Annotated in this window: 52 protein-coding genes and 1 tRNA gene (1 of these 53 cut by a window edge); 24 read left to right on the top strand and 29 right to left on the bottom strand. The window is 60.1% G+C overall.

Annotated elements, in window-relative coordinates; all coding sequences use genetic code 11:
• The 4 genes from NAT49_RS06270 to NAT49_RS06255 form a co-directional block, all read left to right on the top strand.
• Positions 1-354 carry the 3' end of a bile acid:sodium symporter family protein gene (locus tag NAT49_RS06270; RefSeq protein WP_251592202.1) on the top strand. The gene continues 594 nt to the left of window position 1, outside the view, so 354 of the gene's 948 nt are visible here — the last part of the coding sequence; its start codon lies beyond the left edge, outside the window; the stop codon is at positions 352-354.
• Complete coding sequence (locus tag NAT49_RS06265; RefSeq protein ID WP_251592200.1) at positions 351-1,070, top strand: tRNA-uridine aminocarboxypropyltransferase; 720 nt, start codon at positions 351-353, stop codon at positions 1,068-1,070. The genes NAT49_RS06270 and NAT49_RS06265 overlap by 4 nt, the downstream gene beginning before the upstream one ends.
• A 136-nt stretch (positions 1,071-1,206) precedes the next feature.
• Positions 1,207-1,842: a LysE/ArgO family amino acid transporter gene (locus NAT49_RS06260; protein WP_251592198.1), complete on the top strand. Its 636-nt coding sequence runs from the start codon at positions 1,207-1,209 to the stop codon at positions 1,840-1,842.
• A 24-nt stretch (positions 1,843-1,866) separates the two neighbouring features.
• Positions 1,867-2,154 carry a putative quinol monooxygenase gene (locus NAT49_RS06255; protein ID WP_251592190.1) on the top strand — a complete coding sequence of 96 codons (288 nt, stop codon included), beginning with the start codon at positions 1,867-1,869 and terminating at the stop codon, positions 2,152-2,154.
• A gap of 72 nt (positions 2,155-2,226) precedes the next feature.
• Here NAT49_RS06255 and trkA read toward each other — a convergent pair whose 3' ends face one another.
• The 6 genes from trkA to def form a co-directional block, all read right to left on the bottom strand.
• A complete protein-coding gene (gene trkA, locus NAT49_RS06250) occupies positions 2,227-3,600 on the bottom strand; it encodes a Trk system potassium transporter TrkA (RefSeq protein WP_251592188.1) in 1,374 nt (457 codons plus the stop codon).
• A gap of 114 nt (positions 3,601-3,714) precedes the next feature.
• Positions 3,715-3,921: a dodecin gene (locus tag NAT49_RS06245; protein WP_251592187.1), complete on the bottom strand. Its 207-nt coding sequence runs from the start codon at positions 3,919-3,921 to the stop codon at positions 3,715-3,717.
• Positions 3,914-4,567 carry a bifunctional nicotinamidase/pyrazinamidase gene (gene pncA / locus NAT49_RS06240; protein WP_251592185.1) on the bottom strand — a complete coding sequence of 218 codons (654 nt, stop codon included), beginning with the start codon at positions 4,565-4,567 and terminating at the stop codon, positions 3,914-3,916. The genes NAT49_RS06245 and pncA overlap by 8 nt, the downstream gene beginning before the upstream one ends.
• A gap of 45 nt (positions 4,568-4,612) precedes the next feature.
• The gene (rsmB, locus tag NAT49_RS06235; protein WP_251592183.1) at positions 4,613-5,908 is read right to left on the bottom strand and encodes a 16S rRNA (cytosine(967)-C(5))-methyltransferase RsmB; all 1,296 of its coding nucleotides are present in this window, start codon (positions 5,906-5,908) and stop codon (positions 4,613-4,615) included.
• Entirely contained in the window at positions 5,905-6,864 is a 960-nt protein-coding gene (gene fmt / locus NAT49_RS06230) for a methionyl-tRNA formyltransferase (RefSeq protein WP_251592175.1), read from the bottom strand. Before fmt ends, rsmB begins: the two co-directional genes overlap by 4 nt.
• A gap of 55 nt (positions 6,865-6,919) precedes the next feature.
• Positions 6,920-7,426 (bottom strand): peptide deformylase, encoded by a 507-nt coding sequence (gene def / locus NAT49_RS06225; protein ID WP_251592173.1) that lies wholly within the window; start codon positions 7,424-7,426, stop codon positions 6,920-6,922.
• A 159-nt stretch (positions 7,427-7,585) separates the two neighbouring features.
• Between def and NAT49_RS06220 the strand changes: the two genes are divergently transcribed.
• From NAT49_RS06220 to aroE, 5 genes are all read left to right on the top strand, one after another.
• Complete coding sequence (locus NAT49_RS06220) at positions 7,586-8,623, top strand: hypothetical protein (RefSeq protein WP_251592164.1); 1,038 nt, start codon at positions 7,586-7,588, stop codon at positions 8,621-8,623.
• A complete protein-coding gene (gene dprA / locus NAT49_RS06215; protein WP_251592162.1) occupies positions 8,620-9,777 on the top strand; it encodes a DNA-processing protein DprA in 1,158 nt (385 codons plus the stop codon). The genes NAT49_RS06220 and dprA overlap by 4 nt, the downstream gene beginning before the upstream one ends.
• 63 nt (positions 9,778-9,840) lie before the next feature.
• A complete protein-coding gene (gene tsaC / locus NAT49_RS06210) occupies positions 9,841-10,398 on the top strand; it encodes an L-threonylcarbamoyladenylate synthase type 1 TsaC (RefSeq protein ID WP_251592148.1) in 558 nt (185 codons plus the stop codon).
• A 136-nt stretch (positions 10,399-10,534) separates the two neighbouring features.
• A complete protein-coding gene (gene hemF, locus NAT49_RS06205) occupies positions 10,535-11,461 on the top strand; it encodes an oxygen-dependent coproporphyrinogen oxidase (RefSeq protein WP_251592137.1) in 927 nt (308 codons plus the stop codon).
• Between the two features lie 134 nt (positions 11,462-11,595).
• The gene (gene aroE, locus NAT49_RS06200; RefSeq protein WP_251592136.1) at positions 11,596-12,432 is read left to right on the top strand and encodes a shikimate dehydrogenase; all 837 of its coding nucleotides are present in this window, start codon (positions 11,596-11,598) and stop codon (positions 12,430-12,432) included.
• 30 nt (positions 12,433-12,462) lie between these two features.
• Here the strand turns inward: aroE and NAT49_RS06195 are convergent, their stop codons facing one another.
• A complete protein-coding gene (locus tag NAT49_RS06195) occupies positions 12,463-13,275 on the bottom strand; it encodes a M48 family metallopeptidase (RefSeq protein WP_374708777.1) in 813 nt (270 codons plus the stop codon).
• A 92-nt stretch (positions 13,276-13,367) separates the two neighbouring features.
• Here NAT49_RS06195 and NAT49_RS06190 point away from each other — a divergent pair, with 92 nt between their 5' ends.
• The 4 genes from NAT49_RS06190 to NAT49_RS06175 all read left to right on the top strand — a co-directional run bounded on the left by NAT49_RS06190 (position 13,368) and on the right by NAT49_RS06175 (position 20,140).
• Positions 13,368-14,219, top strand: a complete 852-nt coding sequence (locus NAT49_RS06190; protein ID WP_251592132.1) for an ATP-binding protein — start codon at positions 13,368-13,370, stop codon at positions 14,217-14,219.
• Between the two features lie 162 nt (positions 14,220-14,381).
• Positions 14,382-18,146, top strand: a complete 3,765-nt coding sequence (locus NAT49_RS06185) for a response regulator (protein WP_251592125.1) — start codon at positions 14,382-14,384, stop codon at positions 18,144-18,146.
• Positions 18,139-18,531, top strand: a complete 393-nt coding sequence (locus tag NAT49_RS06180; protein WP_251592122.1) for a response regulator — start codon at positions 18,139-18,141, stop codon at positions 18,529-18,531. Before NAT49_RS06185 ends, NAT49_RS06180 begins: the two co-directional genes overlap by 8 nt.
• Positions 18,518-20,140, top strand: a complete 1,623-nt coding sequence (locus NAT49_RS06175; RefSeq protein WP_251592115.1) for a diguanylate cyclase — start codon at positions 18,518-18,520, stop codon at positions 20,138-20,140. The genes NAT49_RS06180 and NAT49_RS06175 overlap by 14 nt, the downstream gene beginning before the upstream one ends.
• Here NAT49_RS06175 and der read toward each other — a convergent pair.
• The 14 genes from der to NAT49_RS06105 all read right to left on the bottom strand — a co-directional run bounded on the left by der (position 20,137) and on the right by NAT49_RS06105 (position 33,305).
• Positions 20,137-21,543: a ribosome biogenesis GTPase Der gene (der, locus tag NAT49_RS06170; RefSeq protein ID WP_251592110.1), complete on the bottom strand. Its 1,407-nt coding sequence runs from the start codon at positions 21,541-21,543 to the stop codon at positions 20,137-20,139. The two genes, NAT49_RS06175 and der, sit on opposite strands and share 4 nt — an antisense overlap.
• A gap of 147 nt (positions 21,544-21,690) precedes the next feature.
• Positions 21,691-22,839, bottom strand: coding sequence for an outer membrane protein assembly factor BamB (gene bamB, locus NAT49_RS06165; protein WP_251592103.1), 1,149 nt, complete (start codon positions 22,837-22,839; stop codon positions 21,691-21,693).
• A complete protein-coding gene (locus tag NAT49_RS06160) occupies positions 22,836-23,498 on the bottom strand; it encodes a YfgM family protein (protein ID WP_251592101.1) in 663 nt (220 codons plus the stop codon). Before NAT49_RS06160 ends, bamB begins: the two co-directional genes overlap by 4 nt.
• Positions 23,499-23,523: 25 nt before the next feature.
• A complete protein-coding gene (hisS, locus tag NAT49_RS06155; RefSeq protein WP_251593537.1) occupies positions 23,524-24,813 on the bottom strand; it encodes a histidine--tRNA ligase in 1,290 nt (429 codons plus the stop codon).
• 45 nt (positions 24,814-24,858) lie between these two features.
• Complete coding sequence (gene ispG, locus NAT49_RS06150) at positions 24,859-25,977, bottom strand: flavodoxin-dependent (E)-4-hydroxy-3-methylbut-2-enyl-diphosphate synthase (RefSeq protein WP_251592099.1); 1,119 nt, start codon at positions 25,975-25,977, stop codon at positions 24,859-24,861.
• A 6-nt stretch (positions 25,978-25,983) separates the two neighbouring features.
• Positions 25,984-26,964 (bottom strand): RodZ domain-containing protein, encoded by a 981-nt coding sequence (locus NAT49_RS06145; protein WP_251592091.1) that lies wholly within the window; start codon positions 26,962-26,964, stop codon positions 25,984-25,986.
• Positions 26,961-27,698 (bottom strand): type IV pilus biogenesis/stability protein PilW, encoded by a 738-nt coding sequence (pilW, locus tag NAT49_RS06140; RefSeq protein ID WP_251592089.1) that lies wholly within the window; start codon positions 27,696-27,698, stop codon positions 26,961-26,963. The genes NAT49_RS06145 and pilW overlap by 4 nt, the downstream gene beginning before the upstream one ends.
• Before the next feature lie 81 nt (positions 27,699-27,779).
• Complete coding sequence (gene rlmN / locus NAT49_RS06135) at positions 27,780-28,916, bottom strand: dual-specificity RNA methyltransferase RlmN (protein WP_251592081.1); 1,137 nt, start codon at positions 28,914-28,916, stop codon at positions 27,780-27,782.
• Positions 28,917-28,983: 67 nt separating this feature from the next.
• The gene (gene ndk / locus NAT49_RS06130; protein WP_251592074.1) at positions 28,984-29,412 is read right to left on the bottom strand and encodes a nucleoside-diphosphate kinase; all 429 of its coding nucleotides are present in this window, start codon (positions 29,410-29,412) and stop codon (positions 28,984-28,986) included.
• Positions 29,413-29,540: 128 nt separating this feature from the next.
• Positions 29,541-29,867, bottom strand: a complete 327-nt coding sequence (locus NAT49_RS06125; RefSeq protein ID WP_251592072.1) for a HesB/IscA family protein — start codon at positions 29,865-29,867, stop codon at positions 29,541-29,543.
• A gap of 41 nt (positions 29,868-29,908) precedes the next feature.
• Positions 29,909-31,054, bottom strand: coding sequence for a cysteine desulfurase family protein (locus tag NAT49_RS06120; protein ID WP_251592070.1), 1,146 nt, complete (start codon positions 31,052-31,054; stop codon positions 29,909-29,911).
• 9 nt (positions 31,055-31,063) lie between these two features.
• Complete coding sequence (iscR, locus tag NAT49_RS06115; RefSeq protein ID WP_251592068.1) at positions 31,064-31,549, bottom strand: Fe-S cluster assembly transcriptional regulator IscR; 486 nt, start codon at positions 31,547-31,549, stop codon at positions 31,064-31,066.
• A gap of 65 nt (positions 31,550-31,614) precedes the next feature.
• Positions 31,615-32,472: a serine O-acetyltransferase gene (gene cysE / locus NAT49_RS06110; RefSeq protein ID WP_251592067.1), complete on the bottom strand. Its 858-nt coding sequence runs from the start codon at positions 32,470-32,472 to the stop codon at positions 31,615-31,617.
• A gap of 14 nt (positions 32,473-32,486) precedes the next feature.
• Positions 32,487-33,305, bottom strand: coding sequence for an RNA methyltransferase (locus NAT49_RS06105; protein WP_251592065.1), 819 nt, complete (start codon positions 33,303-33,305; stop codon positions 32,487-32,489).
• A gap of 150 nt (positions 33,306-33,455) precedes the next feature.
• Between NAT49_RS06105 and NAT49_RS06100 the strand changes: the two genes are divergently transcribed.
• Positions 33,456-34,259: an inositol monophosphatase family protein gene (locus NAT49_RS06100; RefSeq protein WP_251592063.1), complete on the top strand. Its 804-nt coding sequence runs from the start codon at positions 33,456-33,458 to the stop codon at positions 34,257-34,259.
• 141 nt (positions 34,260-34,400) lie between these two features.
• On the opposite strand, the gene secF is transcribed toward NAT49_RS06100, so the two are convergent.
• From secF to queA, 5 genes are all read right to left on the bottom strand, one after another.
• Positions 34,401-35,306: a protein translocase subunit SecF gene (gene secF / locus NAT49_RS06095; protein ID WP_251592061.1), complete on the bottom strand. Its 906-nt coding sequence runs from the start codon at positions 35,304-35,306 to the stop codon at positions 34,401-34,403.
• Between the two features lie 10 nt (positions 35,307-35,316).
• The gene (gene secD / locus NAT49_RS06090; RefSeq protein ID WP_251592059.1) at positions 35,317-37,167 is read right to left on the bottom strand and encodes a protein translocase subunit SecD; all 1,851 of its coding nucleotides are present in this window, start codon (positions 37,165-37,167) and stop codon (positions 35,317-35,319) included.
• Positions 37,168-37,228: 61 nt separating this feature from the next.
• On the bottom strand, positions 37,229-37,567 hold the full coding sequence (gene yajC / locus NAT49_RS06085; protein WP_251592057.1) for a preprotein translocase subunit YajC: 339 nt from the start codon (positions 37,565-37,567) through the stop codon (positions 37,229-37,231).
• Between the two features lie 92 nt (positions 37,568-37,659).
• On the bottom strand, positions 37,660-38,778 hold the full coding sequence (gene tgt / locus NAT49_RS06080) for a tRNA guanosine(34) transglycosylase Tgt (protein WP_432806150.1): 1,119 nt from the start codon (positions 38,776-38,778) through the stop codon (positions 37,660-37,662).
• Between the two features lie 10 nt (positions 38,779-38,788).
• The gene (gene queA, locus NAT49_RS06075; protein WP_251592038.1) at positions 38,789-39,841 is read right to left on the bottom strand and encodes a tRNA preQ1(34) S-adenosylmethionine ribosyltransferase-isomerase QueA; all 1,053 of its coding nucleotides are present in this window, start codon (positions 39,839-39,841) and stop codon (positions 38,789-38,791) included.
• A 109-nt stretch (positions 39,842-39,950) separates the two neighbouring features.
• Here queA and NAT49_RS06070 point away from each other — a divergent pair.
• Together NAT49_RS06070 and NAT49_RS06065 are read left to right on the top strand one after the other, a co-directional pair.
• Positions 39,951-40,038 (top strand) — tRNA-Leu (locus NAT49_RS06070).
• Positions 40,039-40,462: 424 nt separating this feature from the next.
• A complete protein-coding gene (locus NAT49_RS06065) occupies positions 40,463-40,960 on the top strand; it encodes a glycosyl hydrolase 108 family protein (protein ID WP_251592017.1) in 498 nt (165 codons plus the stop codon).
• A 43-nt stretch (positions 40,961-41,003) separates the two neighbouring features.
• On the opposite strand, the gene NAT49_RS06060 is transcribed toward NAT49_RS06065, so the two are convergent.
• A complete protein-coding gene (locus NAT49_RS06060; protein WP_251592015.1) occupies positions 41,004-41,303 on the bottom strand; it encodes a glycine zipper domain-containing protein in 300 nt (99 codons plus the stop codon).
• Between the two features lie 392 nt (positions 41,304-41,695).
• Here NAT49_RS06060 and NAT49_RS06055 point away from each other — a divergent pair, with 392 nt between their 5' ends.
• A complete protein-coding gene (locus tag NAT49_RS06055; RefSeq protein ID WP_251592013.1) occupies positions 41,696-42,328 on the top strand; it encodes a LysE family translocator in 633 nt (210 codons plus the stop codon).
• Positions 42,319-42,885, top strand: a complete 567-nt coding sequence (locus NAT49_RS06050) for an NUDIX domain-containing protein (protein WP_251592011.1) — start codon at positions 42,319-42,321, stop codon at positions 42,883-42,885. The genes NAT49_RS06055 and NAT49_RS06050 overlap by 10 nt, the downstream gene beginning before the upstream one ends.
• A gap of 13 nt (positions 42,886-42,898) precedes the next feature.
• Here NAT49_RS06050 and NAT49_RS06045 read toward each other — a convergent pair whose 3' ends face one another.
• Complete coding sequence (locus NAT49_RS06045) at positions 42,899-44,089, bottom strand: NAD(P)/FAD-dependent oxidoreductase (RefSeq protein ID WP_251592009.1); 1,191 nt, start codon at positions 44,087-44,089, stop codon at positions 42,899-42,901.
• A 218-nt stretch (positions 44,090-44,307) separates the two neighbouring features.
• Here NAT49_RS06045 and NAT49_RS06040 point away from each other — a divergent pair, with 218 nt between their 5' ends.
• The 4 genes from NAT49_RS06040 (at position 44,308) to NAT49_RS06025 (ending at position 51,199) form a co-directional block, all read left to right on the top strand.
• Positions 44,308-44,802: a glutathione peroxidase gene (locus NAT49_RS06040; RefSeq protein ID WP_251592002.1), complete on the top strand. Its 495-nt coding sequence runs from the start codon at positions 44,308-44,310 to the stop codon at positions 44,800-44,802.
• A 116-nt stretch (positions 44,803-44,918) separates the two neighbouring features.
• Positions 44,919-47,318, top strand: a complete 2,400-nt coding sequence (gene ybiO / locus NAT49_RS06035; protein WP_251592000.1) for a mechanosensitive channel protein — start codon at positions 44,919-44,921, stop codon at positions 47,316-47,318.
• Positions 47,319-47,567: 249 nt separating this feature from the next.
• Positions 47,568-49,235, top strand: coding sequence for a methyl-accepting chemotaxis protein (locus NAT49_RS06030; protein WP_251591998.1), 1,668 nt, complete (start codon positions 47,568-47,570; stop codon positions 49,233-49,235).
• Positions 49,236-49,462: 227 nt separating this feature from the next.
• A complete protein-coding gene (locus tag NAT49_RS06025; RefSeq protein WP_251591995.1) occupies positions 49,463-51,199 on the top strand; it encodes a methyl-accepting chemotaxis protein in 1,737 nt (578 codons plus the stop codon).
• Between the two features lie 43 nt (positions 51,200-51,242).
• Here the strand turns inward: NAT49_RS06025 and NAT49_RS06020 are convergent, their stop codons facing one another.
• Complete coding sequence (locus NAT49_RS06020; protein WP_251591987.1) at positions 51,243-51,629, bottom strand: DUF7079 family protein; 387 nt, start codon at positions 51,627-51,629, stop codon at positions 51,243-51,245.
• 140 nt (positions 51,630-51,769) lie between these two features.
• On the opposite strand from NAT49_RS06020, the gene fabV reads away from it, so the two are divergent.
• Together fabV and NAT49_RS06010 are read left to right on the top strand one after the other, a co-directional pair.
• On the top strand, positions 51,770-52,957 hold the full coding sequence (gene fabV / locus NAT49_RS06015; protein WP_251591985.1) for an enoyl-ACP reductase FabV: 1,188 nt from the start codon (positions 51,770-51,772) through the stop codon (positions 52,955-52,957).
• Positions 52,958-53,248: 291 nt separating this feature from the next.
• A partial coding sequence (locus NAT49_RS06010; protein ID WP_251591977.1) for a beta strand repeat-containing protein occupies positions 53,249-57,295 on the top strand: 4,047 nt, incomplete at its 3' end.

The raw sequence follows: 57,295 nt of genomic DNA, 5'->3' as shown, positions 1-57,295 counted from the left end.
TCGATCATTGCGATCGTCGTCGCGCTCAACGCAGGCCGGTTGGCCTCCCTTGGGCCACTGGTTGCGCTGGCTGTGGTGCTTCATAACCTCACAGGCCTTGCCGGTGGCTATGGCATCGCCCGGCTCTTCCGCCTCGATGAACGTACAGCGCGTACGCTTGCCATCGAGGTCGGGATGCAGAATTCCGGCCTTGCGGTCGCGCTTGCCAGCCAGTTCTTCTCGGCAGCGGCTGCCCTTCCCGGGGCGCTCTTTTCGGTGTGGCACAACATTTCAGGGTCGCTTCTGGCCGGGTTCTGGAAACGGCGCAGTGATGACAGGAGCGCAGGTGATGCTAAAGGCGAGCGCGCCTCATGAATGAGCCGGTCTCCTCAAGCGGCCATCCGCCCAAGCCCTTCAACGCCCGTGGCAGTTTCGTGGTGCGTTGCCCGACGTGTCGAATGCCCGAGCGCAACTGCCTGTGCCCCTATAAGGTCACAACCGAGAGTCGGGCAAGGTTCGTGCTCTTGACCCATCGGCTCGAGCACAACAAGCCAACCAATACCGGGCGCCTGATTCGCGACTGTCTGCCGGAAACGCCTGTGTTTACCTGGTCGCGCACAGAGCATGACCCTGAGCTGTTGACGCTTTTGAACGACCCGGCGTATCTGCCCCTGATCATCTTTCCTGACGACCAGCCCGACTACGCCGACCGTGTGGTGGGCCCTGATGCGGTCGAGCGTGCGCTCGAGCAGACGCGGCGGCCGCTGTTCATCCTGCTCGATGGCACCTGGCGACAGGCGCGCAAGATGTTTCGAAAGAGTCCGTACCTTCAGGATTTGAATGTGTTGCCGCTGTCGAGTACGCGTACCACGCGTTATCGCCTTAGAAAGTCGGCCTCTGACGCGCATCTGTGCACGGCCGAGGTCGGGGCAGAGCTTCTGACGCTTGCCGGTGACGCGCGTGCCGCGCAGGTGCTCGATGACTACTTCGACATCTTCAATACCTGCTACGCCGAAAGTCGGCGCCATCACACGACCGAAACCTCGACGCCTGCGATGGAGCGTCAACTGGCCCGCAAACACCAACGCTGATTGGACAGTAAACATCAGCGCTTATGTGTCGTGACGCCCCCGTTCATGCATTACCCCTGCTAATGAGGGAATAGCAGCTTTCATGGCAGCGCTGCACCTGTCGTGGTCTGCTGACGGTTTTGTCAGGAGACGCGAAATGGGGCAGGCATTCATCGAGGGGGTGGTGCTCGGCTGGGGGCTGATCGTGGCCATCGGGCCGCAAAATGCACTGGTATTGCGTCAGGGGCTTGCCGGGGTGCACGTAAGGACAGCGGTCGTGTTCTGTGCGGCTACGGATGTGGGCCTGATTGCAATCGGAAGCCTTGGTCTTGGTTACTGGCTTTCCGGCATGACGAGAACGCTCTGGACCATCAAGGCGCTCGGGGCGGTGCTTTTAGTGCTCTACGCACTTCATGCGTTGAGACGCGCGTTTGCCCCCGGCGCACTCATGGCCGCCCCCGCCTCGATTAAAGACCGGCGAGCGCTCTTGCTGACACTTGCCGGCGTGACCTTCTTGAACCCGCATGTCTATCTGGATACCTGGGTGCTTCTGGCAGGGCTTGCCAGTCGCTATCCGGAATCAACGCGTCTTATGTTCGTCGGTGGTACGATGCTTGCGTCGGTAAGCTGGTTTTGCCTACTCGGGTTCACAGCCCGCCTGAGCGCAGGTGTTCTCGCCCGTCCTCGGGCCTGGCAGATGATCGATCTTGCCATTGCGCTGATCCTTGCAGGGATCGGTCTGCAATTAGGGCATGAAGTGATCGATGAAAGTGTTCTACTATGGAACCGATAAGGCGCTGTTTTCAGGGAGGTGGGTATGAGTGTCATGGTGATTGCCACCATCGAGGCCGAAGAGCCTCACGAAAAGACGGTCGAAAAGGCGCTCAGAGATGTAGTGACGCCTTCCCGTGATGATGATGGGTGCGAAATGTACGTTCTGACCCGGGATGAGGACAATACGTCCCTGTTTCTCATGGTCGAACGGTGGCGGGATGGTGCTGCACTTAAAGCCCATGAAAACACCACCCACTACAAGGCACTGATGAATGCCGTCAAAGGCAAACTGGTCAGTATCGACATTCAAAAGCTCGACGTGCGCATGTAATCGCCCGTCTCGATGCCAGCGGAGTACAGGTCTCCGCTGGAGTTCTTTCAAGGCGCTGTTCTATTCACGTTGCTAGAAAAACGTAAGTCCCACCTGAAACAGACGTTCGACTTCCTTCATGCGCCGCTTGTCCACCACGAACAGAATCACGTGGTCATTGGACTCTACCACCAGGTCGTGATGAGCCACCAATACGCTCTTGCCACGCACGACCGCGCCGATGGTTACCCCTTCGGGCAATTCGATATTTTCCACCGCCTTGCCGACGACTTTCGATGAGCGCTCGTCACCGTGCGCGATGGCCTCGATGGCCTCGGCCGCGCCGCGTCTGAGCGAATGGACGTTAACGATGTCGCCGCGACGCACATGTGTCAGCAGGCTGCCGATGGTGGTCTGCTCCGGTGAGATCGCGATGTCGATTTCACCGCCCTGAACCAGATCGACGTAGGCGGCGTTGTTGATCAGAGTCAGTACCTTCTTGGCCCCGAGCCGCTTGGCGAGCATCGACGACATGATGTTGACTTCATCGTCGTTGGTCAGCGCGCAGAAGATGTCGCAGTCCTCGATGTTTTCCTCGACCATCAGCTGCTTGCTGGTCGCACTGCCGTGAAGAACCACGGTGCGGTCGAGCGCCTCGGAAAGCGCGGTACAGCGCGACAGATTCTGCTCGATGATCTTGACCTGATAGTTGTGCTCGAGCGTTTCCGCGAGCCGCTCGCCGATGTGCCCGCCGCCGGCGATGATGACTCGGCGAAACTGACGTTCGAGCTTTCGAAGCTCCCCCATGACCGCGCGGATGTCCTTGCGCGCCGCGATGAAGAACACCTCATCGTCGGCCTCGATCACTGTATCCCCTCTGGGAATGATCGGCCGATTGCGCCGGTAGATCGCGGCCACGCGGGTATCGACGTTTGGCATGTGCCGTCTTAGAAAGCGAAGCTCCTGCCCGACCAGCGGTCCGCCATAGAACGCCTTGACCGCAACCAGCTGCGCCAGGCCATTGGCGAAGTCCAGCACCTGAAGCGCGCCCGGATACTCGATCAGCCGCCGGATGTGGTTGGTCACCACCTGCTCGGGGCTTATGAGCACATCGATCGGGATGGCATCGTTCGAAAAGAGGCCCTTTCGGGTCAGGTACGCGGTCGAGCGTACGCGCGCGATCTTGGTCGGCGTTCGAAAGAGGCTATGGGCGACCTGACAGGCGATCATGTTGACTTCATCGGAATTGGTCACCGCGATCAACATGTCGGCGTCCTCGCAGCCGGCCTGACGCAGGATCAGCGGATATGAGCACGGGCCGAGAATGGTTCGGATATCAAGCCGATTGTGAAGATCGCGCAACCGATCGTTGTCGGTATCGATGACGGTGATGTCGTTGTCTTCGTGGGCTAGATGCTCGGCAAGCGTGCCGCCGACCTGGCCGGCGCCGAGGATAATGATTTTCATGGTGCGACGTGTCCCCTGAACGAGGGCTCATGGTAACGGGGCGGGGCGGGGCGAGCAACGAGGCGGGTGGTCGGTGAACCATCGGGGCGCTTGAGCGCCCCGATGGGAGGTGGCTTACTCGAGCGTGAAGCCAACCTTGATCGAGACCTGCCAGTGGCCGACCTTGTTGTCGACGATGTGGCCACGCGTGGACGTGACTTCGAACCACTGCATGTTTTCGATGGTGCTGCTCGCTTTTTCAAGCGCGCGTTCGACCGCGTCTTCGATGCTTGTCTTGGACGAGCCGGTCAATTCAACGGATTTATAAACATTGTCACTCATGTGCGCTCCTTGCGTGGGTAGGGTCTTCCTCGATGAGGGTGATGCCAAGTGCCTCGAGGCGAGTACGAGTCGCCCCATCGGTCTCCGGCGTCACCGGTCGTGTTAATGACCATAGCACATGTGTTTCAAATCCCAAGTTCTGGCTGTCTTCCGCGCTCCAGAGCACGCACACGTCGCGCGCAAGCCCACACAAATAGACGTGGGTGATGCCAGCATCCGAAAGCCAGCCGGCAAGCCCGGTCGGTGTGCGCGTACCATCCGGGCCGATGTTGTTTTGAAAGGCGCTGTAGGAATCGATGGCCGGATGCGTGCCCTTTCGAAGGATCAGGTCGATTCGGTCGGTCTCAAGCGCCGGGGCGAGCGCGGCGCCACGGCTGCCCTGGACGCAGTGGTCCGGCCACAGCGTATGGGGCACGCCGTGAAGAGACGCGGTGTCAAATGGCGCCGCCCCCGAGTGCTGGCTTGCGAAGGAGGCGTGGCCTGCCGGATGCCAGTCCTGAGTGGCGACCACACGCTCGAAGCAGCGCGCCTCAAGCAGGCGATTGATGCCGGGCACGATGGTGTCGCCCTCATGGCAGGCCAGGGGGCCACCCGGCATGAAGTCAGGCTGAACGTCTACCACGATCAACGCGCTTCGTTTACTCATCACATCGCACCTCCTGTCGCGACCCCGACTCTCGATCGACGCGGTTTAGGCCGCCGGCTTCGAGATCAGGGCGTAGAAAAAGCCGTCGTGGCCGTGCTCGGTCGGCAGTAGCTGCCGGCCATTGTCGGTGGCAAGGCCAAGCTCGAGCGGCAGCGGCAGACTGACCGCCTCGGGGGTTCGGCTCAGGAATTTTTCGATCTGGGCCTGATTCTCCTTCGGGATCACCGAGCAGGTGGCGTACAGCAGCACGCCACCCGGGGCAAGCAGGGTCCAGAGACTGTCCAGAAGCGCGGCCTGAGTGACGGCAAGCGTGTCCAGATCCTCGGGCGTGCGAAGCCACTTGATGTCGGGGTGACGGCGAATGACGCCGGTGCCCGAGCACGGCGCGTCGCAGAGAATCGCCTGAAACGGTGTGCCGTCCCACCAGTCGGTACCGGTGCCATCGCCGTGTCTCAGCGTGGCGTCGAGCCCAAGGCGTGAAAGGGTCGCGTCCACACGGCCAAGCCGCGTTGAGTCACTGTCGAGCGCGGTAAGCTCAAGTGTCGAAAAGCGCTCGAGCAGATGCGCGGCCTTGCCGCCCGGCGCGCTGCACGCATCGAGCACGCGCGCGTTATCAGTAAGGTAGGGCGCGAGCAATGGGGCGGCGAGCTGGGCGGCCGTGTCCTGCACGCTGACGTCGCCCTCTACGAAGCCTGGCAGTTGCTCGACGTCGCACGGCGTCTCGAGCGTCAGCCCCATCTCGGTGCCGGCCACGGGCGTTGCGCTCATGCCGGCGGCTTCCAGTCGCGCCAGATACGCGTCGCGGCTCTGGCGGCGGCCATTGACTCGAAGCGTCATCGGCCCCGGGATGTTGTTGCCGGCAAGAATCGATGACCACTGCTCGGGCCAGGCGTGCTTGATGGCGTCGATCATCCAGCGCGGATGACGAAGCGCGGCTTCAGGCAGCGTATCGACCTTGGCCTGAAGCTCGACCCGCTCGCGCTCGGCGCGTCTCAGACAGCCGTTGAGCACGCGCGTCGCCCAGGGTTTCTTGAGGGTCTTGGCCGCACCCGCGGTTTCACCCACGGCGGCGTGGGCCGGCACGCGCATGTGGTAGAGCTGATAAAGCCCCAGCAGCAAGAGGGCCTGAATGTCCTGATCCTTTCGCTTGAAGGGCTGTCTCAGGAGCTCTTCTGCGAGCGCGTTCAGGCGCGGGAGCTCTCGGCAGACCCCAAAGCAGAGCGCCTTGTAAAAGCCATGATCGCGCGGCGGAAGGTTCTCCGGCGCCATGGTGGAGAGAGACCCCTGGTGGGTCAGTACCCGGGCCAGGGTGGTGGCCGCGAGGGCGCGTGCTTGGCTCATGAACAACGGCCTGTCAGTTGGGTGCCGGGGGCGAACAATGCCCCTTTGCTGTGAGTGAGCGCCTCGACCAGCAGCGGTTTACCGCCGGGAAGCTGCGCTTCGAGAATATCCAGTGCGCCATCGCCACAGGCGATGCGCAGGGTGCCCCTGGGGCCGTCGAGCACGGTGCCGGGCGCCTCGTTGCCGTCATGGGCAATGGCGCGCGCGCGCCACAGGCGAAGTTTCTGGTCGCCAAGGCTTGTCCAGGCCACGGGCCACGGGTTGAACGCCTGAATACGGCGGGCAAGTTCCGTGGCCGGCCGCGAGAAGTCGAGCTCGGCTTCGGCCTTGGTCAGCTTGTGCGCGTAGGTTACGCCGGTCTCGGGCTGAGGCGTGGCGGTCACCGTGGAGGACGCGAGCGCGTCGAGGGTGTCGACCAGCGCGACCGCGCCCTGTGCGGCAAGCGTTGCATGCAGTGCGCCACCGGTGACGTCGATGTCGATCTGGGCGTTCGTTTTTGCAAGCATGTCGCCGGTGTCGAGGCCTGCATCCATCTGCATGATGGTGACGCCCGTCTCGGCGTCTCCCGCCTCGATCGCCCGCTGGATTGGTGCCGCCCCACGCCAGCGCGGCAAGAGCGAGGCGTGCACGTTGATGGCGCCAAGGCGCGGGATGTCGAGCACGGCCTGTGGCAGCAGCAAGCCGTAGGCGACCACGACCAGCACGTCAGGGGCGAGGGCGCGAAGCGTCTCCTGGTCTTCCGTGTTTTTGAGCGAGACCGGCTGGTAGACCTCGATCTCCTGCTCCTGCGCGATCGTCTTGACTGGGCTTTGGGTCATCCGCCGACCTCGGCCTGACGGACGGTCGGGCTGCGTCCAGACGCCGACGACCTCGTGGCGCGAGGACAGCAGGGCTTTAAGACTTTCAGCGGCAAATTCGGGAGTGCCTGCAAAGGCAACGCGAAGGGTGTCAGGCATGACAGTTCCTGTAAGGCGTCGGCGCCGCGGATCAACGCGGCGCGCAGTAGGGAATTCAGCTCATCTGCTTATGGCGTTTCTGCATCTTCTTTTTGATGCGCTCGCGCTTGAGCGAGGAGAGGTAATCCACGAACAGCACGCCTTCCAGATGATCCAGTTCGTGCTGAATGCAGTGGGCCAGCAGGCCGTCGGCGTCCAGTTCATACGGCGTGCCGTGACGGTCAAGCGCGCGCAGATGCACCTGAAGATAACGCGGAACCTCGACGTAGGAGTCCGGAATGGAGAGGCAGCCTTCCTGCAGCGGTGCCATCTCATCGCCGATCGGGGTGTACTCGGGGTTGATGAGTACCCGCGGGTCGGACTTGTCTTCACTGACGTCCATGACGACAAGACGCCGGTGCTGGTCGACCTGAGTGGCGGCAAGCCCGATGCCGGGCGCGTCGTACATGGTTTCAAGCATGTTGTCGATCAACGTCTGCAGCTCGTCATCGAAGGATTCGACGGGCGCGGCCTTGGTGCGAAGGCGGGGATCGGGGTATTCAAGAATCTCTAATAAGGCCATGGGTCGGTCCCGGTTGGTCATTAACGCTTCAAGGCGGCATTGACCCCGCCGTAAATGAAGAAAAGCAGGGGCAGGCGCCTTGAAGGGGTGCAATGCGCCTATTGTAGTGTGGGCGCGCGCGTAACGGAACCGGCGCCAGAGCGCAGGGGATTGAACTTGATGAGCGTATTACCGAAGCGGTCACACCGGCAGGCGTGGGTCAGGGCAGTCGGGTTGGGTGGCTTTCTTGTCGCCCACGGGGCGTGGGCAGTCACGTTGATGCCGCATGCGCCAAGCCACTGGGTTGTGCCGGAGGGGGCGTCGTCGCGCTCGATCGTCGAGCGCTACGTAAGCGATGCGAGTCAGTGGCCCGAGCTCTGGGCCAAAAACAAAGACGTGGCCGCGCCGCCGACCCTACACGCAGGGGATACGCTGAGGCTGGTCACCCGAGAGGCAACGCCGACCCTACTGCTCGAGCGGGGCAGCCGAGTTGCAAGGCTTTCCCCATCGGTGCGTGTGGCTACAGCCGGGTCGACCGCTCTGATCGATGCGCATGAGCCCTTCGGTGGCGCATCGCGTTATCGCTTCGTAACCAAGGCCGGACTGGGCGCGTTTTCCGCACTGACCGGCCAGCAGGGCGAGCATCTGGTGCTTGGCAAGGGCGCTATCGTATTCAGCGACGGGCAGGCGGCCATGGGGGCGCGGCTCGGCCTCTACCGCGAGGTGGCAGGGGCTTCGGTACTGCCTGATGGCGTGCGGCTATTGAAGCGGGTCGGGGAGGCGCGCGTGCTCGAGCGTGCCCAGGGTGTGACGCGGCTCGAGATTGTCTCTGCCGGTGAGCCAATCGACATGGCGACCCGTCTTGGGCCGCTTGATGCGCCCACCGAACCGGATTTTCTCGAGCATGCAGCCCTTGGGGGGCCGGGCGGTATCGATGCGCGCATTCAATGGCTTGAAGGCGGGGCAATCTATACCGGGGCCGGGAGTCTGGTGCTTTTGAATCGCGGCTACCGCGACGGGCTTGACGTGGGGCAACGGCTTCGGTTGTCGCCGGTGGATCATGCCAGGCAGCCGGTCAGTGACGTGGGAAGGCTATCGCAGTCGGGCGGGCACTTGAGTGTTGTTGCGATGAGCGCCTCGGCAAGCCTTGCGCGCATTCACCAAAGCGCGCGACCGGTGGCAGTCGGCGACACGGTCGTTAGTGAGCCGAGCCTATGACAGCGCCGCTTTTTTCAACGGGCCTTTTTCCCACGGGCCTTGTCTCCAAAGACCATGAGCCTTTCGAGCCGGTCACGCCCGAGGCGTGGGTTGCCTTGTCGCTGCTTCCGGGGGTGGGGCCTCGCACTGTCAAGGCACTTCGTGAGCAGGCCCTTGCCTGGCCCGAGGCCTGGCTTTCCGCGCTTTCACCCAAGGCGCGCGTACCGTTACAGGCCTATCTGTGTGACCCTCTTGAAAGTCCGCTTGGCCTGCGCGTATCGGCGTATCTTCGCTGGTGCGACGGTGAGGCCCGCTCGGTAGTGACGCCCTCGTGTGCGGCGTGGCCGAGCGTACTCGATGAGCTGCCTGACCCACCCATCGTCTTGTGGGCGCATGGCGCCTACTCAGCGCTTACGTTGCCCGGCTTTGCCATGGTCGGTACGCGCAAGCCGACCTCGGAAGGGGCGTTCAACGCGCGCCGGTTTTCACAGGCATTAGCGCAGCAGGGCCTTGCCGTGATCAGTGGTCTGGCGCTGGGTGTGGACGGTCTTTGTCATCAGGCCGCACTCGAGGCCGGTGCGCCGACGGTCGCCGTGCTTGGTTGTGGGATCGATGTGGTGTATCCGCGCCAGCATCAGCGCCTTCGTGAGCGCATCGTCGCCGAAGGGGGGCTGCTGCTCAGTGAGCATCCGCCCGGCGTTCAGGCCAGGCCCCAGTTCTTTCCCCGGCGTAACCGTCTGATTACGGGGCTTGCACTTGGCGTGCTGGTGGTCGAGGCGACGTTGAAAAGTGGGTCGCTGGTCAGTGCTCGGCTGGCGCTCGAGCAGAATCGAGAAGTGTTTGCACTGCCAGGAAGCCTTTCGAATCCTCAGGCGCGCGGGTGTCTGCACCTTATTCAGCAGCAGGGCGCCAAACTCGTGATCGACGTTGACGACATCCTTGGCGAGTTGCTGTTGCCGGTATCTGCGCCGTGCCCGGCTCAGTCGATGGATTCAGGCCCGGCGGATGCGCCTTTGACCGGGCTTGCCGCCTACCTCGGCGCTGAGCCGGTCGCAATAGATGTGCTGGTCGAGCGCGCGGGAAAATCCATCGCCGAATGCGCCTCGGAACTCATGATGCTGGAACTTGAAGGCGTCGTGCAGCAGGTCGCCGGCGGCTGGGTGCGCTGTCGATAAGGACGACGTATCATGGCCGCCACTTTCGCGTGGATGGCATGAACGTTCAGGAGCAGTTCTTCGATGGTTGAAACGGTCTCTCTCGATCAGGCGGCGGCCTGGCTTCACACCGGCAGGGTATTGGCGTACCCGACCGAGGCGGTCTGGGGGGTTGGGTGCGACCCCGATGATGCCAGGGCGCTTGAGGCGCTTTTAGCGCTTAAACAGCGTGACCCGGCCAAGGGCGTTATTCTGATCGCGGCGTCGATTGAGCAGTGCGCGCCTTATCTTGACGGTCTAACGTCGTCGCAGCGTGAGACGCTTGCAGCCCACTGGCCGGGGCCGACCACCTTTTTAGTGCCGGATAATGGCCGGGCCCATCCGCTGGTGCGCGGGGCGCACTCAAGCATCGCGCTTCGAGTGACCGACCACCCGCTGGTGATCGAGCTGTGCACCGCCTTTGGCGGCCCGCTGGTGTCGACGTCTGCCAATCAGGCAGGCGCGCCGCCGTGCATGAGCGCAGAGGATATTCTCGCGCATTTCCCCAGTGCCCATGATCTGGCGGTACTGGATGGCGCGCTCGGCGGGCGAGCCGCACCCAGCCGAATCGTCGATCTCGACAGTGGGCGCGTTCTGCGTTGAGCCTGCGGCAATCTGTGCCGGGTGCTCGAGCACGCAGGGGTGTCGCTTATCGGCGCGATCACCGACAATACGCGCGTGATGCGATCCTCAAGCGATCGATATATTCAATGACCGGCCATCTTTAAGGGGTTGCCCCATGTCCCATGCCTATCTCGACACCGTGAAATCCTTCCTGCTCGATTTCCAGGACCGACTCTGTGACGCCCTGGCCGAAGAAGACGGTGATGCCGAGTTCAAGGAGGATGCCTGGACGCGCGCAACAGGCGGCGGCGGGCGTACGCGAGTGCTTGAAAACGGGGCGCTGTTTGAAAAGGGCGGGGTCAATTTCTCTCACGTCTATGGGGAAGAGCTTCCGGCGTCAGCGACCGCGGCGCGGCCCGAGCTTGCCGGCCGCAGCTTTCACGCCACCGGCGTATCGTGGGTGCTTCATCCGCATAACCCGTTCGTGCCGACAACGCACGGCAACATCCGCTTTTTCATCGCTGAAAAAGAGGGCGAAGACCCGGTGTGGTGGTTTGGCGGCGGCATCGATCTGACGCCGTATTACCCGGTCTATGACGACGTTATTCATTGGCACAAGACCTGCAAGGCGGCCTGCGACCCGTTCGGCCTCGATGTCTATCCGCGCTACAAAGCGTGGTGCGACGAGTATTTCTATCTGAAGCACCGCGATGAAACCCGGGGTGTAGGCGGGCTGTTCTTCGACGATCTGAACGAGTGGGATTTCGACACCTGCTTTGCCTTTCAAAAAAGTGTGGGCAACCACTTCGCCGAGGCGTTTCTGCCGATCGCATCGGCGCGCAAGAACACACCCTACGGGCCGAGAGAACGCGCGTTTCAGGCCTATCGTCGCGGGCGCTACGTCGAGTTCAATCTGGTGTATGACCGCGGCACGTTGTTCGGGCTTCAAAGCGGGGGGCGTACCGAGTCGATTCTGATGTCGATGCCGCCGGTGGCGGAGTGGCGCTATCAGTGGACGCCGGAAGAGGCCTCCATCGAAGAGACGCTCTACCACGATTACCTCCATGCCCGTGACTGGCTGGGTGAGGCGGACACCGAGTGAGCGATGGCTGCCTGTGCGTCGGTTCCTTGAGGCCGTGACCAAAAAAACGCCGGCGCTCGAGCCGGCGTTTTTTTGGTCGAAACGAGGTCATGCTAGAGTGCCTGGGTGTTCAACCTACAGCGATGCCCCACGTCATGAGCGATCTTTACTGCGTATTTGGCCACCCCATCAGCCACTCCCGATCTCCGGCGCTGCACGCGGCGTTTGCTGCGCAAACCGATCAGGCGCTTCATTACGAGGCGCGTGACCCGGACGAGGCGTTCGAAAGCGCCTGGCACGCCTTTGTCGAGGAAGGCGGCCTTGGGGCCAACGTCACCGTGCCGTTCAAGGAGCGGGCCTACCGTCTGGCCGACCGACTGACCGAGCGTGCGAGCCGCGCAGGCGCGGTCAATACCTTGATGGTGAACGCACAGGGGCAGGCACTTGGTGATACGACCGATGGCGTGGGCCTGTTGCGCGATCTTGTGCGTCTGCAGGCACGGCTTGAGGGTGGCCGCATTCTGGTGTTGGGTGCCGGTGGCGCTGTGCGGGGGGTACTGGAACCCTTGCTCGAGACGGCGCCGGCAACCGTCATGGTGGCCAATCGAACAGCGTCGAAAGCGAGTGCGCTTGCTGAGGCGTTTAAAGACCTTGGGCCGGTCGAGGGGGGGCATTTCGACGATGCAACCGGCCACTTCGATGTCATCATCAACGGCACCAGCGCAAGCCTTGGCAATGAGTTGCCGGCGCTTCCCAACGTAACGCTTGATGAGACAACCCTTGCCTACGACATGATGTACGCCGCGCGCCCGACGGTGTTCATGACGTGGGCCGAGGCATTGGGCGCTCGTACCTCTGATGGGCTGGGCATGCTGGTGGAGCAGGCCGCGGCGTCATTTGAACTCTGGCGCGGCGCGGTGCCGGAAACCGAGCCGGTTCGCCGCGCGGTACGCCAGGCCTTGACCGCGACCCTGCTTGATGAGGCGCCCTGACGCCATGATGTCGGCGTCGGGGCAGTCACACTATGGTTTCAGGCGGTTGCAGTTGGGTGTGCGTCCGGCCGACTTGGCACTGGTGTAGAGCGCCCCGGCCTCGCTCATGCGGCCTTGAAGGTCGCCAATGCGGCGGTCGTTGCCCGGGTGGGTCGACATCCATTCGGGCGGTTGGCCGCCGCCGGCGGCTTTCATGTTGTTCCAGAGCGCAACGCTTGCCTCAGGGTCAAAGCCTGCCTTGGCCATCAAATCCAGCCCAAGCAGATCCGCCTCCGATTCCTGCTTGCGTGAAAAGGGCAGCAGTACGCCATACTGAGCGCCCGCGCCCAGAAGCGTTGCAAGCTGTTCGCCGCCGCCGGCGACGGCGCTGACCACGCTGAGTCCGGACTGGGTCACAGCCTGGGTCGAGACGCGCTCGTTGGCGTGGTGCGCGAGAACGTGGGAGACTTCGTGACCGATCACGGCCGCGAGCTGGTCCTGATTCTTGGCCACATCCAAAAGACCGCTGTAGACGCCGATGTAGCCGCCCGGCAGAGCGAACGCATTGGCCTGATCACTTTTGAACACAGCCAGATTCCACTGTTTCGGGGCGCCTTCCTGCGTGACCTGATCGGTGATGGCGTCTGCGACGCATTGAACGTACTGGCGCGTCTTGCCCTGGACTTCCGGCAGTTTCTGCTGGTAGGTGGCAAAGCTTTTCTGCCCCATCTGCCCCAGCTCGTCGTCTGAATAGAGCGAGAGCTGAGAGCGGCCGAGAGGCGAGGTCGAACAGCCGCTCAGCACTGCGCCGAGCAGACCTAGAATAAGTGGGGTCTTCCATGAACGTCTTGCCATGCGGGTCATGCGCTCCTTTTGGCGGTCAAGTTCCCTTGGTTCGATGCCACCTTACAGCGCTCTGGCGTTAAGTTAAATGTGTAAAAGGATAAGGATCTGTCATGAACGAGGCACTGAGTACGCGCTTGATTCATTTACTGGATCGACTCGAGCCGTTTCTTCCGCCACAGCGCGACCCGATCGACTGGGCGCGGGATACGGCGGCGCTGTGGCAGCGCCACCCCCTGGGCGGTCAGCTGATCGCGGTCGAGCCTCGCGACAGCCTGAAACTGTCGGAGCTGGTGGGTATCGAGCGCCAGCGCGACGCCCTGGTGAGTAATACGCGCGCGTTTCTGGCCGGTCGGCCGGCCAATCATGCGTTGTTGTGGGGGGCACGCGGCTGCGGCAAGTCGTCTCTGGTGCGTGCACTCATCAATGAGCTTGGCGTTGAAGGGCTTCGATTGATCCAGATCGACCGGCTCGACCTGATCAGCCTGCCGACCCTTGTGAATGAGCTTCGCGATCAGCCTTATCGGTTCGTGGTCTACTGCGATGATCTCTCGTTTGAGGGCGGTGACGATGCCTACAAGGCACTCAAGAGCGTGCTCGATGGCACGCTGACCGGCCCACCCGAGAACGTGGTGCTCTACGCCACCTCCAATCGACGGCACCTGCTGCCTGAATCCAGCCGAGACAATGAACAGAGTCGCGTCGTCGGGCAGGAGCTTCATCATGGCGACGCCGTTGAGGAAAAGATCTCGCTGTCGGACCGATTCGGTCTATGGCTGAGCTTTTACCCATTCGATCAGGCGACGTATCTCTCGGCCTGCGCGCATTGGCTTGATGCGCTGGGCGGTACCTGGGACGAGTCTGCCCGTGAGGCCGCGGTTCGGTTCGCAACTGCCCGCGGCGTTCGAAGCGGGCGCGCCGCGTGGCAGTTCGCGGCGCAGTGGGCCGGCAGCCAGTCTGAATAAGTCATACAGCGCATCAGATCTGATCGTTTGAGTGATGTCGTCCAAATGCAAGGCGCCGTAAGGCGCCTTTTTTATTGCCTATTTCGTGGTTACCGAATTTTATAGGTGTATTACCGTTCACTTTAGCCGTTACTACTTTTACCCATTGTTAAGGCGTATGGCATGAACGGGATCCCCTCGACTCTCAAACATCCAAAGTCGCTGGCCGCGCTTGGCATCCTGCTGATCGTAATCTTCTTCAGCTATATGATGTCAGCGTCGTTGCGTCATTCCGACGAGGACTGGCACGCAAGCCTTCATAAAGACATTGTTCTCGAGCAGCAGGCCCTGTCCAAGATGCTGGCCTTGAGCGTGGATTCAATGCGGCAGCAGGTCGAATTGATTACTGCCAATACCGCGCTTGCCGAGCTGATGCAGCAATGGTCGCGTGCTGAAGACAGGGCCACGCGGGCGGCGCTCAAGACCCGTTTCGACGCGCAAATGACGCCTTACCGTCGAGCCATCGAGACAAGCAATGTGGATTATCTTGCGATCTATGCCCCCGGCGAGGCGTCACCGTTGTTCGAATACGGACAGCCGTCTGAACGCTCCAATCGATCAGCCTCGCTCCGTGACGATACGCCGGACAGCGCATCACCGATAATCCACGAGGACCTGGGTCTCAATCAGCGCGTTACGGGGTACTTCGACGTGCCCGGTGCCGAGCGCGCGCGCCAGGGGAGGATCGTGATCAGCGATTCGCTGATCGATAATTTCTACGCGCTTTCGAAGACGCTCGATCTTGTGGTTACCCCCGTCGTGGCGCCGTCCTCCTGGGTCGGTCAGTCTCCCGCCGAGTGGCGCGTGGCGGATGAGTCGAATGAGCAGGCCCGAGCACTTCTGTCTCGGCTCGAGGGGCAGTCCGAGCGACAGGTTTCTCTTGGTGAGCGTATCTACTATGCGGCGGTGGTGCCGTTGGGCACCGCCGGCAATCTTCATGTCATCGTTGCCGAGGACATTACCGCGCGAGCTGAAATGCACCGATGGCATTACCTGCAAAGCATCGGTCGCTGGTGCATTGGCATGCTGCTGGCGGCCTGCGGGCTCTTGATCCTGTTGGTTGCCCATGGCCGGTCAACGCGTCGTCAGATGAGCCAAACGCAGCAGTCGCTTGAACGTCAGGTCAAGGCGCTGCGGGCGCTCAATGAAGTATCCGCCAACCGAAAGCTCGAGCTCGACAAGCGCATTTCCCATGCCCTTGCCATCGGCTGTGAGTTTCTGAATCTTCCGATCGGCATCGTCAGTCGCATCAACGGCGACGACTACATCGTTCGCTTCCAGTGCTCGCCAGAGGGCGCACTGAAGGGCGGTGAGCGGTTTTCGCTGACAGATACCTATTGCGGTATCACGCTCGAACAGGATGGCATGTTGGCCTTTTCCGATGTCGAACAAACGACCTACCTGGATCATCCGTGTCATCGCATCATGCAGGTCAAAGCCTATATCGGCGTACCGCTGTGGGTCGGCGGCATGCGCTACGGTACGGTCAACTTTTCAAGCCCGTCGGTGAGAGCGTTTGAAATGACCAGCCTGGACGAGGAGTTTTTACTGGCGCTGTCACGTTGGATCGGTACCGCACTGCACACCCATCATGAAGAGCAGCAGCGAAGCGAGCTGATGGCGCGCATGGGCAAGGTCAGCCAGCACCTGCCTGGCATGATTTATCAGTTCCGCGAAGATGTGGATGGCCACACCTCCTTCCCCTATGTCAGCGATGGCATCAAGGACGTTTACGGCGTTACCCCAGAGGATGTGCGGTTTGATGCTTCAGCCGCCTTTACCCCTATCCATGAAGAAGACCTAGCCGCCGTGATCGATTCCATTACCCGCTCGCGGGAGCAACTGGTGCCCTGGAGTATCGATTACCGTATCCGGGGTGATGCCGGGGAGGTGCGCTGGATGCGCGGCAGTTCCACGCCTGAGCGCGAACCCGACAACGCCACCACCTGGTACGGGTTCATTTACGATGTGACCGATCAGAAGCTGGCGGAAGAGGCGTTGTTGCAGTCACGTCAGCGACTGGAGGCACTGATCGAGGCGTCGGTCAATGTTGCCTTCATTGCCATGGATCTGGACGGAGACATCACGCTGTTCAATTCGGGCGCTCAGAACCTGTTTGGTTACCGGGAAGACGAGGCGCTCGGTCGGTCGGCGCAGTCGTTGTTGCTGCTGTCCAACGAAGTGGATGCCTACCATGAGCAACTGTGCGACGAGCTGAACATCTCCGTAAGCAAGCAGCACGTTCTGGTCGAGAAGGCGCGCAGGGACGGTGAAGAGACGCGTGAATGGAACTGTCGCACCCGTACCGGCAGCGATATCACGGTGTCGCTGGTTCTGACCGCCATCAAGGATCAGCAGGGGCAGCCGGTAGGCTATCTGGCCATTGGCCAGGACATCAGTGAGCGCAAGCGTATCGAGCGCATGAAGAGCGAATTCGTCTCAACCATTAGCCATGAACTTCGCACGCCGCTGACGTCCATTTCTGGCTCGCTTGGACTAGTGACCGGTGGCGCGCTGGGAGAGCTTCCGGAGCAAACCAAGAGCATGCTCGACATCGCGCACAAGAACGCCAAGCGCTTGAACGTTCTTATCAATGACCTGCTGGATATGGATAAGCTGGTGGCCGGCAAGATGCGTTTCGACATCGAAGTGCAGCCATTGGCGCCGCTGCTTGAGCAGGCGCTTCTCGCCAACGAGGCCTACGCGACCCAGTTTGGAGTCACGCTCGATCTGGAGCTGGATGAGCCTTGCCATGTCGCGGTCGATGCCGACCGTTTCCAGCAGATCATGGCCAACTTTCTGTCCAATGCCATCAAGTTCTCTCCCGAGGGTGATCGGATCATCGTTCGTGCACGGCCTTCAAGCCTTGGGGTTCGCGTCGAAATCGAAGACCATGGGCCAGGCATCTCCGAGTCGTTCAAATCAAAGATTTTCGACAAGTTTTCCCAAGCCGACTCTTCGGATACCAAGAAAAAGGGCGGTACCGGTCTTGGGCTTGCGATCAGCCGTGAACTGGCGTATCGAATGAATGGACAGGTCGGGTTCGACTCCGAGGAAGGCGCGGGCAGTGTCTTTTATGTCGACTTGCCTCGAGTCGAGTCATCGAGCGCTCATGATGTGGTCAAGGATGCAGGTGATCTGCGGCCTTCGGTGCTTATCGTCGAGGACGATACCGATGTGGCCGGTCTGCTGTCGGATCTGATCGAGCGGTGGGGGTATCGCGCGACGGTTGCCCACACGGGCAAGGCGGCGCTCGAGCTGCTCCAACTGCAGCAGTTCGATGCCATGACGCTTGATATGATCTTGCCTGATTTTACCGGCACCACACTCATGCAGCGCCTGCGCGCGGATGAGCGCTATCATGACTTACCGGTCATCGTGATTTCGGCGCACATGGCCAACGGCTCATTGCAGCTGACGCGCGGCGTCAAGGCGCTTGACTGGTTGAACAAGCCCCTGGATGAAACCCGGTTGTTGAGTGTACTGCGCAAGGCGATGGGGAACGGAACGCATCGAGGGCGCATTCTTCATGTAGAGGATGACCATGATCTCCACCATGTCATCGCGACCATGTGCCGACGCGTCGCCGACCTCGACGCCGCACCGGATCTGGCCACGGCGCGGACCCTGCTGTCCGAGCAGGATTATGACCTGGTGCTGCTTGATCTTGGTCTACCTGACGGGTCCGGATGGGAGCTGATGCCGCTGATTCAACAAAAGGCCAACGTGCCGCCGGTGCTGGTGCTTTCAGGCAGTGAAGTGACTGCCGAACAGCAGAGTCGGGTGTATGGCGCGGTGGCTAAATCACGTATTTCCAACGAAGCGTTTGTCAACGTTCTTCGCAAGGCGTTGAACGAGGGCCAGGCAGGGGGTGGTTTAAATGACTGAACTCAAGAGTATCTTGCATGTAGAAGACGACCCCTCGATTCAGGCGGTCGCACGGGTGGCATTGGAGACGGTCGGAGGATTCGAGGTGACAGGCTGTGATGATGGCCAGCACGCTCTGGAAACGCTTGCCGGATTCAAGCCGGATCTGATCCTGATGGATGTGATGATGCCCAACCTCGATGGCCCCAGTACGCTCAAGAGGCTTCAAGCAGATCCCGAGCTTTCCCGCATTCCCGTCGTGTTCATGACCGCGAAGATTCAGCCGGCCGAGGTAGAGGAGTATCGGGCAATCGGTGCGGCAGACGTGCTTGAAAAGCCGTTCGATCCGATGACGCTCGCCGATCGTCTCAAGCGAATCTGGGAGGATGTCCATGTCGACCCCTGAAGAGGTTCAGGAACAGCTCGCGGCACTGAGGGCAAATTATCAGATCCGGCTGAACTCCGATCTTGCCGATCTTCATCAAACGGCGCTTGAGCTCAGTGAGTCTCTTTATGACCACGTCCGCCTCAAGACGCTGCGCGATGGGTTGCACCGTATCTCGGGCTCGGCCGGCTCGTTCGGGTGCGCATCGATCGGGCTTCGCTGCCGTGATTATGAGCAGCGTACACAGATGTGGCTTGATTCATCGGCCACGCCTGAGGCCGCGCGCATGCTTGAGTTGTGTCAGGGGCTGAGCGTGCTCAAAAATGAACTCGAGCAGATGATCAAAGGAGGGGGGGAGGCCTCAGCGGCCGATGTCGATGTTCCGGCGCTCGACTCGCCGGTACGCATCAGTCTGGTCGGCAATGAGTCGTCGGAGCATCGCGGTATCGCCGATGCGCTCGAGGGCTTTGGGTACGCGGTGACGCTTGATTCCAACCCGAAGGCGCTGGCCCAGGGTGGCGCACGTCCCGACGTGGTGATCGCCGACTATCAGTCGCTTGACCCTGAACTCAGTGCGCTGTTCGAGCCCAAGGGGGCGCCGGCGCTGATTCTTCTGGATCGAACCGATTCCTTTGACCGCCGGCTTGAAGCCGTTCGCCACCACGCAAAGGGGTACTTCGTGTATCCCATCGACATTCCTCGCCTGGAAGCGCGCATTCGGCGTCTGGCGAGCCGTCATACTCAGGATCCGTACCGCGTGGTCATCGTTGACGATGATGCGGAGCTTTCCGAACATTTTCGGCTGGTGCTCGAGGGTGCCGGCATCGACAGCCGGGTCGTGAACGAGCCGTCGCACATTGTCGCTGCTCTACGGGACCACTTGCCCGACATTTTGATCGTCGATATCAATATGCCTGGATGCAGCGGGCCGGAGCTCGCTCAGGTATTAAGACTTGATGATGACTGGCTCAAGGTGCCCATCATTTATCTGTCGGCTGAAACCGATCAGGATCGGCGGGCCCTTGCGATGCGCCAGGCCGGTGACGATTTCCTGGCCAAGCCGATCGGCGACAGCGAACTGGTCAATGCGATCAAGGTGCGCGCACAGCGCTCCCGGCAGTTGAGCGAAGCACTCGAGCGCGATGGTCTGACCGGGCTGATGAAACATGCGGCCCTGAAGGAACAGCTCGAGATCGAAGTGTCACGCGCCCAGCGCATGGACGCCCCGGCGAGTGTGGTCATGATCGACATTGACCGCTTCAAGTCGATCAACGATACCTACGGTCACGCCACCGGCGATTACGTCATCCGGCTTCTGGCCAATCTGCTGCGTCGGCGCCTTAGAAAGCTGGATACGGTTGGGCGCTATGGGGGGGAGGAGTTTGTCGCCATCTTGCCGAACTGTTCGCTCAAGGACGCCGAGCGTATTTTCAATGAAATTCGGCTCAACTTCAGTCAGCTCGATTGCGTGGCCGGAAAGGAAAGTTTTCGAGTGTCATTCAGTGCAGGCATTGCACCCATCGGCCCATCGAGCCATGGGGCGCAAGTGCTGGAAGCCGCCGATCAGGCCATGTATGAGGCCAAGACCGGCGGGCGTAACCAGGTGCGTGTCGCAGTCAGTGCGGATTAACGGCGGCTCCGACGCGCTTCCTTGGTGCGCGCCAGCTGGCGTGCCTTGGCCTTTTCGCGATCCGTTGCCCCCTGATTCGAGTCGTAGGGGTTGTCGTTGGCGCGAAACTCGAAGCGAATCGGTGTGCCACGAACCTTCAGTACCTTGCGAAACGTATTGATCAGGAACCGTTTATAGGCGTCCGGCAGGGCATCAACCTGATTGCCGTGCACCACAATGATGGGTGGGTTACTGCCGCCCTGGTGGGCCATTCGCAGCTTGATGCGACGACCGCGCACCAGCGGTGGCTGGTGTTCGCCGACCGCGTCCTGAAGCAGTGTGGTCAGGCGGTTGGTCGACCAGCGTGCGGTCGCGCTCTTGAAGGCGCGTGTGATCGAAGGGTAAAGATCGCCAACGCCGGTGCCGTGCAGCGCTGAAATGAAATGCATGTCGGCGTAGTCGGCAAAACCGAGCCGTCGCTTCAATTCCGAGCGCATCTTCTCCTTGGCGTCGCTTTCAAGCCCATCCCATTTGTTAACCGCCAGTACCAGGGCGCGGCCAGTGCTGAGTACGTAGTCGAGCAGGTGAAGGTCCTGTTCGACAAGGCCCGTGCGGGCATCGAGCACCACGATGGCGACGTTACACTGCTTGATGGCGTCGAGAGTCTTGATGATCGAGAACTTTTCCGCCGCTTCGGTGACATTTTTCCGGCGTCGAATCCCTGCCGTATCGACCAGAACGTAGGGCTTTCCGCGTCGCTCGAAGGGAATCTCGATCGCGTCCCGGGTCGTGCCGGCCTGGTCGAAGACCACGACACGCTCTTCGCCGAGCATGCGGTTGACAAGCGTTGACTTGCCGACGTTGGGTCGGCCGACTACACCGATGCGAATGCCCTGATCGTTGTCGAGCTCCGGATGAAGCAGGTCCTCCTGCTCCGGGTAGGGCTCGAGCACGTGCTCGATCAGTTGCGAGACGTTACGGCCGTGTTCGGCGGCAATGGCAATCGGGTCGCCAAGGCCCAGCGTCCAGAAGTCCGAGGTGGCAATTTCTTCCTGCATGCCATCGCTTTTATTGACCACAAGCCAGGTCTTTTTCTGGTTCATGCGCAGGTGATTGGCGATGGCTTCGTCGGCCGGCATCAATCCCGCGCGCGCATCGACCATGAAAAAGACGATGTCGGCTTCATCGATGGCCAGCAGAGACTGCTCGGCCATGACAGCGTCGATGCCCTGTTCGTCACCGCTGATGCCGCCGGTGTCGATTACGGTAAAGGGCTTGCTGCCCAGCTCGCCGTTGCCGTAATGACGGTCGCGGGTGAGGCCTGAGTAATCGGCAACGAGCGCGTCGCGAGAGCGGGTCAGGCGATTGAATAGAGTGGATTTGCCGACGTTGGGGCGGCCGACTAGTGCGATAACGGGATTCATGAGGCCTCGGCGTGACGCGTGACTGGCTTGAAGCGGATGGGCGATTGAAGCGCAATGGATGATTGCAGGGCGCCTATGATAGCGCATATTGCTCGAACGGGGAAAAGAGACGGCCTGCGTGCGTTACGCAGGCCGTCAGGGCGTGTATCAGGGTGTCTTTTTGGGTTTGAAGGACACCACATCGCCGTCGTTGGTCAGGGCGAACAGGGATTGGCCGTCGCTTTGCAGACCCACACTGATGCCATTGCCGCCAAGCCCGGTACGTCCGAGCAGCGCGCCGTTGCGCGCGTCGAGGGCGTGTACGTAGCCTTCAAAATCACCGACATAGAGTCGTCCGCTCAAGATGGCAGGTGCGCTGAGCTTGCGGCCCTCGAGGTCGTCGTTTTGCCAGATAAGCTGCCCGGAGCCTGCATCGATGGCCAGCACATCGCTTTTGGCGTTGACGGTGAACAGGTAGTCACCGGCCAGTATCGGCGTCTGGTAGCTCGATTCATCCCGCTGCCAGATCACCTGGCCATTGCGAGCGTTGAGGGCCATCAGCTTGCCGTTGTAGCTGGTCACGAACAGGCGACCGTCCTGGCTCAGCACCGGCTGGCCGTTCAGGTCGACCAGCTGGTCAACTTCGGTACGCCCCTTGGGTACAGCGACCTGGCGACCCCAGAGTGGCGCGCCGTTGCGATTGTCGAACGCCATCAGACGGCCATTGGCAAAGCCTGCGAACGTGACGGGCTCGATGGTCTTGGGCGTGCCGCTGCCTCTGAGCGTGAGCGAGGGCTGTGATGCGGTATAAAGCCACTTTTGTTCGCCGGTAAAACGGTCGAGTGCGGTCAATGATCCATCGATGCCTTGAACGATCACGAGGCCGCTGTTGAGCTGCGGCGGCGCGAGCACTTCACTCGATACGTTCTGATTCCAGGCCACCTTGCCGCTGTCGCCATCGATGGCCAGCACGTGGCCATCCTGCGTGCCGACATACAGACGCCCGGCGTCATAGGTCAAGCCGCTTGAAAGCGCGTAATCGAGATCCACGCTCCAGTTGACCTTGCCGGTCTCGTTATCGATGGCCTCGATGTGGCCCTCGGCGCTTGCCGCGTAGAGCGTATCGGACCCGAGCGCCGGCGTGATCGGATAGCGGGCGCGCCCGAGGCTGCCAACACCTTCCGACCATTGCTCGTTGAATGAGACCTTGGGTGTAAGATCGGTCAGTGGCTTGGGCGGATTGGCAGGCGGATTGCCGGCGCAACCGGCCAGTAAGCCTACCAGCGCAGCTGGGGCAATCAGGCGGAACATGCTCATGGCGTCTCCTCGGGCGCGAGATCGTCGATTTTGAGTTGAAGGCCGAAAATCGGCAGATCGGATTGTTGGGCGTGTTGCTGGGCGGCTTTATACGCCTTGAGTGCCTGCTGGTCTTGACCGAGCGCCTGATGGGCATCGCCTCGAATGGCCTCGGCATAGCCTGAAAGCGGGCCATCGGACAGTGATGACAGTGTCGACAGCGCGTCTTTCGGTGCGCCCTCGCCGAGCTGCAGTCGAGCCAGATTGATGCGCGCGACACGCTCGATGTAGGCGTCCTGATTACGCTCGATCAATCCCGACAGGATATTGCGTGCGCTGTCCATCGACCCGTCCTGTACGGCAAGACGCGCCTGAATGAGCGTGGCCAAGTTGGCGTAGAGCGTATCACCGTCCTTTTGCTCGATGGTGTCGATCAGCTCATTGACCTTGGGGCGCGTTTGATCATCGATCGTCTGGTTCTGGCTGACCAGCTGGATCAGCTGCTGATAGCGGCTGGAGGCCTCGGCCGCCTGGCGCTCCTGATGATCCTGCCAGTATTTCCAGCCGAACACGGCGATGCCAGCCAGTACGGCGCCCACGAGGATCGAGCTGCCGGAGGATTTCCACCAGCGCTTGATGGCGTCTACCTGGTCTTCTTCACTTCTCAATTCGTCTGCCACGAGGCACTCCTAAATGACCTGTTCGTCAGCGGGCGTTGGGAAAGCGCTCGGCCAGCAACTGCGCAAGTTCTGACTCGTTAAGCGTCTGCTGTTCGAGCGACTCGCGCATGTACTTGAGGCTGACCTTTTGATCGCGAAGCTCGTCTTCACCCAGTATGAGCGCAATGTTAGCGCCGCTGCGGTCGGCCTTTTTCATCTGGCTCTTGAAGCTGCCACCCCCGCAGTGCACCTGAAGGCGAAGCCCTGGCAGAGCATCTCGAAGTGATTCACCCAAAAGCATGGCCTGGCGCTCGGCGGCTTCACCAAAGGCCATGAGATAGACATCGACCTGTTGGTGCAGGTCGCCCGGCACCAGCCCCAGCGTATCGAGCAGCAGCACCAGACGTTCAACGCCCATGGCAAACCCGACCGCAGGCACAGCCTTGCCGCCGAGCTGTTCGACCAGGCCATCGTAGCGCCCGCCGGCGCACACCGTGCCCTGACTTCCGAGGGCGGTGGTGGTCCACTCGAATACGGTACGGTTGTAGTAATCGAGTCCGCGCACCAACCGTGGGTTGACGACGTAGGGGATGCCGGCGCTATCGAGCAGACTTTTCAGCGTCTCGAAATGCGTGCGGGAATCGTCGTCCAGGTGATCCAGCAGTTGAGGTGCCTGCTCGATCATGTTTTGCATCTCCGGCGTCTTGCTGTCGAGGATGCGAAGCGGGTTGGTATGCAGGCGTCGCTTGGCATCCTCATCAAGGACATCCATGTGCGCGCTGAAATACTCGATCAGACGCTCACGATACGCCGCACGGGCCTCGTTGGAGCCGAGTGAGTTGAGCTCGAGGGTCACGTGCTCGGTAAGGCCGAGCTGCTTCCAGAGACGGGCGGTCAGAAGGATGGCTTCGACATCGATGTCCGGGCCGTCGAGGCCGAAAATCTCGGCACCGACCTGATGAAACTGACGATAGCGGCCTTTCTGGGGGCGCTCGTAGCGAAACATCGGGCCTGTGTACCAAAGCCGTTGCGTCTGATTGTGCAGGAGACCACTTTCGATCGCGGCGCGCACGACGGAGGCCGTGCCTTCAGGGCGCATCGTGAGGCTTTCACCGTTGCGGTCGTCGAAGGTGTACATTTCCTTTTCGACGATGTCGGTGACCTCGCCGATCGAGCGCTTGAAGAGGTTGGTCTGCTCGAGAATCGGAGTTCGAATTTCCTGATAGCCATAGCGGCTCATCAAACTGCGAATGTGGCCTTCAAAATATTGCCAGAGCGGTGACTGCTCCGGCAAAAGGTCGTTCATGCCACGAATGGCTTGTATCTTGCTCAAAATCAACTCCTGAACCAGAGCCGGCCATGGTTGCCGGCTCGCGCATTATTATCGACCGTCGCTGGTGATCAGCTGGTCACGGGCGGCTTCCTTGGCGGCCGCCTTTTCACGAATCAGACGCTCCAGATCATCGACCAGATGATCGTTGCGAAGCTTGCTGGCCGGTTTGCCATCGATGTACACGAGGTTGTTTGGGCTACCGCCGGTCAGGCCCAGATCGACCTCCTTGGCTTCGCCGGGGCCGTTGACCACGCAACCGATAACCGCCACATCGATGGGGGTCATGACATCTTCAAGCCGTTCTTCGAGCGCATTCATGGTGCTGATGACGTCGAAGTTCTGGCGTGAGCAGCTCGGGCAGGCAATGAAATTGATGCCACGAGAGCGAAGCTTCAGGCTCTTTAGAATGTCGAAGCCGACCTTGATTTCCTCAACCGGGTCGGCGGCCAGCGAAATGCGGAGGGTATCGCCGATGCCTTCCATGAGCAGCATGCCAAGACCGACCGACGACTTGACCGTGCCCGAGCGCAGTCCGCCGGCTTCGGTGATGCCCAGGTGCAGCGGCTGTTCGATCTTGTCCGCAATCAGCCGGTAGGCTTCAACTGCCATGAACACATCGCTTGCCTTGAGCGAGACCTTGAAGTCATGGAAATCGAGCCGGTCAAGATAATCGATATGGCGCATGGCGGATTCGACCAGCGCCGCCGGTGTGGGTTCACCGTATTTTTTCTGAAGGTCTTTTTCGAGCGAGCCCGCATTGACGCCGATACGGATCGGAATGCCGTGATCGCGGGCGGATTCGACCACCGCCTTGACCCGGTCTTCGCGTCCAATGTTGCCCGGATTGATGCGCAGGCAATCGGCGCCGAGCTCGGCCACCCTCAGCGCGATGCGGTAATCGAAGTGAATGTCGGTGACCAGTGGGACGCTGACGCGTTTCTTGATTTCGCCGAACGCCTCGGCACAGTCCATGTCGGGAACGCTGACGCGAACGATGTCACCGCCGGCGTCAGCGATCTTGTTGATCTGCGCGACGGTTGCATCGACGTCCAGGGTGTTGGTGTTGGTCATGCTCTGAACCGTAATCGGCGCATCGCCGCCGATCGGAACCGAGCCGACATAAATTTTGCGTGAAACCCGCCGGGTGATCGGTGATTGGCTGTTCATGGCTATCTACTGATTCAGAGTGAATTTGGCAACATTATTGCTTCGCGTGTGTGACGCAAGGTTTACATCGGTGCCGTTGAGCGTAAGGGTAACATGGCTTGCATTACCGATGGTCAGCTTGAACGGTGGGGTCCCCTCGGCGCTTGCTGACGTGCCTGCTTTCTGAAGCCCGGTCAATATCGTGGCGCCGGTGTTATCGGTGATGCGAACCCAGGAGTCCTCGGCGAACTCGAGCGCAAGTGTCGGCGTCGCCGGCGTGGCGCTGTCGGCGTTTGAGTCGTCACTGGCGGCGCGTTCATTGCTGTCCGGCCCGTCTCCAACATCGCTTTGAGCCATGCTGGCGCCGTCACGACCGTCTTGCGTTGCCACTTGAAGACGATCGTTGGTGTCGATGGTGGCTTCGGCCGAGTCGGCCACACGCTCGTTTTCGATCTCAGGCGCTGAAGGCGCGAGTGATGACGCGTCGCTGGGCTCTATGCTGTCGATGGGTGTTGAATTGGTTGCGTCGGTGTCAATCGCTTCTGACGTCGGCGTATCATCAAGCGAGTCGGTGTCGCTCATGCCGGGGGTGTTGTCCCGGCTTTGCCACCAGGTAAGCGTTAGTGCGACCAGGGCGGCAATCACGATCAGCGTGACGATCGGAAACAGGATCTTGCCCCACTTGCTGGGCGGCTTGATGGTGTTGACCGGTGCGATGCGCGTGGTGGTCTGATCATCACGGCCGAATTCACGGTCATGGGCATCGACGATCATTTTTTCGTCCATGCCAAGCAGCCGCGCATAGGCGCGCAAGTACCCGCGGCGGTAGGCGCCAACGGACACCTGATCAAACTGATTCTGCTCGAAGGCACTGACCAGCGACGGACGAAGATTCAAACGGTCGGCAACGCTATCAAGGCTCAAGCCCTGGCGCTCACGCTCCTGCTTCAAGAGGGTTCCAGCGGGCTGCTGAGGCGAAGAAGGTGCAGTGTCGTAGCGTTCCGTCATTCGATCGTATCCTTGTTATCTTCAGGCTTGGGCGCGACGTTTTCGGGAGCGCGAGCAGGCAGTTTGTCGAGTTGATTCAACAGCGCCTGGCTTTGGGCATCCGCACCCGAGAGTCTCTGATAATAGCGTATCGCATGGCGGGCTTGCACAGGATCGCCTTGCTGGATGTATAAACGCGCCTCGATCAGATACGTCCGGGCATAACGAGGATCGATGGTTTTTGCACGCTCAAGGCTTTGCAGTGCGGCTGTGTTATCGCCGAGTGCGATCCGGCACTGGCCGAGATTACTGTAAAGTTGAGCGCGACGGGGGTAGTTGGTGTCTTCGGCGGCGCGCTCGAGCTGTTGGCAGGCGGGCTCATAGCGCTTTTGAGAAAAAAGAAACGTGGCGTAGTTGTTGCGCGCCTGGGTGAACTCGGGCGCCTGGTCGAGCGCGCGCTGATAATAGCGGTCAGCCAGTGCGTTATCCTGCTGGCGCTGGGCCAGAAGGGCCATGCCCTGTAGGGCGTGCGGATCCTGGTCATCAAGGCGCAGCGCGCGGTTGAGTGCCTGCTGAGCGCGGGGAAGATCGTCGCGCTGAAGGTAAGCCAGGCCCAGTTCCGTATAGGCGCCTGCCGGCGACTGGTCGAGCGTCTCGGTGGCGGGTCGAGTCGCAGTTTGCGCGCAGCCTGTAAGTATCATCGCGCCGATCACGACTGCAATGATTGAGGGCATCCAACGTAGGTGGTGCGTCATGGTGCGCTCACCCTAGAGTCGCTCGACTGTGAAAAAAGAACCTGGCCCATCAAAGCGTTGCCTGACCATCAAGTCAAGGCATCAATCGGCATCGATGGACAGTGCCTGAATGTAGCGCTCCTGACGCCGGGTACGATCCTTGACGCGCCCGACAAGCTGACCGCAGGCCGCGTCGATGTCATCGCCTCGGGTCATGCGCACCGGTGCATTGTATCCACGTTCAAACAGCCACTGCTGGAAGCGCATGACCTGATTGCGCGAAGGCTTCTCATACCCGGAGTTGGGGAACGGGTTGAAAGGGATCAGGTTGATCTTGCAGGGCAGTTCATCAAGCAGCGTTGCAAGGGCGTCCGCGTGCGCCTGTTGATCGTTGATGTCCTTCATCAAGGTATATTCGATCGTGATGGCGTGGATGCTGGGGCACTTTTCAAGATAGCGCTTGCAGGCGTCCAGAAGGGTTCGAATGTTGTACTTGCGGTTGAGCGGAACGAGGGTGTTTCGAAGCTCATCGTTTGGCGCGTGCAGTGAGATCGCGAGACTGACTTCGATGTCATCGCCAAGCTTGTCGATCATCGGCACCACGCCGGACGTGGACAGGGTCACGCGACGCTTGGACAGGCCGTAGGCGTTGTCATCGAGCATCAGGTGCATGGCGCTGACGACGTTGTCGTAATTGAGCAGGGGTTCACCCATGCCCATCATCACCACATTGGTGACCGGGCGCTGTCTGGAGTCCTTGAGGCCACCGCCGCGCTTGGTGGCGACCCACACCTGACCGATGATTTCGGCGCTGGTGAGGTTTCGCTGGTAGCCCTGTTTGCCGGTGGAGCAGAAGCTGCAGTCCAGCGAGCAGCCGACCTGTGAGGACACGCACAGGGTACGGCGCTGACCGTTGTCGGAGGGGATCAGTACGGTTTCGACGTAGCTGCCATCCTCGACCTCGAGCACCCATTTGCGGGTGCCGTCCTTGGATTCGCCTTCATAGACGATACCCGGCGGACGTATTTCGGCCACGCGCGCCAGTTTTTCGCGCAGGGGCTTTGAAAGATTGGTCATGTCTTCGAAGCGATCACACCCTTCGGCATGGATCCACTTCATGACCTGGGTGGCGCGAAACTTCTTTTCTCCCTGCTCGACGAAGAAGGTCTCCATCTGGCGACGAGTCAAGCCAAGCAGATTGACAAGGGCGGTATCGGGGGTAGGCGTCGTCATGGGCATCGGTCGTTGGTCGGGAGATAAGGGCGTGGCGGCAAGAGTGCCGCCACTGGAAGTAACGTGCCGCTACTTAGCCGCGCGGGCAAAGCTCGCTGTCTTCGAAGAAGAATGCGATTTCGCGGCTGGCGGATTCCGGTGCGTCGGAACCGTGAACGGCGTTGGCATCGACCGAGGTCGCGTAGTCGGCGCGGATGGTGCCAGCGTCGGCTTTCTGCGGGTCGGTTGCACCCATCAGTTCACGGTTCTTGGCGATGGCGTTGTCGCCTTCGAGGGCCTGAACCATGACCGGGCCAGAGGTCATGAAGCTGACCAGGTCGTTGAAGAACGGGCGTTCCTTGTGTTCAGCGTAGAAGCCTTCAGCCTGCTCCTGGCTGAGCTGCATCATTTTCGCAGCAACGACGCTCAGGCCGTTCTTTTCAAAACGTGCGTAGATTTCGCCGATCACGTTTTTGGAAACGGCATCCGGCTTGATGATGGAAAGCGTGCGTTCCAACGCCATGGGTAACTCCTTTGGATAACTGAAATGACAGACACGCCCGTATGGCGTTCTGTGTTGCAAGCGCGAGGTCGTCGCAAAGCGCGGCATTATAGCGGCTAGACCGCAGCCATGCACGACCGGTTGCGCGATTAAACGCTGAAGCTTTCGCCGCAGCCGCACTCATCTTTAACGTTTGGATTGTTGAACTTGAAAAAGCGGTTCAACCCTTCCTTGACGTAGTCCACTTCGGTGCCATCGAGCACACCAAGCGCCTCGTTGTCCACGATGACCTTGACGTCGTGCTCTTCGAACACGTTGTCGTCGTCGGTCACGGCGTCGGCGAAATCCAGTACGTAGCTGTAGCCTGAACATCCGCTCGGTTTAACGGTAACTCGAAGGCCGAGGCCTTCGCCACGCTCGGAAAGAACGGTTTTGATCTGGTCGGCAGCGGCCGGTGTGATACCTATCCGGGGCATTGTTCTCACCTCCCGGTGAAATCTTGAACATCTGGGTCTGATTATGCGCGCAATGTTGTCAAAGCGTGCTTGAGTTCGGCAAGGGCGAGGTCGATGTCGTCATCGCGGGTAAATCGCCCGAAGCTGAAACGAATCGAGGCCAGCGCCTCCTCTCTGGGAACGCCGATTTCCGTCAGAACGTAGGACGGGTCGACGCTTGCTGAATTACAGGCAGAGCCTGTGGAAATTGCCAGTTTGCGCAGGGCCATGATCAAGGACTCACCTTCGACGCCGTCAAATCCGACGTTGACGATGTTGGGCACGCTGCCCATCAGCGGCGAATGGATGTGGACGCCTTCGAGGGCGACCACGCCGTCTCGAAACCGGCTGTTGAGAATGTGCAGGCGGTCCTTGTCCTTTGCGTGATCCTCGAGCACCAGTCGGAAGGCCTCGCCCATGCCGACGATCTGATGGGTCGGAAGCGTGCCCGAGCGCATGCCTCGCTCATGTCCGCCGCCGTGAATCAGCGGGGCGATTTGAAGGCCTCGGCGCACGAAGAGGGCGCCAACGCCTTTCGGGCCATAGGCCTTGTGCGCCGACAGCGACATCAAATCCACCGGTAGATGCTGAAGATCGAGCGGAATCTTGCCGACGGCCTGCGCGGCATCGACGTGAAAGGCGGCGCCATGGGTATGCACGACCCGGCCAATGGCTTGCAGGTCGTTTTCGGTGCCAAGCTCATTGTTGACCGCCATCACCGACACAAGCGTTGTATCGCTTCGAAGCGCACTTTTGATGGCATCCGGTGTGATCCGGCCCTGGCTGTCCGGCTTGACCCAGCTGACCTCGAATCCTTCCGCCTCGAGTGCGATGGCCGTATCGATCACGGCCTTGTGTTCGATGGTCGAGGTGACCAAGTGATGACCGCGGTCGCGATGAGCTCTCATGTACCCGATCAGGGCGAGGTTGTCGGCCTCGGTGGCGCCCGAGGTCCAGACGATTTCACGTGGGTCGGCACCAACGGTGTCGGCCACCTGGCGCCGAGCCCCTTCGACGGCCTGCTCGGCCAGCCAGCCAGCCATGTGACTGCGTGATGCCGGGTTGGCGAAGGTGCCGTCCTCGGTCAGGTAGTCGGCCATCAGGCGAGCGACGCGCGGGTCGACCGGTGTCGTTGCCGCGTTATCCAGATAGATGAGAGACGCGTTCATGAGAACCCTTCAGTGACCGGTGGCGTGGGGAAGCGTTAAAGGTTGAGGCTCTTCATCGGCCCTTTGTGTCTGTCGTTGAGCGATGGCCTGCACCTCACGGCGTCTCAACAGCTCGCCGAGCGTGATGCCGCTCAGAAAATCATGAATCGCATCGGAAAGATCGCACCACAGGTGGTGGGTCAGACAGGTCTCACCGTGCGTGCAATCCCCTGCGCGTTGGCATCGGGTCGCATCGATCGATTCATTGACCGCATCGATAATGGCCGATACGGCGATGTCATCGGCGTCCTTGTTCAGAAGATAGCCTCCACCGGGGCCACGCACGCTCTTGACCAGGTTCTGGCGGCGCAGCTTGGCAAACAGCTGCTCCAGATAGGACAGCGATATCTCCTGGCGCTTTGAGATGTCGGCCAGGCTCAACGGCCCTTCCGGCTGACGAATGGCCAGATCGAGCATCGCGGTGACGGCGTATCGACCCTTGGTCGTGAGGCGCATGATGATTCCTGTTCAAAGACCCTACAAGCTGTACGTATTTTCGAAAACCTGAGTGAAATAATCAACTATTTTCGGGGCGGCGTATCGTGGCCGTCTGTCGCGTCGCGTTTATCCGCTGAATCGTGGCGCGGTGAACAGGGGTAATCGAGTTCATCGAGCGCGGCGATGAAGTCGTCGCGATCAAGCGAGGGCAGGTCGTGCGTTCGAAAGGTGTCATCGATCTTTCGAAGCGCAAGACACATGCGGTCGATCCGGTCGTCGACGCTTTGAATATGGTCGAGTACGGCGTGCAGTGAGCGCGCCATGGGATCGGGCATCTCCTCGCCCATGCCGTAGGCATCGAAGCCGAGCTTGTCACGCATGGCCGCACGCTCGGGGCGGTCGCTCGCCGCGTCGTTTGACGCGTCCTTGCGTTGCTTCACGACCTTGCCCGGGATGCCGACCGCGGTTGCACCTTCGGGCACATCCTTGGTGATGACCGCATTCGAGCCGACACGCGCCTGATCGCCGAGGGTAATCGGGCCAAGAATCTTGGCGCCTGCGCCCACGATGACGCCATTACCGAGTGTGGGATGGCGTTTGCCCTTGTTCCAGGTTGTGCCGCCAAGAGTGACGCCATGATAGAGCGTGACGTCATCGCCGACTTCGGCGGTTTCACCGATCACAACGCCCATGCCGTGGTCGATGAAAAACCGCCGACCGATTCGGGCGCCGGGGTGAATCTCGATGCCGGTCAACCAGCGGGCCAGCGTCGAATTGAATCGGGCCAGCCATTTGAGATTGCGCGTCCAGAGCCGGTGCGAGATGCGGTGCGCCATGACAGCGTGCAGACCGGGGTAGGTGGTCAGTACCTCGAAGGTGGTGCGTGCGGCCGGGTCGCGGTCAAATACGCTTCGAATGTCTTCTTTAATCAACTCAAGCATGGCTTGCTCTCGGCTTAGTCGTTAGGCGTGTGCTTGTCGAATTCGGTCAGCATGCCCCGAAGGATATTGACCTCGACCGTGTCGAGTCGCGCCCGTAGATAAAGTCGGCGCAGCCGGGCCATGAGCTGGCGTGGGTTATCGGGTCGGTGGAAGCCGGAGCGAGTCAGGCTGGTTTCCAGGTGCGTGAAAAAGCGTTCGAGGTCGTCGTGGCTCGCCAGCGGATGGTCCCACGTTACGCCGAAGGGCATTTTCTCGTGCGCGGTCTCTGACCCTTTCGCTTTTTCCAGCGCGGTCTCGTCGAGGGCGACGTTGCCTGGGTCACTTTCGGCCTCAAGCCAACCCTGGCGGCACTCATAGCAAAGAACTTGAACCGCGGCCGCCAGATTGAGTGAGCTATAACCGGGGTTGGCCTGGATGTGCACATGCTGATTACAGCGCTGCAGCTCATCGTTGCTGAGCCCTGAGTCTTCGCGTCCAAACACGATGGCGACCTTGCCGGGGGCGTCTCCCCGGCCTTTGAGCTCACTCGGCAGGCGCCGGGAAAGCTCCCGCGGTGAGATCATCGGCCAGGGCAGGGTGCGTGAGCGGGCGCTGCAACCGACCACCAGGGTGCAGTCTTGGACGGCCTGATCGAGGCTTTCGAACATCCGAGCGCTATTTAAAATATCTTCCGCGCCCGAGGCGCGCGCCTGAGCTTCTTCATCGAACGGGTCACAGCGGGGGGTGACGAACGCGAGGTGGTCAAGGCCCATGGTTTTCATGGCCCGGGCCGTCGCGCCACAGTTGCCCGGATGGCCGGTGCCGATTAACACGATGCGTATGCGGTCAAGCATGAGGAAAGGCTACTCTCTTAAATGCGACAAGCGCGCTATCCTAGCACGTCGAGCCGGATATGCGGTGCGACGGCCTCGCAGCGCGCCGCGTTTTTTGATATCATCGCGCGGTTCTTTAACAGCCCCATTTTCACCGCTCAAGGCCCGATCATGCATCCTATGGTCCAATTTGCGCTGCGTGCTCTACGCGGCGCCTCCGAACAGCTCAATCGAGTCCGTGATCGTCTGGACATCGCTCGAGAAACCCAATCTCAGGACGCGCTCTTGGTCGACACCGCGCGTTATATCGAGGAAAACATCGCGCGGCAGTTTGCCAAGGGCTACCCGCTTCACGGCATCAGCGGCCGTTACCTGCCCTTCAAGGAAGGCAGTGGCGAAGGCGCGGATTACCACTGGAAAATCGAGCTGTTTCACGGCTACCAGAACCTCGCCATCAATGCCAACGGCTGTGCCCTGTCGCTGGTGTGCATGTTCAAGGGCCGTGCCGAGCACGCCGTTGTGCTGAGCCCGTTCACTGATGATGAGTACCTCGCCAGTCGTGGGCGCGGCGCGCATTACAACGATAAGCGAATGCGTGTCAGTGGTCACATCACCGAAGACGAAGTTCGCCTCGCCATGGGCGTGCCCGAGATGCATGTGCGCTCGCGCTATTTCCCGGATTACCTGAGCGTGCTGCAGCGCATCGGTGTGCAGTCAAGCGTGGTTCGAACACTGGGTTGTCCGGTGCTCGAACTTGCTGAGCTCGCCTCGGGGCGCGTCGATGCAGCCTTCGTGTTCGGTATTGAAGAGCAGGATCTGGCCATCGCCCAGCTGATGCTGAAAGAGGCCGGTGCGCTGATCGGTACGCCGAGCGGGCAGCCGCAGGTCGAACCCGACGGTGCGTTGATGGCTGCCAATCCGCGACTCTACAAGCAGCTGGTGAAACTGGTGAAGCCGAGCCTGGTCAACGCCTGATCACCTGGTCTGGTGCGCTTGCGTCGGCACCTACAAAAAAAGCCCGGTTCTTTAACCGGGCTTTTTTTATGTCCTGCATTTCCCTGTGTCGATGTTTAGGCCCTGCATCGATGCAGGGCCGCTCAACCAGGCGGTTGGAGGTTAGGGCAGCTCGTCCTCGACTTCCTCTTTCTTGGTCGGAATGAGGTCCTCGCGCTTGAGCTTGACCACCAGCAGCAGCGCCGAGGCGACATAGACCGATGAGAACGTCCCCAGAACGACCCCGATGATCAGCGCCAGCGAGAAGTTGTGGATCATGTCCCCGCCAAGGAAGTACAGCGCCAGGAGCACCAGCAGCGTGGTCCCCGAGGTGGACAGCGTTCGCGCAAGCGTCTGATTGATCGCGTCGTTGAAAATCTTGGCAAGGTCGTTTGTCTGAGACTTGCGGATGTTTTCTCGTATGCGGTCATAGACGATGATGGTGTCGTTGAGCGAGTACCCGATCACGGCAAGCACGGCGGCCAACACGGTCAGATCGAAGTCGATCTGAAAGAACGCGAAGATACCAAGCAGGATGATGACGTCGTGACCGAGTGAGAGCAGGGCGCCAAGCGCAAACTTGTACTGAAAGCGAATTGCGACATAAAGCGCCACCACGCCGAGTGCGATCAGCATGCCGAGTCCGCTCTGATCGCGAAGCTGGTCGCCGACCTGGGCGCCGACGAATTCAGCGCGTACCAGCTGCACCGAGCTTGTTTGACTCGAAAGGGCGTTGGTTACGCTTTCGCCCACGCTTTGATCGAACTGCTGTTGCAGTCGAACCAGAATATCGTTGGCTTCCCCGAAGGTCTGTACGGAGAAGTCGCGATAGCCAGCCTCGGAAAGCTGCTGACGAACATCGTCGAGTTCGGGTGCGTTCTCGTACTGAACTTCCACCAGCGTGCCGCCGGTAAAATCCAGCCCCAGGTTGAGGTTTTGGATCGCGAGCGCGCCAATGGCTGCAAGCGTCAACACGATAGAGACGACAAACGCTGCCGTCTTTTTACTCATGAAGTCAAAATTGGTCATGATCGGCCCCTTAGATCCAGAGTTTCTTCAGCGCTTTTCCGCCGATCGTGAGATTGGTAATGGCGCGACTGACCATCAGGCCTGTGAACATCGACGTCAGGATGCCGAGCGACAGCGTGACGGCGAAGCCCTTGACCGGCCCGGTGCCGATCGAGAACAGAATCAGGGCCACCAGAAGGGTCGTGATATTGGCGTCCAGAATCGAGGTGAAGGCACGTTCATAGCCCGTATGAATGGCCTGGTGCGGGCTGAGGCCGCGCCTGATTTCCTCTCTGATGCGCTCATAGATCAAGACATTGGCGTCCACCGCCATCCCGAGTGTCAGTACGATACCGGCAATGCCTGGAAGCGTTAGTGTGGCGCCCAGCATCGACATCGCCGCGATCAAAAGCGCGAGGTTGATGGTGAGCGAGGCGTTGGCGATCAGGCCGAACGCCTTGTAGCGCAGCAGCATGAACAGCACCACAAGCACCAGACCGATTTGAACCGATAGAACGCCGCGGTCGATGTTCTGCTGGCCAAGGCTTGGCCCGATGGTGCGTTCCTGAGCGAAGTAGATCGGTGCGGCCAGCGACCCCGAGCGCAGCAGTAGCGCAAGTTCCGAGGCTTCCGTGGGTGAATCGAGCCCGGTAATGCGGAATCGGTTACCCAGTGCGCTCTGGATGGTCGCCAGGCTGATGATGCCTTTTTCGGTGTAGGGGATGCGCTTTTCGACTTCCTTGCCATCCTGCATCACCGTACGGGTGCGGCTCTTGTGCTCGATGTAAAGCACCGCCATGTTGCGCCCGATGTTGGCCCGTGTCGCACGGTTCATCTTGGAGCCGCCGGGACCGTCCAGGTTGATGTTGACCTGAGGCTGACCGTTTTGATCGAAGCTCTGGCTTGCGCTCGAGACGCTGTCACCGGTAATGATCACGTCGCGTTGGAGCGCTGCCTTGCGTGCAGGGTCGTTTCGAAACCCAAAGGTCTCGGTCTGATCGGCGCCGCTGTTATTGGAGGCTTCAAGCCGGAATTCGAGGTTGGCTGTCGCGCCGACAACGCGCTTGGCGGCGGCGGTGTCCTGAACGCCTGGAAGCTCGACCACGATGCGGCTTGGCCCCTGGCGCTGCACCAGCGGTTCGGAAACCCCAAGTTCGTTGACGCGGTTTCGGATCGTGGTCAGGTTCTGTTTGACCGCGTAATCCTGAATGTCGGTAACCGCCTGATCTGTCAGTGTCATGACGAGCTGACGCTCGCGACCCTGTTCACGGGTGGTGAAATCGAACTGGTTATACTGGGTGCTCAACTCGCTCTGGGCCTTTTCGAGCTCATTTTCATCGAGGAAGCTGAACACAATGGCGCGGTCATTGACCTCATTGCCGCGGTAGCGAATGCGCTCATCGCGAAGCGTTTCACGCATGGCGCTGGCGTTGACGTTGAGTCGCTGCTTGACGGCTGCGTCCATGTCGACTTCCAGCAGGAAGTGCACGCCGCCGCGAAGGTCGAGCCCGAGCTTCATTGGCTTGGCCCCGATGGCGCGCAGCCAGTCCGGGGTTGCCTCGGCCAGGTTCAGCGCAACCACGAAGCCCTGTCCGAGGGTCTGGTTGATGATGGTACGCGCGCGCAGCTGATCATCGGCGTGATCGAGTCGAATCAGTGCGCTGCCTTGCGTGAGTTCGGTGGCCTTGACGTCGATGCCAGCCTGATCAAGGGCATCGGTGGCTTGAGTGATCTGCTGCTGGCTGATCGATTTGACGCCGCGGTCGCCACTGATCTGTATGGCCGGGTCTTCGGGATAGAGGTTGGGCAGTGCGTAGAGAACGCCCACGACGATCACGACAAGAACGATCAGGTACTTCCAGATGGGGTAACGGTTGAGCATCGGGGCTCTGTCCTGGGTTGCTGACAATCAAAAGAGGGCCGGGGAGACCGGCCCTTCAGGCTTACAGAGACTTGAGGGTGCCTTTGGGAAGGACGGTGGCGACGGCATTTTTCTGCACGTTGACTTCAACGCCATCAGAGACCTCGAGTGTGAGGAACTCTTCGCCCACCTTGTTGACACGACCGACCATGCCTCCGCCGATAACGACCTCATCGCCTGTCGAAAGTTCGGAAATCAGCTTCTTGTGCTGTTTGGCCCGCTTGGACTGCGGACGCCACAGCAGGAAGTAGAAAATCAGCACGAAGCCGACCAGCATTACGATCTGGCCGATGGCGCCCGCGCCGCCGGCACCGGCCGCGCCGTCGGCTGCCTGAGCAGATGAGATCAGAAAGTCCAGCATGAACAGTCCTCTTGAAGGGCTTGAATGAAACGGGTGATCGCCTCGAGGCGGTGGTCGGCACCGACGCGAGGCGATGATGCCAGAGGCATCGCTTACGTCGCGAGCTCAGGCGTTTCCTGGCCGCGTCGCGTGTAAAACTCGTTTACGAAGTGGGTCAATGTACCCGCTTCGATGGCGCCGCGCAAACCTGCCATAAGGCGCTGGTAATAGCGCAGATTATGGATGGTGTTGAGCTCGGCGCCGAGCATTTCACCGCAGCGGTCGAGGTGGTGTAGATAGCTTCTCGAGAAGTGTTCGCAGGTATAGCAATCACAGTCCGCCTCAAGCGGTGCGGTGTCGTATCGGTGGCGTGCATTTCGAATCTTGACCGTGCCGTCGGCAGTGAACAGGTGGCCGTTTCGAGCGTTACGGGTCGGCATCACGCAGTCGAACATATCGACGCCGCGGCGTACGCCCTCGACCAGGTCTTCCGGCTTGCCAACCCCCATCAGATAGCGCGGCTTGTCAGCCGGCATCATCTCGGGCAGATAGTCGAGGACCTTGAGCATCTCTTCCTTGGGCTCACCGACCGAGAGGCCACCGATGGCCAGGCCGTCGAAGTCGAGTTCGTTCAAGCCTTCAAGTGAGCGCTTTCGGAGTTCGGGGTACATGCTGCCCTGAACAATGCCAAACAGCGCCGCCGAGGAGTCGCCGTGAGCCTCTTTCGACCGCTTGGCCCAGCGCAGCGACAGCTCCATCGAGCGCTTGGCTTCTTCGGGCGTCGCCGGGTAGGGCGTGCATTCATCGAAGATCATGACGATGTCGGAGCCGAGTGAACGCTGGATCGACATCGACTCTTCCGGCCCCATGAACACCTTGGCGCCATCGACCGGCGAGCGAAAATGCACGCCCTGTTCGGTGATCTTTCGCATGTCGCCGAGTGAAAACACCTGGAAACCGCCGGAATCGGTCAGGATCGGTTTGTCCCATTGCGCGAAATCGTGCAGATCGCCGTGGGCTTCGATGACTTCGGTGCCGGGTCTGAGCCATAGGTGAAAGGTGTTGCCGAGAATGATCTCGGCGCCGATGGCCTTGATGCGTTCAGGTGACATGCCCTTGACGGTGCCGTACGTGCCAACGGGCATGAACGCCGGAGTCTCGACGGTACCCCGGGGAAACGTCAGGCGGCCCCGGCGAGCGCGGCCATCGGTTGCGGTGGTTTCGAACTGCATGCGGCAGGTATCACGCATGGGGGGACTCTCCCTGCTTGGGCGCGCGGGTCAGGAACATGGCGTCGCCATAGCTGAAAAAACGATACCCTTCATCGACGGCGGCCTGATAGGCGTGTTTGACGTGCTCAAGGCCTGAGAACGCACTGACCAGCATCAAGAGCGTCGATTCGGGGAGGTGGAAGTTGGTGATCAGTGCATCGACGCAGCGCCAGCGATAGCCCGGATAGATGAAAATATCGGTCTCACCTTCGTAGGGGCGGATCTCACCGTCCGCGCTTGCGCTTTCCAGGCAGCGCACGCTGGTCGTGCCCACCGCGATCACGCGATTACCGCGCGCCTTTGCGCCGCGAACTGCCTCGCAGGTGGCCTGGTCGACCTTGAGCCATTCGCTGTGCATCTGGTGCGTTTCGATATCATCGACCCGAACGGGTTGGAAGGTACCGGCACCGACGTGCAGCGTGACATAGGAAAGAATCACACCCTTGGCGGTAAGCGCATCGAGCATTTCCTGATCGAAGTGCAGGCCCGCAGTAGGTGCAGCGACGGCGCCCTCGTGGCGTGCATACACGGTTTGGTAGCGCTCTCGGTCATCCAGCTCGTCCTCCCGCTCGATGTAGGGCGGAAGCGGCATGTGACCGTGCTGATTGAGCAGTTCGATCAAGGGCGTCTCGCCGAGAAAGCGCAGCTCGAACAGAGCGTCGTGACGCGCCTCGACCACGGCCTCGATGCCGCCTTCGAAGCTCAGCCGAGTGCCAGGCTTGGGCGACTTGCTGGAACGAAGGTGCGCAAGGCCTCTGTGCGCGTCCAGCGGACGCTCCAGGAGCATCTCGACCTTGCCGCCACTGGCTTTCTGGCCGAACAGCCGGGCAGGGATGACGCGGGTGTCGTTGAATACCAGCACGTCGCCCGGGTTCAGGGCGTCCAGAATGTAGTTGAATCGGCGGTGCTCGATGGCTCCGTGTTCACCGTCGAGGCAGAGCAAACGGCAGTCGGTGCGGTGTTCGCTTGGGTAACGAGCGATCAGCTCGTCGGGCAGATCGAAATGGAAATCGGCGCGCTGCATGAGTCAAAGAAGGCACTGGTCTGTGAAAAGGGCGCCATGATACCCAAGGCGTGGCTTGAAGTCATTGACGTGCGCGCAATGGCCCGTATAATACGCCTCGTCCTTCCGTGCCGGAGTGGCGAAATTGGTAGACGCAGGGGATTCAAAATCCCCCGGGCTAATCCCCCGTGTCGGTTCGAGTCCGACCTCCGGTACCACGCATTCATACATGCGCTCTTTTCTTGACGATCCAAGCCTAATCCTTTTGGCCTTTTCTGTTCTCCAGTGACCAGCATCCGATGCCGGAACAACGAGAACGTCACATTTTTGCGTGTGTTTTCCCCTCGCCTGCGCCCCGGTCTTTGATGACCTGGTGTCGTGCGTCGATGTTGCCTGTCTGACTTTTCCCTTGTCACTTCATGTGTTGCCTTCCATGGGCGCTTGTCGCCATACGCCCTGATCGCCTGTTGCGAGGGGATATCTCGCCCTTAAGTTTATCTTGTTGCTATTGAATGGCATTCCCCTGAGTGGTCTACCCTTTTATAAGTTAAGTATTCTTAGATGTAAGACTGTTCGAGCCTCCTTGGGCGTGGTGTGAGGTCCCTCATGCCCTTATCACGCAACAAGATGCAGGAGGCGTCGATGTCTTTTATCGAGACAGCAGAAGATGTGTTGAATTTCAGGGAGCGATTCAGTGCCGATCATCGCAATGCACTGCACTGGGATACCGGTTGGTGTGGGCAAGGGTGCTTGAAAGGGGCCCGTGCAGGGCTTGCGGCGTTTCATCATCCAACACTTGCGCTCAACCGGTTGAATGATGCAGCAGTGATCGAGATTTATGAGCGTGAATACATAAGGCCCATGGCGCTCGAGCGTCTTTCGCGGTCGGTAGCTGCGTTCATGCTCGATACTGCACTTGGCATGGGGCGTGAGTCAGCCTGTCGTCTTCTGGAGGACAATATGTGTCTCATTGGCGATCAAGGCGGCGGCGAGGCGCTTATCAACGCGTTGTTGTTCACGCGCCTTGGGTGCCTCAATAGTTCAGCGCTGTTGTCAGAGGTCAAACGCAAGGAGGTGCGTCGATTGATGCGCGTGTTCGATCAGTGTTGTGCGCTGGAAGGAGAACGCACGTTGGTTTGATAAAGAGTAAAAAAACCCGCCTTTCGGCGGGTTTTTTTGCGCTTTACCAGCGGCGTCGACCCAGCAACACACCTGCTGCAAGGCCCACGACAGCTCCGGCTGCAATGTAGGACCAGCTGTTTTCATGAACATGGCGGTCGATCCCGTAGGCCGCGCGCTGACCGTAGTCGATCGCGCGCTCCTGGCCGTCATGCAGGCGCGCACGCGCATGATCAAGGTGACCGCGCGCATCATCGCCCAGATGGCTCAGACGGCGCTTGGAGCGGTCGCGTTCTTCGGCCAGTTCTTCGTGCCAGCGTTCCATGGCACGGCGACGATCACGGCTGGAGCTGAATATACCCATTGAGTGTCCTCCTGACGTTAACGGGAAAATGGCAAGGGTTTCTTGTCATGCGTCGTGGTAAGCGTAGCGCTGAATATCGGGTTATGCCTACCGAATGGTGTATATAAGTACGCTGTTACAAAAGGTTTCAAAAAAGGAGCATAAACCGGATGAAATACGCGGTTTTTCAATGTAGCTTCTCTAATGTTTTAGGAGGAAATAACTAATTATTTTTGCAACTTTTGAATTAGTTTTCCGGTAGCTGTACGCGCATATGAGAAGAATGGCCCTTGGGCGGCTTCCTGCATGGTCGGGAGTCGCCTTTTTTTATGCGCGGTTTTCATTCTGGTCTCTCCGAATATAATGCGGCGTTGTTTCGTGCTTGATGTCTTTGCCGTACAAGGAGTGTTGCCATGACGTGGGCCCATTGGTGGTCGCTTGCGTTGGTCTGTGTGCTTGGCGCCGTATCCCCAGGCCCGAGTCTTGCGATGGTTGTGCGTCATACCATGCGAGGCGGTGCGCTTCAGGGCGTTGCTGCAGCCTTGAGTCATGCCCTGGGTGTGGGCATCTACGCGGTCATGACCGTGGCGGGCATTGGTTTCATCATGACCCGCTTTCCTCTGATCTATCAGTTCATAAGTATCGTCGGAGCGATTTACCTGCTTTGGCTTGGCGTGAACGCGCTTCGGTCCCGGCCCGCGGCTGATGGGGCGACCGTCTCGGATGTGGCAGAGCAGGACATCGCCTCGGCCGTGCGGGATGGGTTTGGCATGGCGCTTGCCAACCCAAAGCTCATTCTTTTCTTTGTCGCGCTCTTGAGTCAGTTCATCGAACCCGGCAGCTCACTTGCTGCGAGCGCGCTGGTGGTCATGACCGTCATGATCATCGATGGGCTCTGGTACATTCTGGTCGCGAAGGCGCTTGCGCGGCCGGCGCCGCTTGCACTTTTGAGGCGAAAGGGATGGCTGGTCGAGCGCGCGTCGGGCGCGGTTTTTATTCTGTTGGCTTTAGTCGTTCTGGGCGAGGTCGCACACGCATGGCATTGAGGGCGAACGGGAAGAGTGCGAATGAGGACAGCGCGTTCGGCGCCTGCGCCAAGGCGCGGGCTGCGCGTGAGCAGGTACAGATATGCACGCCCGAAGGACGACGCTGTGGCTCGGTCAGGCGTTTCAGGCTGCGCCAGCTGCGCCTTTGGCATTTCGCGAGTTATGTTTTCGTCTTCGATGACAGCGACCGACTTTGCGTCCAGAAACGCACTCAGATCAAGGATGTCTTTCCCGGTGCATTCGATCTCAGCGCCGGTGGCGTACTTGCCGCGGGCGAAGCGCGCCATATAGGCGCACGACGTGAAGTATTCGAGGAGTTGGGCGTGAGCGCGCCCTTGAACTTTACAGGCTCGTTCCAGTTTGGCGCGCTTCACGTGCATGGCGATATTTTCTGGACAAGATGGACCGGCCCCATCCGTCCCCAGCCTGAAGAGGTCGAGGCCACCGACTGGCTCGACATCGCTGACGCACTAGCACTTCAGCAGGTAACACCAGACACCCGAGCGGCACTGGTCTATCTTCTGGCGTCACCTGGGTGCCCGGTAGGGCGGCCCTGAACGAGCGTATCGTTTACGTCAATTTGCCCTTGAGTGCGTCTCGATCGGTAATCGTTGGCTGTTCGAGAAGCGCTCGAGCCGCGTCCAGTTGATCGTCCAGGTCAATCAGCATGACGCCTTTCAACGTATCGTCGTCGAGATAGAAAATCGCCCCTTTACGGTTGGGCGTTTGCCAATCCGACACGGTGTCCAGGTTCGAAGCATCTGCCGTTCCAACGGCCCTGAAGCCGAGATCGAACACGTTGGAATAGAAGTAGGGCGTGTGCGTATAGGCCGAGGCGACACCGGCCATGTTGTGCCCTGCCTGCGTGCCCATCTGATTGGCGTTGTCGACGTGTTCGACGCGCTGTGCCCCCAAACGAACATCTGGATAGCGCGCGACGTCTCCGGCGGCGAAGATGTTCGGGTCATCGGTTGTAAGCCACTGATCGACCACAATGCCATCATCGACGGAAAGTCCCGCCTGCTCGGCAAGCGCCGTTTCTGGCGTGATGCCTATTCCTGCGGCCAGCATGTCGCCTTCAAGGGTCGAGCCATCGTCGAGCGTGACGCAGACGCCTTGCTCACCGACGCTTCCACCGGTTACCTGCCGGCGTGTGATGACCGACACGCCGTGCTCGGTAAAGGTGTCCTGAAAATGGCGCGCGAATGCGTCGGGAAAAAGGGGCTCGCCGAGCACGTTATCAGGCGTAATGAGGGTCACCTCACAGCCTTGCTGGACAAGCGCCGCGGCCAGTTCACACCCAATGTAGCTACCGCCGGCAACCAGCATGCGGGCGCCGGGCGTTGCCGCGTCGCGCAGGCGTTGATAATCGGCGTAGGTTCGAAAGTAAAGGACACGGTCACTGGCCGGCAAATCGGGAAGCGTTTTCGGAGCACCGCCCGTGGCCAGGAGTAGCTTTGAGTATCCAAACTCGGCACCGTCCTCGGTTGCAACGGTGCGCGCCGCTCGATCGAGTCGAGTGATTCGGGTTTCGGTGTGGATTTCAACGCGGTCGTCGTCCGTAATCATCCAGATATCGTCTTCGGTAAACTCCGGGTCGGTCCAGAGCTTCTTGGACAGCGCCGGCCGAGTAACCGGGGGGTGCTTCTCTTCGCCGAGAATGGCGATGCTGGCGCTTGGACGATTTTTCCGAATGGCCTTGGCCGCATTGGCCGCGGTCATTCCTGCGCCGACGATGAGGTAGTCGTACTGTGTCTTCATGGCAAGATCCCTATGGCCTTCAGTGTGTCGGCCCACGCGTCCTTGGGGCCGCTGGGTTTAAACATAGGTAGCCTGCTGGGTTAGTTCAATGCATCGCACCGGGGATAGGCGTCTGTCACATCGTTAGCGCTCGAACACAGTTCGTGACGTGCGATGGGTAGAGCGTTGATGCGTTGCGTGGCAGTCTAGGGTCATAAAAGGGGGTATGGGCCGAAACGATGGATATATACACTCAGGATTGCCACACCGCCTCGGGAGAGCCGTTCAATCTTCGGGCGCTGCGTGGTCAGGTGCTGATGGTGGTCAACGTGGCCAGCCAGTGCCGGTTCACGCCGCAGCTTGCCGAACTCGAGACGCTTTATCAGACCCATCAGGCGCAGGGGTTTACCGTGCTGGCGTTTCCGTGCAATCAATTTCTGCATCAATCGCCTGAGTCAGGGCGCTCGTTCGAGCAGTTCTGTACTCGGTCGTTCAAAACCTCCTTTCCCATCATGGAAAAGGTAAACGTCAATGGTGCGAACGCGCATCCCCTGTTTCAGCTCTTGAAGCATCGGGCCCCGGGGGTGCTGCGCTCACGCCAGATCAAATGGAATTTCACCAAGTTTTTGATCGGCCGCGATGGCCACGTCATGCGCCGTTTTGCACCGGCGGTGTCGCCTTCGACGCTTTCACAGGCAATCGATGAAGCCTTGGCCATTCCGTTCTCGGCATAAGCCATTGCTACTTTGATGAGTTCGGTGTTTTTCCCTACTGTTCGTGCATACTCGACGCGAAACCTGGACGCGGTATTCTTGCGTCGACCAATCAACCGAGATAAAGGAGTAAGTGCGTGGCTTCCACGTTGATGTTGCATAGGGTGTGGCGATGGTTCGCCATGATGATGGCGGTCCTGTGTCTATCCATGCCGCTGGCGCACGCCGCGCCGACTGATGCAGGAACCGATGCCTCAGGCAAGGCAGACGCCGGGGCGCTTGCGGACATGCTCGAAAACGATCAGACCCGACAGCAGTTGATCGATCAGCTCCGATCGGTGGCTGCAAATCAGGAGGGTGGCAGTCAGAGCGAGGCCGAGACGCCGCCGTCGGATGCGCCCAAAAACGACGCCGCAACCTCCGATCAAGGGGACAGCGATGGTGGGTTGGGCGAGTTGCCGCGTCAGATCGCCGACACGACCCAGGCCTTTGCCGAATCGCTGGCGGCCAACGTGACCGGCTCGGTGGCAGCGATTCTGTCGATCGGCGATGGCGCCGACGGCAATGGTGCCAACTGGGGTGAGCTGAGCGGTCGCTTGATCGGGCTGGGCATTGTTATCGGTGGCACCATCGCTGCCTTTTTCCTGCTGCGCTCACTGGTCAGTCCGCTTTTCCGCAAGGCCGATCGCTGGGTGGTCTCCGAGCAGGGGGCATCGAGCGTACTGAAGCGCCTTGGCGCCGTGGTGCTGTGTCTGGCGATTGATCTGATCGTCATTGCGCTGGCGGCAGTCACCGGGTACGCCATCGGGCTGTTCGCGTTTGGTGATAACGCAACCATCGGTACGTACCAATCGCTGTTCATCAACGCATTTGCGATTGTCGAAGTCTTCAAGGCCTTGATCCGCGTGGTATTTGCCGATCGCTACGAAGGGCTTCGCCTGTTTACGATGCCCTCCGATGTCGCAAAATACTGGAACCGCTTTCTCGCTCGGCTGGTTGGGCTTATCGGCTATGGAATGATGGTGGCGGTACCGTTCGTTGCAGGGCTCTTGTCGCCGTCGCTCGGTAAACTGGTCGATCTTCTGATCATGGTCGTGGCCTATGTCTACGCCTTGAGCGTGATTCTCAGCAATCGCGCTGACCTGCAGCAGCGGCTCGAGTACCGCGCCGAACACGCCTCGATGAGTGCGTTTGGTGTCTTGATGCGCGTACTCGGCAAGATCTGGCACCTACTGGCGATCGCCTATTTCACCGTGCTTCTGGTCATCAGTCAGGTCTACCCGGAGCAGGCGCTGCCGTTCATGGCCAAGGCCACGGCCCAGACGCTGATTGCCGCGGGCATTGGTATGTTGCTCTCGAGCATGATCACCAAGGTGTTGGCGTCTCGCATTACGCTCCCCAACCAGATGGGCCAGCGTCTGCCTCAGCTCGAACAGCGACTGAACTCCTATATCCCCAACACGCTGAAGGTGGTTCGCGCACTGCTTCTGATCGCGGTGCTGTTGGTTATTCTGGATGCGTGGCGTGCGTTTGACCTGACCGGCTGGCTGGCATCAAGCTCGGGCAAGAACACCATCGCGATGATCGTGCATGTTGGCATCATTTTGCTGGTGGCGGCGCTGATCTGGACGGCACTCGCGAGTTTCATCGAGCATCGTCTGAACCCGGGTGAATTCGGCCGGGCGCCGACGGCGCGTGAAAAGACGCTGCTGTCACTGTTCAGAAACGCTATTGCCATCGCGCTTACCGTCATGACGGTCATGATCGTGCTTTCCCAGATCGGCATCAATATCGGGCCGCTGATCGCCGGTGCCGGTGTCGTCGGTCTTGCGATCGGTTTCGGGGCCCAGAAGCTGGTGCAGGATGTGATTACCGGCGTATTCATTCAGCTCGAAAACGCGATGAACACCGGCGACGTGGTTTCCGCAGGTGGTATTACAGGTACCGCCGAACGTCTGACCATTCGCTCGGTCGGCATTCGAGATCTTTCCGGCACCTATCATGTCGTGCCGTTCTCCTCGGTCGATGTGGTCTCCAACTACATGCGCGATTTCGCCTATCACGTTGGCGAGTACGGCATTGCCTACCGTGAAGATGTCGACTTTGCGATCGAGAAGCTGCATGACGCGTTCGAGGAACTCAAGCAGGACGAGGCTCAGCGCGAATGCATTCTCGAAGACATGACGGTGCCCGGCGTGATCGCGCTCGCTGACAGCTCCGTTAATATCCGCATCATGATCAAGACCACGCCGGGCACCCAGTGGTCGCTGGGCCGTGCGTTCAACCGGTTGGTCAAGAAGCACTTTGACGCCGCCGGCATCGAAATTCCGTTCCCGCACCTCACCATGTACTTCGGCGAGGACAAGGACGGTAAGGCGCCGCCGGCCAATCTGCGCATGATGCGTCAGGAAAAGGTGGTCAACCGCTCTGCCAAGAACGCCGATGACAAGGGGGCGTTTGAAGGTGAAACCACGGGCCGCAACAGCATGCCCGATGTCGATAACGACGGCAGCGACGAAGGCGGTGCCGACCGCTAGCGCTGTGGTTCTATAAACTGGTGGCAATGTAAAAGCCCGGCTGATTCAGCCGGGCTTTTTTATAAGCAGGTATTGGGGATGGCCTAATAGGTGTGTTCGTAAAAATGATGCAAGAGAATATTCATTATTTATTCAAGAGCGCTTTAGACGTTTTTGCTGTTTTTAAATGGTTTCCCTCGGTTTGAATGAATGGCTGTCTGGAGCAAGCCGATAGCAAACAACACATATCGAGCCAGGGGAGTCAGGTCTATGAAATCGATGAAGCGCAGCGTGAGAACACGCCTTTGGGCTGCGTTGGGCGGATGCCTTCTGTTATTGGCGCTGGTGGCTGGCGCAGGCATCTACGGCATGAATAACGTCATGGCCAATTTCGAGCATGTTTATCATCAGGATGTCACGCGTATCGAGCAGGTCAGCGCGCTTCAGGCCGACCTTCAAGACGCGCGTACGTTGCTGTTGTCGGCGGTGGCGGCCCGAACGCCTGACAGTCTGGCGCAGCTTGCCACTCAAGGTAAAAAGGACCGCGCGCATTTTGACGCCAAGCTCGACGAGTACCTGCGTGGGCTAAGCCCTGAGCGTCGTCAATCGCCTGATATCACGCGACTGGTCGCCCTGAGCCAGACCTTCTGGCAGAACTTCGAGCTCATGAGCACGCAGCACGTGACTGATAATGATCTTGTCGCGCTCGAGGCGGATCTTGCGCGTACTCAGGAGCGGGAGGCGCTGTACCGGGAGTTTCTGGGACTGGTTAAGCAGCGAATCGATGATAACAACGCCGACATGGCGCGTTCGTTCGAGCGTGCGCAGGCAAGCTTCCAACAGGAACGTACCCTGATTCTGGCAGCGGCGCTGCTGGCGCTTGCACTTGGCATAATGGCCGCACTTTGGCTGACACGAAGCATCATGCGCCCGCTCGGGCGAGCCGGTGCGGTTGCGAAAGCCACGGCAGAGGGCGATCTGACCCATCGCGTCGAGGTGCACGAACAGGATGAGTTCGGGCACATGCTCGAATCGCTTTCCAACATGCAGGCGCGCCTGGTCGAAGTGATTCGCTCAGCCAAGCAAAGCAGCCTGGCGGTAGCGGAAGTGGCCGGTGAGGTGGCCTCAAGCAGTGATGAACTCAGTCACCGTACCCAGGAGCAAGCCGCAAGCCTTCAAGAGACGGCCGCCTCGATGGAGGAAATCACCTCGACGATTCGCAACAACAGCGAAAACGCCAAACAGGCTGAAACCCTGACTCAAGGTATGGCTGGGCAGTCTCGTCAGGGCGGTGATGTGGCGGCCAAGGCGATGGCCGCCATGCACGAGATTCGAACCTCAAGCGATCAGATCGTCTCGATCGTGTCGCTGATGGACGGTATCGCCTTTCAGACCAATCTTCTGGCACTGAACGCGTCCGTGGAGGCGGCCCGGGCCGGCGAGCAGGGCAAGGGGTTTGCGGTGGTGGCCTCTGAAGTGCGCACTCTGGCCAACCGCTCGGCAGACGCCGCACGCGACATCAGGCAGCTGGTGCTTGAAAGCGCTGACCGCGTCAAGGAGGGCGTCAACCAGGTCACCGAGACCTCCAGCGCCCTTGAGGCCATTGCCGAAAGCGTCTCGCGCGTCAATGACCTTATGAGCGAGATGGCCGAAGCCAGCCGCGAGCAAAGTCTTGGCATCGAGCAGATCAATACTGCCGTCAGCGAAATGGATGGCATCACACAGCAAAACGCAGCGTTGGTGGAAGAAGCGGCGGCGTCGAGTGAGTCGCTCAAGGCGCAGGCCGATGTGTTGAAAGCCGCCATTGCCTATTTCAAGGTGGGGCCTCTTGAATCCGATACTTCCTTGAACCCTGCGCACGCGTTGAGTTCTTCGAACAAAACGCCGTACTCGGCGCCGTCGAAACGCGCGCCGTCTCAAACGCCCGTGCATCAATAAAGGCCACTCGCGCTTAAAAGGCCGCTCTACCGAGCGGTCTTTTTTTCGGCCAAAAAAACCGCGTTATTCGTTTTTAACGCGCGTTCTCGACCCTTGGCACTGATTTTTTCAAAAACTTATAAAGCACTTTCTGCAATGCCCGATAAGTCATTAGAACCTTGATGCTGGCTTCTTTAACTTCAGAGCCAACGAAAAATAAACGGTCGGGACAGTTAGGGATTGCTCTCATGATAAAACTTGCAAGCAGCGTTAAAACACGGCTCATCGCGACTCTTGCCGTAAGTATCGCATTCATGATCGGGATTGGTGTTGCGGCCGAGGTGGGGCTTCAAGCCAATAACGCTGATGCCACGGAACTGTATGACGTTCAAATGCAAAAGCAGCTCGCCATGGCAGAAGTGCGAACCAACTTGCTGCAAGTGCGCATCGAGGGCTTGGCTGCCTTCGGCTATCGAGACGAGACGCGCATTGCCAATCTCGATGAGCGCGTCGAGGAACTCAAGGTCAAGAGTCAAGAGGCGTGGCAGCACTATCAATCGCTTGCCAGTGCCTCAGGTAACACCTCCGAGCAGCTAGGGCAGCTTGAGCGCAGCCTCGGTCAGTTCTGGCAAGGCTACGAGCAGGTCACTCGTGGAATGCAGGCCGGCAACTTTGACCTCGTCGATACCATTGGTTCCACGGTGATTTCTCCGGCCTATCGTCAGTTCATGGAGCTGACCGATGGGCTTGTTGCAAGCGACCAACAGCGAATGAGCACTGCCTATAAAGCAGGTCAGGTGCGCTATGACGTGCTTTCCAACAGCATTATCGTTGCCATTTTGTTGGCAGTAGGGCTTTCGATCATGCTGGCGGTCTGGTTGATTCGAAGCATCGTGCGCCCGCTTTCGGAGGCTCAGACGCTTGCCGATGCAATTGCCTCCGGCGATTTGACGCGTGAGGTTTCAAACCACCGACGCGATGAGTTTGGCCGCATGCTTGGATCCATGCGTGAAATGCAGGCTCGGCTGACTGAAATCGTCGGGAACGTACGTCAGGGATCGGATGCGGTCTACAGCGCCGTGGCCGAAATTTCGAACGGCAATGACGATTTAAGCGCACGTACGCAGGAGCAGGCGGCAAGTCTCGAGCAAACGGCGGCCTCGATGGACCAGATGACCTCGACCGTCAAGCAAAACGGCGACAGCATGCGGTCGATGTCAGAACTGGCGAGCGGCATGAACGGTGAGGTACGACAAGGCAGTGCCATGATTGGGCGTACCCGTGAGGCCATGGCTGAAATCAACGACTCCAGTTCCAAGATTGAAAACATCGTCGGCTTGATCGACAGCATTGCCTTCCAGACCAATCTGTTGGCGCTCAATGCATCGGTGGAAGCGGCTCGGGCAGGTGAGCAGGGGCGTGGCTTTGCGGTCGTGGCGTCAGAAGTACGCAATCTTGCAACGCGGTCTGCCGATGCGGCCACCGAAATTCGAGACCTTGTAGCGCAAAACGTGGAGAAGGCGCGCAATGGCGTGGAACTGGTCGAGCAGTCCGAGCGGATTCTTTCCAACCTTCTAGGGCGCGCCGAACAGGTCAATGGGCTGGTTAGTGAAATCGAGAGCGCAACCCGCGAGCAGATTTCAGGCATCGAACAGGTCAATCAGGCCGTGGCCCAGATGGACAGCGCCACCCAGCAGAATGCGGCCCTGGTGGAAGAGTCGGCCGCCGCTGGGCATAGCCTCAAGGAGCAGGCCGATGAATTGAGCCGTCAGGTCGCGATCTTCACGTTGAGTGAGCGCTCCAATGCCCGGCCGGTACCCACTCGCGGGCAGGTCACGTCTACACCGCCCGCTGTCTCACGACCGGCGCCTCACTCATCCCCGAAAGCCGCAATGGGCAGTTCAAGTGGCCCTGTGGCAACGAAAAAGGCGCCGCGCGCTGCCGAGCCCGTGACCGCCGATGACTCTGACTGGGAAACGTTTTGACCTCTGAGAAGCCCGCATTCGCGGGCTTTTTTTATGAGTGCGGTCAGCGTGGGCCGCGCCGATGTTGAACTTCCTGCATCAAGGTTGCCCAGCGCGGGCGTGACAGCGCCGTGGTCATGCCAGACATCAGTATCCACCACCGGCGTTTCATGGGCGTCATGCGCTGGTTGTGACGCACCAGTGGCGGCAGGATGCGTTCGGGCTCGAAGGCCTTCCAGCCCTGGGTAATCGATACCTGATACTTGACCATGACCGGCGCAAGCTCGAGGCGATAGATCCACTCGAGCTGCTTGTCGGTGTGGTCGTGTCTCAGGATTTCGCTCGCCATATCGTCATAGTCATCGGGGGAGGGCTCGTCATCGAGCCAAAGGCGAGTCAGCGACATCCAGAGTGTCTGGCGAGAGGCGAGAAGCGTATCGCGGTCGATCATGAAGCGTCCGTTGCGGCGAAAAATTGAAGCGTGCGTTCAATAAGGACACAATACGCGTTTTGCCGCGAGTATGCCGGCCTTTCTCAATACACCATGGCGCGAACGCATGGTGGCACAGTGACCAGACAACGAGGTTCAGCGTGATCATTCATCCGAAAGTCCGCGGTTTTATCTGTACGACGACGCACCCGGTGGGCTGCGAGAAGAACGTTCAGGAGCAGATCGAGGCGACTCGTAAGCTCGGCGTGAACGAGGGCGGCCCGAAAAACGTTCTGGTCATCGGCGCTTCCAGCGGCTATGGGCTTGCCGCGCGTGTGACGGCCGCGTTTGGCTACGGTGCCAATACGCTTGGGGTCTTTTTTGAAAAGGCGGGCACCGATACGCGTCCGGGAACCGCCGGGTGGTATAATTCGGCGGCGTTCGACAAATTCGCCAAGCAGGATGGGCTCTACAGCAAGTCCATCAATGGCGATGCGTTCTCGAACGAGGCGCGCGACAAGGCCATCGAACTGATCAAGCAGGACATGGGCAAGATCGATCTGGTGGTGTACTCCCTTGCCTCGCCGGTTCGAAAGTTGCCGGACAGCGGTGAGGTTCTGCGCTCTGCCTTGAAACCTATCGGTGAGACCTACACCTCCACGGCGATCGATACCAACAAGGATCAGATCATCGAGGCGTCGGTCGAGCCGGCAACCGATGAAGAAATTGCCAATACCATCAAGGTTATGGGCGGTGAAGACTGGGAACTCTGGATCGACGCGCTCGACCAGGCCGGCGTGCTTTCAGACGATGCGCGCTCGGTCGCCTTTAGCTACATCGGTACTGAGATTACCTGGCCCATCTATTGGCACGGCGCCCTTGGTAAGGCCAAGGAAGATCTGGACCGCGCGGCAAGTGCCCTCGACGACAAGCTTGGCGGCGGTGCCAATGTGGCGGTACTCAAGTCGGTCGTCACCCAGGCAAGTGCTGCGATTCCGGTCATGCCGCTCTATATTTCAATGGTCTATCGGATCATGAAAGAAAAAGGCCTGCATGAAGGCACCATCGATCAGCTCAATCGCCTGTACCGTGAGCGTCTCTACAGCGATGGCGAGATGGCGACCGACGATCAGGGGCGCGTACGCCTCGATGACTGGGAGCTGCGTGACGATGTACAAAATGCCTGCAAGGAGCTGTGGCCCCAGGTGACGTCCGATAATCTGTTCGATATCACCGACTATGCCAACTACAAGCGCGAATTTCTGAAGCTGTTCGGGTTTGAACGCAGTGACGTCGATTACGACGCGGATGTGAACCCTAACGTTCAGTTCGATGTGGTGTCCTTGTAATCATCTGAAGCGTTGATTGAACGTGAAACAAGCCGGCTTAATGCCGGCTTTTTTGCGCCGTTAATTCCTGTTCCATCCCCTTTATTTTTGCGTCTAACGCTGTTGGATTAATATTTTCGACTGTTAGGTTGGTGGATGAATCAAAAAGTACCACTGCCAAGTAGCAAATAAGGCTTAATCGAGTAATATGATGCGATACATAGACGGACTGTAACTTATTGTATCGCCCGCCAGTGATGACGTGTCTCAGGCCAGTAATGGCTCAGGCGGATCACTTTTGAGGAATGTGCCATGGCTAAAGTCATAATCGAGCGGATCGACGGAGCTCTGTTTTCCGTCAACCCCCAGAAAATCCTGTCTGCCGGAGAAGCCATCGATACAGGTGTCGCGCTCTACGCACCGGACGGGGCTCGACTCGTGACTGAAGACGGTACGGTTCTGGATGTGTCCGCGGACAACCGCGTTTTGCTTGAGAGTGTGGACGGCCGCCTTTTCCTAACGTCGCAAGCCGACCCGGTCTCCTCGCAGGATGCCGATGTTGCTGAACTTTTGGCCGCTATCGAGCGGGGTGATGACCCGACTCGAATTCAGGAAGGGCCTGCTGCGGGTGCCGGTGACGCACCGGGGGATGCCGGTGGTGACGGCGGCGGATTCGGTCAGGGATTCAATGTCTCTCGTACTGGCCGGGAAGAAACCGCGACCTATCGCTATGAGGCTGATTCAGGCTCCAGTGCAACGTTTACTGATCAAACAGAAAGCACCGCAGCGCCTGCCGATGATACCGCGCCCGGCGATGACAGTGAGCCGAACACAACCGTCGTGGGAGCAGGCCCTGATCCTGATTCATCAGAAAATGCCCCAATCATTGACTCAAGTGCGCTCAATCAACCCCCCTCAGCCCCTACGCTTGATCTTCTTCCCTTGACTGAAGACGCGGTTAGCGCCGGCCAGGTTATCGGCCAGGCTACGGCGACGGACCCGGACGGTGACGCGATTACCTATGGCCTTGCCGACAATGACAATGGCTATCTGGCCATCGATCCCGACAACGGCGAGATCACGCTGACACAGGCCGGTGTCGACGCAGTCAACGACGACGCGCTGGATCTGACCACGCTTTCTGTCACAGTTACCGCTTCTGACGGGGAATTGACCTCCACGGCGACCGAGACGATCACGGTCAATCGTGTTAACGATGCACCAACCGATGTCGCGCTCACCCTTGAAACGCTCACGGAAGGTGACGTCAGCGCCGGCCAGGTCATCGGCCAGGCTACGGCGACGGACCCGGAAGGCGAGGCAATCACCTATGGCCTCACCGACAATGACAATGGCTATCTGGCCATTGATCCCGACAGCGGCGAAATCACGCTGACGCAGGCCGGTGTCGACGCAGTCAACGACGACGCGCTGGATCTGACCACGCTTTCTGTCACAGTTACCGCTTCTGACGGGGAATTGACCTCTACAGCGACCAAGGCGGTCACGATCAACCGTGTCAACGACGCCCCGGTCGCCGAGGCCGACAGCGCCGATCCAAGCGCCGGCAACGACGCCCTGACTACGGCAGAGGACACCGCGCTGACCATCGCGCCGGGCACGCTGCTGGCCAACGACAGCGACGCCGACGGCGACACGCTCACCATCACCGGCGTCAGCGGCGGTCAGGGCGGGACGGCCGCGCTCAACGCCGACGGCACCATCACCTTCACGCCGGACGCGGACTTCAACGGCGACGCCACATTCCGCTACACCGTCAGCGACGGTCAGGGCGGCAGCGACACGGCGACGGTCACGGTGGCGGTCACCGGGGTCAACGATGCGGCGGTGATTACCGGCAGCGACAGCGGAGAAGTGACCGAGGACACGGTGCTCACTACAAGCGGTGTGCTCACGGCCACCGACACCGACGCCGGCGAGTCCGGCTTCGTCGCGCAACCCAACACCACTGGCAGTTATGGCAGCTTTGCCATCGACGCCTCTGGAAACTGGACCTATCAGCTCGACAACGAAAGTGACGATATCCAGGCCCTCGGCGCCGGCGACCAGCTTACCGAGACCTTCACCGTCACCACCGCCGGTGGTGATACCGAGACCGTGACCATCACGGTCAACGGCACCGACGATGCGGCCGAGATCACAGGGGTTCAGACCGGCAGCGTGACGGAAGACACCGCGCTCACCACAGGCGGTGTGCTTACGGCGACGGACACCGATGCCGACGAGTCCGGCTTCGTCGCGCAGCCCAACACCACCGGCAGCTACGGCAGCTTCGCGATCGACGCCGCTGGAAACTGGACCTATCAGCTCGACAACGAAAGTGGCGACGTCCAGGCCCTGGGCGCCGGCGATCAGCTGAGCGAGACCTTCACCGTTACTACCGCCGGTGGCGATACTGAGACCGTCACGATTACCGTCAACGGCACCGACGATGCGGCGGTGATTACCGGCAGCGACAGTGGGGCCGTGACCGAGGACACGGTGCTGACCACCTCCGGCACCCTGACCGCGACCGACACCGACGCGGACGAGTCCGGCTTCGTCGCGCAACCGGGCACCACTGGCAGTTATGGCAGCTTTGCCATCGACGAGGCCGGTAACTGGACCTATCAGCTCGACAACGAAAGTGACGATATCCAGGCCCTGGGCGCCGGCGATCAGCTTACCGAGACCTTCACCGTCACCACCGCCGGCGGCGATACCGAGACCGTCACCATCACGGTCAACGGCACCGATGATGCCGCCGTGATTACCGGCAGCGACAGCGGGGCGGTGACCGAAGATACCGCGCTGACCACCTCCGGCACATTGACCGCGACGGATACCGATGCGGGCGAGTCCGGCTTCGTCACCCAGCCGGGCACGGCTGGCACCTACGGCAGCTTTGCCATCGACGAGGCCGGTAACTGGACCTATCAGCTCGACAACGAAAGTGACGATATCCAGGCCCTCGGCGCCGGCGACCAGCTTACCGAGACCTTCACCGTCACCACCGCCGGTGGCGATACCGAGACCGTCACCATCACGGTCAACGGCACCGATGACGCCGCCGTGATTACCGGCAGCGACAGCGGAGCAGTGACCGAGGACACGGTGCTTACCACAAGCGGTGTGCTCACGGCCACCGACACCGATGCGGGGCAGTCCGGCTTCGTGGCGCAACCGGGTACGGCTGGAGCGTACGGCAGCTTCGCCATCGACGAGGCCGGTAACTGGACGTATCAGCTCGACAACGAAAGTGGCGACGTCCAGGCCCTGGGCGCCGGCGATCAGCTGAGCGAGACCTTCACCGTCACCACCGCCGGCGGTGATACCGAGACCGTGACCATCACGGTCAACGGCACCGATGACGCCGCCGAGATCACCGGGGTTCAGACCGGCAGCGTCACCGAAGATACCGCGCTGACCACCTCCGGCACCCTGACCGCGACGGATACCGACGCCGGCGAGTCCGGCTTCGTGGCGCAGCCGGGCACGGCTGGAACGTACGGCAGCTTCGCCATCGACGCCGCTGGAAACTGGACGTATCAACTCGACAACGAAAGTGGCGACGTCCAGGCTCTGGGCGCCGGCGATCAGCTGACCGAGAGCTTCACCGTCACCACCGCCGGTGGCGACAGCGAGACCGTCACGATTACCGTCAACGGCACCGACGACGTCGCCGAGATCACCGGCGTGCAGACCGGCAGCGTGACGGAAGACACCGCGCTCACCACAAGCGGTGTGCTCACGGCCACCGACACCGACGCGGGCGAGTCCGGCTTCGTCGCGCAACCGAACACTACCGGCAGTTATGGCAGCTTCGCCATCGACGAGGCCGGTAACTGGACCTACCAGCTCGACAACGAAAGTGGCGACGTCCAGGCCCTGGGCGCCGGCGATCAGCTGACCGAGAGCTTCACCGTTACTACCGCCGGCGGTGATACGGAGACCGTCACCATCACGGTCAACGGCACCGACGACGTTGCCGAGATCACTGGCGTTCAGACCGGCAGCGTCACCGAAGACACGGTACTCACCACCTCCGGCACATTGACCGCGACGGATACCGATGCGGGTCAGTCCGGCTTCGTCGCGCAGCCGAACACCACTGGCAGCTACGGCAGCTTCGCGATCGACGCCTCTGGAAACTGGACCTATCAACTCGACAACGAAAGTGGCGACGTTCAGGCCCTCGGCGCCGGCGATCAGCTGAGCGAGACCTTCACCGTTACTACCGCCGGTGGCGACAGCGAGACCGTCACGATTACCGTCAACGGCACCGACGATGCGGCGGTGATTACCGGCAGCGACAGTGGGGCCGTGACCGAGGATACCGCGCTGACCACCTCCGGCACC

This window comes from Larsenimonas suaedae, from assembly GCF_023712105.1.
In the GTDB taxonomy this organism is placed as follows: domain Bacteria; phylum Pseudomonadota; class Gammaproteobacteria; order Pseudomonadales; family Halomonadaceae; genus Larsenimonas; species Larsenimonas suaedae.
The sequence above is the reverse complement of the archived record's forward strand: the minus strand, read 5'-3'. Positions and strand labels throughout refer to the sequence as shown.

Excerpts from the sequence above, each read along its gene's own strand:
- NAT49_RS06265 (WP_251592200.1), top strand. The coding sequence starts at position 351 with ATGAATGAGCCGGTCTCCTCAAGCGGCCATCCGCCCAAGCCCTTCAAC.
- NAT49_RS06260 (WP_251592198.1), top strand. The coding sequence starts at position 1,207 with ATGGGGCAGGCATTCATCGAGGGGGTGGTGCTCGGCTGGGGGCTGATC.
- NAT49_RS06255 (WP_251592190.1), top strand. The coding sequence starts at position 1,867 with ATGAGTGTCATGGTGATTGCCACCATCGAGGCCGAAGAGCCTCACGAA.
- trkA (WP_251592188.1), bottom strand. The coding sequence starts at position 3,600 with ATGAAAATCATTATCCTCGGCGCCGGCCAGGTCGGCGGCACGCTTGCC.
- NAT49_RS06245 (WP_251592187.1), bottom strand. The coding sequence starts at position 3,921 with ATGAGTGACAATGTTTATAAATCCGTTGAATTGACCGGCTCGTCCAAG.
- pncA (WP_251592185.1), bottom strand. The coding sequence starts at position 4,567 with ATGAGTAAACGAAGCGCGTTGATCGTGGTAGACGTTCAGCCTGACTTC.
- rsmB (WP_251592183.1), bottom strand. The coding sequence starts at position 5,908 with ATGAGCCAAGCACGCGCCCTCGCGGCCACCACCCTGGCCCGGGTACTG.
- fmt (WP_251592175.1), bottom strand. The coding sequence starts at position 6,864 with ATGCCTGACACCCTTCGCGTTGCCTTTGCAGGCACTCCCGAATTTGCC.
- def (WP_251592173.1), bottom strand. The coding sequence starts at position 7,426 with ATGGCCTTATTAGAGATTCTTGAATACCCCGATCCCCGCCTTCGCACC.
- NAT49_RS06220 (WP_251592164.1), top strand. The coding sequence starts at position 7,586 with ATGAGCGTATTACCGAAGCGGTCACACCGGCAGGCGTGGGTCAGGGCA.
- dprA (WP_251592162.1), top strand. The coding sequence starts at position 8,620 with ATGACAGCGCCGCTTTTTTCAACGGGCCTTTTTCCCACGGGCCTTGTC.
- tsaC (WP_251592148.1), top strand. The coding sequence starts at position 9,841 with ATGGTTGAAACGGTCTCTCTCGATCAGGCGGCGGCCTGGCTTCACACC.
- hemF (WP_251592137.1), top strand. The coding sequence starts at position 10,535 with ATGTCCCATGCCTATCTCGACACCGTGAAATCCTTCCTGCTCGATTTC.
- aroE (WP_251592136.1), top strand. The coding sequence starts at position 11,596 with ATGAGCGATCTTTACTGCGTATTTGGCCACCCCATCAGCCACTCCCGA.
- NAT49_RS06195 (WP_374708777.1), bottom strand. The coding sequence starts at position 13,275 with ATGACCCGCATGGCAAGACGTTCATGGAAGACCCCACTTATTCTAGGT.
- NAT49_RS06190 (WP_251592132.1), top strand. The coding sequence starts at position 13,368 with ATGAACGAGGCACTGAGTACGCGCTTGATTCATTTACTGGATCGACTC.
- NAT49_RS06185 (WP_251592125.1), top strand. The coding sequence starts at position 14,382 with ATGAACGGGATCCCCTCGACTCTCAAACATCCAAAGTCGCTGGCCGCG.
- NAT49_RS06180 (WP_251592122.1), top strand. The coding sequence starts at position 18,139 with ATGACTGAACTCAAGAGTATCTTGCATGTAGAAGACGACCCCTCGATT.
- NAT49_RS06175 (WP_251592115.1), top strand. The coding sequence starts at position 18,518 with ATGTCGACCCCTGAAGAGGTTCAGGAACAGCTCGCGGCACTGAGGGCA.
- der (WP_251592110.1), bottom strand. The coding sequence starts at position 21,543 with ATGAATCCCGTTATCGCACTAGTCGGCCGCCCCAACGTCGGCAAATCC.
- bamB (WP_251592103.1), bottom strand. The coding sequence starts at position 22,839 with ATGAGCATGTTCCGCCTGATTGCCCCAGCTGCGCTGGTAGGCTTACTG.
- ispG (WP_251592099.1), bottom strand. The coding sequence starts at position 25,977 with ATGAACAGCCAATCACCGATCACCCGGCGGGTTTCACGCAAAATTTAT.
- NAT49_RS06145 (WP_251592091.1), bottom strand. The coding sequence starts at position 26,964 with ATGACGGAACGCTACGACACTGCACCTTCTTCGCCTCAGCAGCCCGCT.
- pilW (WP_251592089.1), bottom strand. The coding sequence starts at position 27,698 with ATGACGCACCACCTACGTTGGATGCCCTCAATCATTGCAGTCGTGATC.
- rlmN (WP_251592081.1), bottom strand. The coding sequence starts at position 28,916 with ATGCCCATGACGACGCCTACCCCCGATACCGCCCTTGTCAATCTGCTT.
- ndk (WP_251592074.1), bottom strand. The coding sequence starts at position 29,412 with ATGGCGTTGGAACGCACGCTTTCCATCATCAAGCCGGATGCCGTTTCC.
- NAT49_RS06125 (WP_251592072.1), bottom strand. The coding sequence starts at position 29,867 with ATGCCCCGGATAGGTATCACACCGGCCGCTGCCGACCAGATCAAAACC.
- NAT49_RS06120 (WP_251592070.1), bottom strand. The coding sequence starts at position 31,054 with ATGAACGCGTCTCTCATCTATCTGGATAACGCGGCAACGACACCGGTC.
- iscR (WP_251592068.1), bottom strand. The coding sequence starts at position 31,549 with ATGCGCCTCACGACCAAGGGTCGATACGCCGTCACCGCGATGCTCGAT.
- cysE (WP_251592067.1), bottom strand. The coding sequence starts at position 32,472 with ATGCTTGAGTTGATTAAAGAAGACATTCGAAGCGTATTTGACCGCGAC.
- NAT49_RS06105 (WP_251592065.1), bottom strand. The coding sequence starts at position 33,305 with ATGCTTGACCGCATACGCATCGTGTTAATCGGCACCGGCCATCCGGGC.
- NAT49_RS06100 (WP_251592063.1), top strand. The coding sequence starts at position 33,456 with ATGCATCCTATGGTCCAATTTGCGCTGCGTGCTCTACGCGGCGCCTCC.
- secF (WP_251592061.1), bottom strand. The coding sequence starts at position 35,306 with ATGACCAATTTTGACTTCATGAGTAAAAAGACGGCAGCGTTTGTCGTC.
- secD (WP_251592059.1), bottom strand. The coding sequence starts at position 37,167 with ATGCTCAACCGTTACCCCATCTGGAAGTACCTGATCGTTCTTGTCGTG.
- yajC (WP_251592057.1), bottom strand. The coding sequence starts at position 37,567 with ATGCTGGACTTTCTGATCTCATCTGCTCAGGCAGCCGACGGCGCGGCC.
- tgt (WP_432806150.1), bottom strand. The coding sequence starts at position 38,778 with ATGCAGTTCGAAACCACCGCAACCGATGGCCGCGCTCGCCGGGGCCGC.
- queA (WP_251592038.1), bottom strand. The coding sequence starts at position 39,841 with ATGCAGCGCGCCGATTTCCATTTCGATCTGCCCGACGAGCTGATCGCT.
- NAT49_RS06065 (WP_251592017.1), top strand. The coding sequence starts at position 40,463 with ATGTCTTTTATCGAGACAGCAGAAGATGTGTTGAATTTCAGGGAGCGA.
- NAT49_RS06060 (WP_251592015.1), bottom strand. The coding sequence starts at position 41,303 with ATGGGTATATTCAGCTCCAGCCGTGATCGTCGCCGTGCCATGGAACGC.
- NAT49_RS06055 (WP_251592013.1), top strand. The coding sequence starts at position 41,696 with ATGACGTGGGCCCATTGGTGGTCGCTTGCGTTGGTCTGTGTGCTTGGC.
- NAT49_RS06050 (WP_251592011.1), top strand. The coding sequence starts at position 42,319 with ATGGCATTGAGGGCGAACGGGAAGAGTGCGAATGAGGACAGCGCGTTC.
- NAT49_RS06045 (WP_251592009.1), bottom strand. The coding sequence starts at position 44,089 with ATGAAGACACAGTACGACTACCTCATCGTCGGCGCAGGAATGACCGCG.
- NAT49_RS06040 (WP_251592002.1), top strand. The coding sequence starts at position 44,308 with ATGGATATATACACTCAGGATTGCCACACCGCCTCGGGAGAGCCGTTC.
- NAT49_RS06030 (WP_251591998.1), top strand. The coding sequence starts at position 47,568 with ATGAAATCGATGAAGCGCAGCGTGAGAACACGCCTTTGGGCTGCGTTG.
- NAT49_RS06025 (WP_251591995.1), top strand. The coding sequence starts at position 49,463 with ATGATAAAACTTGCAAGCAGCGTTAAAACACGGCTCATCGCGACTCTT.
- NAT49_RS06020 (WP_251591987.1), bottom strand. The coding sequence starts at position 51,629 with ATGATCGACCGCGATACGCTTCTCGCCTCTCGCCAGACACTCTGGATG.